The sequence below is a fragment of the Bradyrhizobium nitroreducens genome, from assembly GCF_002776695.1.
GTDB classification, from domain to species: domain Bacteria; phylum Pseudomonadota; class Alphaproteobacteria; order Rhizobiales; family Xanthobacteraceae; genus Bradyrhizobium; species Bradyrhizobium nitroreducens.
In genome coordinates this window covers 2654373-2708786 of the sequence record NZ_LFJC01000003.1, presented here as the reverse complement: position 1 = coordinate 2708786, position 54414 = coordinate 2654373, and the positions used below count along the sequence as shown (strand labels likewise).

Below are 54414 nucleotides of genomic sequence, written 5' to 3'. Positions count from 1 at the left end.
CCTGCCCGCCTGCCCCGCCCGCGCCGCTTCGATCGCCGCGTTCAATGCCAGGAGATTGGTCTGCCGCGCGATCTCGTTGATCAGCTTGAGCACATCGCCGACCCTCTCCGCCGCGGACGAGAGCCCTTGCACGGTTTCGTTGGTACGCCGTCCTTCGGCGACGGCCTTCTCCGCGATCTGCGCCGACTGCGTCGCGCGGCGTCCGATCTCGGCGACCGAACTGGACAATTCCTCGGTGGCCGCGGCGACGGTCTGCATGTTCGCCGACGCAATCTCGGTCACGCCTGCCACGCTCGCTGCCTCGTCGCTGGTGTGACCGGCGGAGCGCCTCATCCCGCCTGCGGTCGCCTCCAGCTGGGACGATGCGGAGATGACGGTCTCGATCACCTCGGTGACGTCGACGTCAAAACGGTCGGAGAGCTCGTCGATGCGCGTTGCGCGCGCGGCGCGCTGCGCAGCAGCCTCGCGCTCTCTCGCGTTCAGCTCGACGCTCCGGACCAGGCTGTCCTTGAAGAACTGAACCGCGCACGCCATCGCTCCGATCTCGTCCGTGCGGTCAGTGCCCTCGACCTGCTGGTCGAGCTTGCCGTCGGCAAGATGCGTCATGGTGCCGGCGAGCCGACCGATCGGCACGGTAATGCCCCGTGCCATGATCGCCGCGGTCAACATGCTCGTCAGCAGCGCGAGCAAGGACAGCGCGGTCACGAGGCCAAGGCTGAGAGTGGCTTCGGACTTCTTCTTCGCCAACAGGCCGGTGAGCTCCGTCACCAGCCCATCCTCGATCCTCTTCAACAGATCGATCCGAACCGTGGCGGCATCGAACCAGGATTTGCTGTCGAGCGCACCAAACTCGCCCGCAAGCCCGCCCCGCTCGACCACCTTGCGCATGCCGTCGAACTTGTCGATCGCAGGCCCCGACAATTCCGCGCTGAACAGATCCCTCGCGTGAGGAGAGGCCACCGCGCGGAAGGCGGCGAAGAAGCTGTCCTGCGCGGCTGCAAGGCCAATCGCCCTGACATAGGCCTGCGGCTCGAAACGTCCGGCGGCGATCGCGCCGGCAACGGTCGCGCGTTCCAGGCCGGCGCGTTCCTTGGCCTCCACCAGATTGGCATGCGCGGCAATCGACCGCGAGATCTCGTCGTCCGTCGCGAGCTTGGAAATGCCTGAGGTCACCGTGATCAGGCGCCCCACGATCTCCGTCAAGGCGCCCGTCGCGGCCGCCGGCGCAATGGCCTGGCGATCGATCTGCGCGCGCAGCGAATCCAGGCGCGCAAGGCTCTCGATTGCCGCCTGGCTTGCAGAGGTGAGCCGACCGCTGCCTTCGCGGGCAAGATCCGCCAGCGCCCCCAGCGCCATCGCGCGGCCCGCGTCGGTGCGGCCGCGCTGCTGCTGGAGCTCGGCGCCCAATTGTGCGCCCTTGCTGCTCAGAAAGGTCAGGGAGAGTCCGCGTTCGCGCTGGAGCTCGTGGACCAGGCCGCTCAACTTGCCGACGCCATCCACGACCGGCTGCATGGCCACCATTTCAGAACGCACGGCCCATTTGGCAGAAATATCGTACAGGGCGAGCGCAGCGAGCGTCGCGAGAGGCAGCAGTGCCGCCAGAGCGATGCGATGAATTATTCTTATCTTCTTGAACATCATCCGAGTTCGCGATTGCGTACTCGTGATAGGATCGGACTGGTAAAGAAAACTCCTTATACGAGTGAGAAAAAGATAGGCGGCACCTGCTCACGAATGCGGCAAGTCGATCAGTCCATCATCAACGCCACGCGGCCGATCGCCTTGCGGTCGATCAAGAGCCGCATCGCCTTTGCATAATCGTGCAGAGGCAGACGGTGTGAGACGTTGGGGCGCAGCTTGCCCTCCTCCGCCCATTGCAGCAGCGCGTTCAAACGCACCTGTCCGAGCGCAGGGTTCTTTCGGACCGCCTCGCCTGCGCGTACGCCGAGCACGCTGGCGCCCTTGATCAGCAGGAGGTTTGTCCTCGCCGAACCGATGCCGCCGGTGAAGCCGATCACCAGGAGCCGTGCGCCCCAGGCGATGCAGCGCATCGAGTCCTCGAAGACCTGGCCGCCGACGGGATCGAACACGACGTCCGCGCCGCGCCCGTCGGTGATACGCTTGACGGCATCGCGAAACGGCTCGCGGTCGTAGCGGACGAGGTGATCGGCGCCGCGCGACTTCGCGATGGCGAGCTTCTCGTCGCTGGAGGCGGTCGCGATCACGGTCGCACCCAGCATCTTGCCGATCTCGACCGCCGCCAATCCCGTGCCGCCGCCGGCACCATGCACCAGCAACACTTCTCCCGGCTCGACCCGGCCGCGATCGATCAGCGCGTGATAGGCCGTGCCATGGCCGGCAAGATAAGTGGCAGCTTCCGCGTAGTCGAACGTCGACGGCTTGGGGGTGAGCTGTGACGGCGTGACGACGGCTTCGTCCGTGAACGCGCCATGGCGCATCTTGACGATGACCTTGTCGCCGACGGCGACGCCCCTCGCCTCAGTGCCGACTTCGCAGACGTCACCAGCGGCTTCCATGCCGGGCGTGAACGGCAGCTCGGGCTTGAGCTGATATTGCCCGGCGGCCATCAGCACGTCAGGGAAATTCAACCCGGCGGCGCGGATCTTGACCCGCACCTCGGCCGGCTTCAAAGCACGCGACGGAAACTCTTCCAGCCGCAGGGCTTCGGGCTCGCCGAGCGCGCGGCAGACGACGGCGCGCACCATCAGGCCGCGCTCGCCTTGCTGCGCAGCAGCGCCTCGCGGATCAGCGGCAGACGGTCATTGCCGAAATACATGTCGGTCTTGTTCACGAAGATCGTCGGCGAACCGAAGCCGCCGCGGGCGACCACCTCTTCCGTATTGGCCTTGAGCTGATCCTTGATCCCCTGCTCCGAAATGCCGGCGAAGAACTTTGCCTCGTCGATGCCGACCTTCCTGCAGATCTCGGCGAGCACGGCGTCCTGCGAAATGTCCTTGTCCTCGCCCCAATAGGTCTCGAACACCGCGGTCGCGAACGGCACCATGTCCGCGGCGAGCCAGATGCAGCCCCGCATCGCCTTCACGCTGTTCACCGGAAACACCGTCGGCGGCATCTTGATCGCAAGGCCCGCCGAGCGCGCCCAATCCTGAAGATCCTTCTTCATGTAGCGCGCCTTCAGCGGCACCGGCTTCTCGCGTTGCGCATAGACGCTCGGATTGACCGTGTTGAAGATGCCGCCAACCAGGATCGGCCGCCAGACGATCTCGGCACCCAGCTCCCTGGCGAGCGGCTGGATGTTGTGGAAGGCGAGATAGGTCCAGGGACTGGAGCAGTCGAAGAAGAACTCGATCATGGCGTTTCCTTTGTTCTCGTCATTCCGGGGCGCGCCTCTTGGGCGCGAACCCGGAATCCATTTCACCAGTTTTGCTGCGGCCCGATGGATTCCGGGCTCGGCGCTATGCGCCGCCCCGGAATGACAGGTCATTTCCTTCCCAGCACTTCCTTAGCCCTCTGCCCGAACATGATCTTGCGTGATTCCTCGTCGAACGGCTCTTTGACGAATTTTCCGATCGCAAGCCCCGCCTGCACCTGCGGCCTGGCGCGGACCTCGGCATACCAGCGTTTGACGCTCGGATAGTCGTCGAGCGTGAAGCCTTGCGCCTTGTGGGTCATGGTCCAGGGGAAGCAGGCGATGTCGGCGATGGAATAATCGCCGGCGACATAGGCGCCGGTCTTCTTCAGCTGCCGGTCGAGCACCCCGTACAGCCGCGCGGCCTCGTCGCGATAGCGCTCGATCGCGTAAGGGATCTTCTCGGCGGCATAGAGCGCGAAATGGCCGTGCTGGCCGAGCATCGGCCCGAGGCCGGCCATCTGCCACATCACCCACTGGATCGTGGTGGAGCGGCCGCGCAGATCGGCCGGCAGGAAGCGGCCGGTCTTCTCCGCCAGATAGATCAGGATCGCGCCGGTCTCGAAGGCCGCGAACGCTTCGCCGCCGTCAGCAGGCTCATGATCGACGATCGCGGGAATGCGGTTGTTCGGAGAGATCGCCAGGAACTCGGGGCCGAACTGCTCGCCGGCGCGGATGTTGACGGGCTTCACCGTATAGGGAAGCCCGAGCTCCTCCAGCATGATCGAGATTTTCCAGCCGTTCGGCGTCGGCGCGTAATAGAGGTCGATCATGACCTGTCCCTTGGCACTTTCCTTGGCATTTCCTGTCGCCGCCGCTGGAATAGAGAGCGACTTTCGTTGTTCTGTACCTCGACGTTAGGACATGGCAGGAAGGGGCGCAACACAACCTGCCGGGAGGGCCGCCATGCTGTTTCCAACCACGATTGCCGGCTCCTTGCCAAAGCCGGAATGGCTCGCCGAGCCGAACATGCTCTGGGCACCCTGGAAATCACAAGGCGACGAGCTTCTGCGCGCCAAGCGCGATGCGACGCTGATCTGGCTGAAGATCCAGGAGGACGCCGGCATCGACATCCTCACCGAGGGCGAGCAGGCCCGGCAGCATTTCGTCCATGGCTTCCTGGAGAAGATCGAAGGCATCGATTTCGCCCACAAGGTCGAGATGGGCATCCGCAAAGACCGCTACAAGGCGATGGTGCCGCAGGTGGTCGCCCCGCTTCGCCTGAAGGATCGCGTCCATGCCTTCGAGGCGCGCGTGGCGCGCATGCACACGAAGAAGAAGCTGAAGTTCACGCTGCCCGGCCCGATGACCATCATCGACACCATCGCCGACCGCTATTATGGCGATCGCGTCAAGATGGCGTTTGCCTTCGCCGAGTTGCTCAACGAGGAGGCCAAGGCCCTGCAGGCCGACGGCGTCGATTTCGTGCAGTTCGACGAGCCCGCCTTCAACGTCTACATGGACGAGGTCAACGATTGGGGCATCAAGGCGCTCGAGCGCGCGGCGCAGGGGCTGACTTGCACCACCGCCGTGCACATCTGCTACGGCTACGGCATCAAGGCCAACACCGACTGGAAGGAGACGCTTGGCACGCAATGGCGGCAATACGAGCAGATCTTCCCGGCGATCGACGCCAGCCCGATCCAGCAGGTCGCGATCGAATGCCGCAATTCCAAGGTGCCGCTCGACCTGCTCGCGCTTCTGAAGAACAAGGTCGTGCAGGCCGGCGTGATCGACGTCGCCAGCGACACCGTGGAGACCGCCGAAGACGTCGTGAAGGTGATCGACGCGGTGTCGAAATTCGTGCCCAAGAGCAACATCATCGCCACCACCAATTGCGGCATGGCCCCGATGCGGCGCGACATCGCCGAAGCCAAGCTGATGGCGCTCGGCGCGGGCGCGGCGCTGGCGCGCGAGAAGCTCGGATGACGGCGGCGATCCCAGGGCCGCTCTGCTAGTCCAGAGCGGTCGGATGCAGCGCCGGTTGATATCCGGCGCTGAGTGCCCGCAATGTGGACGGGGGCGTCAGCAGCATGGGGTTGGCCAGCTCGTGCGCGGCGTGCGTATAGCCGGCCGGCGACCATAGCAGCGGCCGGCCTTTCCTCGTCAGAAAACTTTCCTCGCCCTGCTGCACCATCGCGCCGTCGGGTAATTGCGCCAGCGGCATCGGCAGCGCGTGCAGCCGCTTCTTGCCGCGATCGAGACGCTCGCGATGCAGTTCGGCGTCAATCGTCTTTGCGCTCACCTTGCTCGCACCATTTCCCTTCTCCCATGCCGCGCGGAAGCGGTTGGCATCGTCGCGGCGGCAGAAGAAGCAGGGTCGGTGTCCCGCGGCGAAGGCAGTGGCTTCGTCGAGAAAGAACAGCTCGGTCCAGCTCCGCCGCGCCATCACCGGGCGCCGCCAGCCGCGGAATTCGCACAGGCAAATGATCCAGGCCGGCGAAGACCAGCGCTTTTTCAGCAGCGTCTTCGTCGCGGGATCGTGGATGATGCCGCGATTGCCGGTGAACATGCCGCGATGCGGCGTCGCGATGATCTCGCCGGTGGGCGTGACGCGGTTTTGCAGGGGCATGCGTTCCCTATTCCGCGATCGTCATTCCGGGATGGTCCGAAGGACCAGACCCGGAATCTCGAGATTCCGGTTCGATGCTTCGCATCGCCCCGGAATGACTCCGCCCCTCACGCCGCGCCGTCGCGCAGCGGCGGGTGGTAGGACAGCGCGGTGTCCCAGGGGAAGAAGATCCAGGTGTCCTGCGAGACTTCCGTGATGAAGGTGTCGACCAGCGGACGGCCCATCGGCTTGGCGTAGACGGTGGCGAAATGCGCATCGGGTAGCATCTTGCGCACCATCCTGCCGGTCTTGCCGGTGTCAACGAGGTCGTCGACGATCAATAGGCCCTTGCCGGTGCCGCCGCCGAGCTTCATGGCCTGCTCTGAGATGCCCTTCAGGACCTGGAGCTCGCCCTGCTTGTCGTGGTCGTAGCTGGCGATGCAGACCGTATCGATGACACGCACGCCGAGCTCGCGTGCCACGATCGCGGCCGGCACCAGGCCGCCGCGGGTGATCGCGATGACCGCGTGGAACGGGCCGACCTCGTTGAGCCGCCAGGTGAGTGCCCGGCAGTCGCGGTGGAATTGGTCCCACGAGACCGGAAAGGCCCTGCCCGCCCGCTCCTGTGCGCTCAGTTCCGGTGCTTCACCAGCCATTGTCGTCTCCTGCTTCGCCTGCCGGCAACATCCCCGCTAGCGGGTGATGTTCAACCCTGCCAGCATGTCCTTCACGGCCGCCATCGCAGCCGCCAGCTTCTCCGGATCGCGCGAGCGCACCACCAGATTGGTGTTGGGCTTCTGCTCCTCGTCCATGAAGGGATAGCTGCCGATGATGGTGTCGGGATGGGCGGCGGCAATCGCCCGCAAGGGGCTGCCGATGTCGCCCTCGCGCGCATTGGCGCGCACCGTGTCGGAGAGCATGCGCACGCCCGATTTCAGCTTGGGCGCGACGATGTCCATCATCGCCTGCATGATCGAGGGCACGCCCGCCATGACGATGACGTTGCCGATCTTGAAGCCGGGGGCGAGGATGGTCGCGCTCTGGATCAGCTCGGCACCATCGGGGATGCGGGCCATGCGCAACCGGGCCTCGTTGAGGTCCTGCTCGCTCCAGCGCTCGCGAAAGCGGGCGACCACCTCGGGGTGGTGGTCGATGCCAACGCCGAACGCCTTGGCGACGCTGTCGGCTGTGATGTCGTCATGGGTCGGCCCGATCCCGCCCGTGGTGAAGACATAGGTGTAGCGATGCCGCAGTGCATCCAGGGCCGCGATGATGTCGGGCTCGTCGTCGGAGACGACCCGGACTTCCTTCAGGTCGATGCCGATATTGGTCAGGTATTCGGCGATGAAGCCGATATTCTTGTCCTTGGTCCGGCCGGACAGGATTTCGTCCCCAATGACCAGAATGCCCGCCGTGACGATCTCGCTCATGCCTTAAGTCCCTCACCTGTGGCGCCGACTTTGCCGGGGTAACGCGTTGAAGTCACGCAGTTTTGCTGCCGAAATAAGCAGTCCTCAGCCATTTTTTGAGGCAGGCCCCCGGCCATCACCGACAAACGCTGCCGGTGCATGCTTATCGCGCTGGCCCGGCCCTTGCTACCTCCTACGGAAGTCATGCACTCTCACGGCATGGCCACAGGACGTTGCGGTCTCCACCAAGGACCAAACGACCTGACCAATGGCGCAACGCCTGGGGAGAACAGTCGGGATCTATGGCAGTCGCGTTTGACGAAATGAACATTCCCGGCGGGGACCTTCGCCCCGCCTATCAGGAGCTGGCGCGCTGGCTCAAGGAGACGCCTCCCGAGGCGCTCGAATATCGCCGCCAGGAGGCCGAGCTCCTGTTCCGCCGGATCGGCATCACCTTTGCGGTCTATGGCGAGGCCGAGTCCACCGAGCGGCTGATCCCCTTCGACGTGATCCCCCGGATCATGTCCGGCAAGGAATGGACGCTGCTGGAAAAGGGCCTGAAGCAGCGCGTGCGCGCGCTCAACATGTTTCTGCGCGACATCTATCACGGCCGCGACATCCTGCGCGCCGAGATCGTGCCCGACGATTTGATCTTCCAGAACCCGGTGTTCCGGCCCGAGATGAACGGCCAGCAGGTGCCGCACGACGTCTACGTGCACATCGCCGGCATCGACATCGTCCGGGTCGACGCCGAGGACTTCATCGTGCTGGAGGACAATGCCCGCACGCCCTCCGGCGTGTCCTACATGCTGGAAAACCGCGAGATCATGATGCGGCTGTTTCCGGATCTGTTCGCCCGCCACAGGGTGGCGCCGGTCGAGCGCTATCCGGACGAGCTGCTCTCGGCCTTGCGCTCGGTCGCGCCGCTCAGCGCATCCAGCGAGCCGACGGTCGCCCTGCTCACTCCCGGCGTCTACAACTCCGCCTATTACGAGCACTCGTTCCTTGCCGACAAGCTCGGCATCGAGCTGGTCGAGGGCCGCGATCTCATCGTCAAGAACAACGAAGTGTTCATGCGGACGACGGAAGGGCTGAAGCGGGTCGACGTGATCTACCGCCGCGTCGACGACGACTTCCTCGACCCCCTCACCTTCCGGCCCGATTCCGTGCTCGGCGTCCCCGGTCTGATGTCGGCCTATGCGGCCGGCAACATCACCCTCGCCAACGCCGTCGGCACCGGGATTGCCGACGACAAGGCGATCTACTCCTACATGCCCGACATCGTGAAGTTCTATCTCGGCGAGGAGCCGATCCTGAAGAACGTGCCGACCTGGCGCTGCCGCGAGCCGAAGGATCTCGCTTATGTGCTGGACAATCTTAGCGAGCTGGTCGTCAAGGAAGTGCACGGCTCCGGCGGCTACGGCATGCTGATCGGTCCCGCCGCGACGAAGGCGACCATCGAAGCCTTCCGCGAGAAGCTCAAGCGCGAGCCGGAAGGCTTCATCGCGCAGCCGACGCTGGCGCTCTCGACCTGCCCGACCTGCACGGCCTCCGGCCTCGCGCCGCGCCACGTCGACCTGCGGCCCTTCGTGCTCACCGGCAGCAAGAGCACGACGATCGTGCCGGGCGGCCTCACCCGCGTCGCGCTGAAGGAAGGCTCCCTGGTGGTGAATTCGAGCCAGGGCGGCGGCACCAAAGACACCTGGATTTTGGACGAGTAGTCAGATGCTGTCGCGTACCGCCGAAAACCTCTACTGGCTCGCCCGCTACGTCGAACGGGCCGAATATCTCGCGCGCACCATCGATGCGACGCTCCGCGTCACAGCGCTTCCCGCCGCCTATATCGGCAAGACCAACGAATGGGACTCGGCGCTGCTCACCGCCGGCGTCGCCGCCAGCTTCTATCAGAAATATGAAGAAGCCAACGAGCACAACGTCGTCGACTATCTCTCCTTCTCCGTGGACAATCCGTCCTCGATCAGGAACTGCATCGAAGCGGCCCGGCTGAATTCGCGCTCCGTCCGCACCGCGCTGACCAGCGAGATGTGGGACACCATCAACTCGGCCTGGATCGAGTTGCAGGAGGTCTGGAGCAAGGGTACTTCGACCCGCGAGGATCTGGCCAAGTTCTTGCGCTTCGTGCAGGAGACCTCGCTGCGCTTCGACGGCTCGGCCTACCGGACCATGCTCCGCAACGACGCCTACTGGTTCTCGCGCCTCGGCCTGCACCTGGAGCGCGCCGACAACACCGCGCGCATTCTCGACGTGAAGTATCACGTGCTGCTGCCGGAAGAGGAGCACGTTGGCGGCCCGCTCGACTTCTATCAATGGAGCTCGATCCTGCGCTCGGTGTCGGCGCTGACGGCCTATCACTGGGTCTACCGCGAGACGCTGAAACCGTGGCTGGTCGCGGATCTGCTCATCCTCAACGGCACGCTGCCGCGCTCGCTCGCGAGCTGCTACGACAATCTCGTGCGCAATCTCGACCAGATCGGCGTCGCCTATGGCCGCCAGGGCCCGGCCCAGCGCCACGCCCGCGGCATCCGCAACCGGCTGGAACACAGCAACATGAACGACATTTTCCAGCATGGCGTGCATGAATTCATTCAGGAATTCATCACGGACAATTCCAGGCTGGGCGAAATCATCACGAAGCAGTATTTGATCTGATGCCGTCATTCCGGGGCGCCCAACGGGCGAACCCGGAATCTCGAGATTCCGGGTTCGATGCTGACGCATCGCCCCGGAATGACGGGGCAAGAACAACGGTCCACCATGCGCCTGCGAATCCTGCACACCACGACCTATCGCTACGAGCCGCCGGCCACGAGCGTGATCCAGATCCTGCGCATGACGCCCGGCAGCCATGACGGGCAATATGTGGCGGAATGGCAGATCGACGTCTCCACGGACACCAAGCTCGACATGCATGAGGACGCCTTCGGCAATGTCACCCATGTGCTGTCCTGCGGACCTGTCGGTGACATCCAGATCACCGCCGAAGGGCTGATCGAGACCCACGACACCGGCGGCGTCCTGCGCGGCACCGACGAGCGCTTTCCGGCTGGCATGTTCCTGCGCTCCACCGACCTCACCTCGGTCAATCCGGCGATGGCGGCGGTCGCGCGCCAGTTGCGCAGCGAGGCCGAGAGCGACACGCTCGGCTTTCTGCATGCGCTGATGACTGAGATCGCCGATCACATGACGTTCGACGAGGACCCGACCCACAGCGGAACCGCGGCGGCGGAGGCATTCACGCTCAAGCGCGGGGTCTGCCAGGACTACGCGCATATCTTCATTGCCTGCGCACGTGCCGGCGGCGTGCCGGCGCGCTTCGTCTCCGGCCATTTTCTGCGCGCCGACGGCATGCTGCATCAGGACGCCGGGCACGCCTGGGCGGAAGCCTTCGTGCCCGATCTCGGCTGGGTCGGCTTCGATCCCGCCAACAGCATCTGCGCCACCGACGCCCATGTCCGCGTCGCGATCGGCCTCGACTATCTCGGTGCGGCCCCGGTGCGCGGCACCCGCTATGGCGGGGGCGCCGAGACGCTGACGGTGGCCGTGAAGGTCGACCAGGCCGGCCGCGGCGGGCAGTCACAATCGCAGTCGCAGCGGCAGAGCTAGGCGCAGCCGTCCGGCCCGTCTGCCGTGCTACACTCGCGGGATCAGACCTGCCCCCGCGAGGTACCCATGGCCACCGTAAAACTGCTTTCGGACGATGAACTCTCCGGCGAGGCGCGCGCCGTCTTCGACGATATCCGCAAGGTGCGGAAGTCCGACGTCGTCAACAATTTCTGGCGCGCGCTGGCGCATGATCCGAAGACGCTGCGGCGGACCTGGGAGAGCATCAAGGAGGTGATGGCTCCCGGCGCGCTCGATCCCAAGGTCAAGGAGATGCTTTACGTCGCGGTGTCGATCGCGCATGGCTGCAGCTATTGCATCCACTCGCACACCGCCGCCGCGAGAGCCAAGGGCATGAGCGAGGCCGAATATGGCGAGTTGCTCGCCATCGTCGGCATGGCCGCGGAGACGAACCGGCTGGTCACGGCGCTCGGCGTGCCCGTCGACGAGGCGTTTCTGGCCGATAGGGCGGAATAGACTGCCATCTCCCCCCGTCATTCCGGGGCGCGCGTAGCGCGAACCCGGAATCCATTGATCCACGAACTCTACCGCGCAATGGATTCCGGGCTCGCGACTTCGTCGCGCCCCGGAATGACGATCGGAATCGGGGGTTGGAGCGGCCGGCGAAATTGGCTAGTAATTCCGCGCAAACGCGTTCGGGGACTGGAAATGACCTATTGTTGCGGAATCCTGGTTCGGGACGGTCTGGTGATGATCGCCGATACCCGCACCAATGCAGGCCTCGACAACGTCTCGACCTTCCGCAAGCTGCACATCTTCTCAAAGCCCGGCGAGCGCATCATGGCGATCGCCAGCGCCGGCAACCTCGCCATCAGCCAGTCGGTGCTCTCCACGCTGACCGAAGGCCTCGAGGACCCCGACACGGGCGAGATCGAGACGCTGATGAACGCGCCGACCATGTTCCAGGCGGCCCAGCGTATCGGCCGGGCCATTCGCGCCGTGCACGCCACCGAAGGGCCGGCCCTGAAGTCCGAGGACGTGTCCTTCGACGTCTCCTTCCTGTTCGGCGGCCAGATCAAGGGCGCGCGCATGCGCCTGTTCATGGTTTACACCGCCGGCAATTTCATCGAGTGCACCACCGACACCCCCTACTTGCAGATCGGCGAGCACAAATACGGCAAGCCGGTGCTCGACCGCGCCATGCATTACGACGTCGAACTCTACGAGGCACTGAAGACCGGCCTGATCTCGATGGACTCGACCATGCGCTCGAACCTCGGCGTCGGCCTGCCGATCGACGTGCTGGTGGTGCGCTCGGACGCCTGCGAGGCCGACCTCAACCACCGCATCGAGGCGGGTGAGCCCTATTTCCACGATCTGCGCTCGCGCTGGTCGGCGGCGCTGCGTGCGGCGCATCAGAACATTCCGCGCCCGCCCTACAAGAACGAAAAAGAACCCAAGACCTGACAACCAAGAGACCTTGAAGAGAGAAAAGGCAGGAAACGATGAGTGAAGCAAAGAAGATCGCCGTGGTGACGGGCGCCGGCACCGGCGTCGGACGCGCGGCGTCGCTGGCGCTGATGAACACCGGCTTCACCGTGGTGCTGGTCGGGCGCCGGATGGAGATGCTCGAGGAGACCGCAAAGCTCGGTCCCGCCGGCAAGAGCCTGTGCGTCACCGCCGACATGACCAAGCCCGACTCGATCGCCGCGTTGTTCGACAAGGTGAAGGCGACCTATGGCCGCTTGGACGTGCTGTTCAACAATGCCGGCATGGGCGCGCCCGCGATCCCTTTCGAGGACCTCAGCCTCGATCAGTGGCAGGCGGTGGTGAACACCAACCTCACCGGCCCGTTCCTGTGCACCCAGCACGCCTTCCGCATCATGAAGGACCAGAGCCCGCGCGGCGGCCGCATCATCAACAACGGCTCGATCTCGGCGCACGCGCCGCGGCCGTTCTCGGCGGCCTACACCTCGACCAAGCACGCCATCACCGGCCTGACCAAGGCCTCTAACCTCGACGGCCGCATGTACGACATCGCGGTCGGCCAGGTCGACATCGGCAATGCCGCAACCCCGATGACCGATCGCATGGTCAACGGCCCCGGCGTGCTGCAGCCCGACGGCACCACCAAGCACGAGCCGCGCATGGACGCGAAAGCGGTCGGCGACGCCGTCGCCTACATGGCCGGCCTGCCGCTCGACGCCAACGTGCTGACCATGACGGTGATGGCGACCAAGATGCCGTTCGTCGGACGGGGCTAGAACCGCTACTTCTTGCCGAGGGCTTCTGATACCAGATGAAGCCCACGATCCTTGGCCGCGATCAACTGTCGTTGAAATGCGGCCAACGTTGCTTCCTTGCTGTCGGGCGCAAGATCACCGACCATTGTCGCGAAGTGGCGGTCGGCCTCTTCGAACCGGCCAAGGCGGCGCAGTATTTCACCGGTCAGAAGGCGATCGGACATGCGCTCTTCTGCGCTCCTCGTCGTGTCGGCAACGTCCACGGCCAGCCGCGCGAGCAATTCAGTCGCATAGCGCGTGTAGCGTTCGCCGGTCGTGCCCTCGGCCATCAGGCGCCGGACAGAGTCCGAACCGATCCTTGTGGGCCCGCCAGGCGCCTTCAGGCGTTCGACAAGGTCGGCTCGTCCCGCCTCCCATGTCGCCTGCAGCAGCAGATTTGATACCGCCGCATGAGATGCACCAGTGTGCCCCACGATCCACGCCGCACGGTAATAGGGCATCTCGCTCCTGATGCCTTGAAACTCCGGAGACAGGATCAAAGGCCGAAGCCGTTCAAGTTCGTCATCCTCGTACTTCGCCTTGACGAAAACAAATCCATTCGTCGGACAGCTCGCCAGCGGCCACGGACTTTCGATGGCCCCGACCGGCATCCGGTCGAGCTGCTGGTCGAGGGACGTACCGGAGTTCTGCGCACTGAAAGTGAATTTGACGCCGTCATAGGGACAGATCATTTCGACCATGCTTCTGGTCATCGCATGAGCGGCGAACGTACCGCCGGTCAGAGCAAGCCATGCCAGGGCTAACAATCGTGATCGCCGGCCCATCTTCCCGTCTATCCTGCGTAGAGACCGATCCCGACGACGACCTTGCCGGTAGGAATACGCCGTTCGTGTGGCGCCCCATACACACCGCCCTTTCCGGAAGGCCGGCGGACTCAAAAATTGAAAAACAACCCCATGCACAGTAGGCGTCAAGTGGCGCCTGCTGCTGCTTGGTTGCGGGGGCAATGCGCGTTAAGTCGCCGCGCTGTCTCAACAATCGTCATTGCGAGCACAGTGCCCTCGTGCCCCGGACGCTGCGCGGCAGGCAATGACGCGCTGCCGAGCCGGGCCCATGCCTCCGAGATCTCCTGCTTGGCCTTCTGGGTCCCGGCTCTGCACCGCAACGCTGATGCGTTGCGGCTTGTCCGGGACACGAGGCTTCCCCTACTCCAAGCTCTCCACCTTCCGCAGGCTCGGGAACAGCTTCATCCAGAGCAGCGCCACCGCGACGGTGGCAACGCCGCCGAGCACGGCGGCGGGCATGGCGCCAAGCAGCGCTGCCGCCACGCCGCTTTCGAACTGGCCGAGCTGGTTGGAGGCGTTGATGAACAGGAAGTTCACCGCGCCGACCCGGCCGCGCATCTCGTCGGGGGTCGAGAGCTGCACCAGCGAAAAGCGGATCACGACGCTGATCGTGTCGGCGGCGCCGAGCACGGCGAGCGACAGCACCGACAGCCACATCCAGGACGACAGCGCGAACACGATGGTGGCAAGACCGAACACGATCACGGCCTGGAACATGCGCAGGCCCACGTGCCGTGAGATGGCGTGACGTGCCAGCACCATGGTCATCAGCAGCGCGCCGACCGCGGGCGCGGCGCGCAACACGCCGAGCCCGACCGGGCCGGTCTGCAGGATGTCGCGGGCATAGATCGGCAACAGCGCGGTGACGCCGCCGAACAGCACCGCGAACAGATCCAGCGAGATGGTGCCGAGGATCGCCGGATTGCTGCGAATGAAGCGGACGCCGGCGAAGATATTGTCCGTCTCCGTCCCCGCCTTCGCGATGGCCTGCGGGCGCGGCCGGATGAAGCCGGTCAGGATCATCCCGAAGATCCAGAACAGCACCATCATGGCATAGGCAAGATGCGGTGCGAGTGCATAGGCCAAGCCGCCCAGCGCAGGGCCCGTGATGGTTGCGACCTGCGCCGCGCCGCTGGAGACGGCGGTGGCGCGCTGCAGCGAGCCCTGCGGCGCGATCAGCGGCAGCAGCGCCGCCGTGGTCGGGCTCTCGAACGCGCCGGCGATCCCGAGCAGGAAGGTCGCGATGAAGATCTGCACTTCACTGACCGCGCCGACATAGGTGATGATGGCGAGATAGAGCGCGGTCGCGGCCTCCACGAGCTGGCAGAGCTGGACCACGCGCTTGCGCTCGAAGCGGTCGGCGGCATGGCCGGCGACGAACACCAGGAGCGCGGTGGGCAGGAACTGGACGAGGCCGACCATGCCGAGATCGAAGGCCGATCCGGTGAGATCGTAGATCTGCCAGCCGATCGCGACCGCCGCGATCTGGCTGGAAAAACGCGACAGGCTGCGCGAAAGCAGGAAGAACAGGAACGCGCGGTGCGCAAGAAGCGCGCGGGCGCTGACCGGCGGATGTCCGGATATTGGCTGCTCTGGCATCGCCTTTCGGGTCACCCTCGGACCGCTCTCCCCCTTCGACGTGGACGGGGCCTCGCGTGACCGAGGTCGACCGGCTTGTCAACAGTGGGGCGCTTCCAGCCGCTCCCGGCATTGCCTTTGCAGCGCGGGCGCGGCCATAATCATTGAGGGTTTGGGGACATCATGCTGCGCTTGCAATCGGCACTCGGCATTTTCGCATTGCTGTTGATCGCCTTCGCGCTCGCGGAGAATCGGCGCGCCGTGTCGCTGCGCCAGGCCGCGGTCGGCCTGCTCGTCACCTTCGCCACCGCGATCGTGCTCCTGAAGCTGCCGGTCGTCGCGCACGCCTTCGGCGCCATCAACGACGCGGTCGGTGCGATCTCGGCGGCCTCGCGCGCCGGCTCCGCCTTCGTGTTCGGCTATGTCGGCGGCGGCACCCTGCCCTTCGACCTCAAGGTGCCCGGCGCCGATTTCATCCTGGCGTTCCAGGCGCTGCCGATCGTGCTGGTGATGAGCGTGCTGACGACGCTGCTGTTCTACTGGCGCGTGCTGCCGCCTATTGTCCGCGGCATGGCCTGGCTGCTGGAGCGGACGCTGGGGGTCGGCGGCGCGGTGGGCCTGTCGACCGCGGCCAATATCTTTCTCGGCATGGTCGAGGCGCCGCTGTTCGTTCGGCCCTATCTCGCGCAGATGACCCGCAGCGAATTGTTCCTGGTGATGACCGGCGGCATGGCGGGCATCGCCGGCACGGTGCTGGTCCTCTACGCGACGCTGCTCGCGCCCCTCATCCCGGATGCCGCCGCGCATTTCGTGATCGCGTCCGTGCTGGGGGCGCCGGCCGCGATCCTCGTCAGCCTGATCATGGTGCCCGAGACCTCGGACAAGCGCACCGGCGGCGCGCTGGAAGACCCGGAGATGCACGTCGCCGGCACAATGGACGCGATCGTGAAGGGCACCACCGCCGGTCTCGAGCTGCTGCTCAACATCGTCGCGATGCTGCTGGTGCTGGTGGCGCTGGTCTATCTCGTCAACGCCATGCTCGGCCTGCTGCCCGCCATCGGCGGCGCAGCGATCTCGCTGCAGCGCCTGCTCGGCCTCGTGATGGCGCCGGTCTGCTGGCTGATGGGATTGCCGTGGGATCAGGCCGTCACCGCCGGCAGCCTGATGGGCACCAAGACCGTGCTCAACGAATTGATCGCCTATGTCGATTTCTCGAAGCTGCCGCCCGGCGCGCTCGACCCGCGCTCGCGCCTGATCATGCTCTACGCGATGTGCGGCTTCGCCAATTTCGCCAGCCTCGGCATCATGATCGGCGGCCTCGGCGTGATGGCGCCGGAGCGGCGCGAGGAGATCAACACGCTCGGGCTGAAGTCGATCGTGTCTGGGACGCTGACGACGTGCCTGATGGGCGCGGTGGTGGGGGTGCTGGCGTAGGCCTTTCTAAGCGAAAGTTTCCGCCACGAGGCGAAATGTCATGGCGGCGCGATCAATATCCGCATCGTCGATATGGCGGTGGGTCACACAGCGCAGTCGCTGTTTGCCCCAAGGTCTCGCCTTCACGCCAGCCTTCTCCAGAGCCGCAGACCACGCGGCGCCGTCACGCCCGGAGCGGGAGACATCGACCTGCACGATATTCGTCTGCGGGATTGTCGCACTCACCTCTGGATGCATCTTGTTCAACGCATCACTCAGGGCGCGCGCTCGCCTGTGATCCTGCGCCAGACGCTGCCCCATGACCTGAACGGCCTCCAGGCCCGCTGCAGCAAGGACGCCGATCTGGCGCTGCGAGCCCCCCAGCATGCGGCGAAACCTGCGGCTCCTGTCGATCACGGCGCGCGGCCCGGCGAGCACGGCGCCGGCCGGCGCACTCAGGCCCTTCGACAGACACAGGGCGACCGTGTCGCAATGCCTCGCGACCTGATCCGGCGCCACGCCAAGGGCGGTTGCGGCGTTGAAGATCCTCGCTCCGTCGAGATGCACCGGGACGCCGCGAGATGAGGCCATGGCGTGGACGGCCTGCATGTGCTCCAGCGGCAGCACGGCGCCGCTCGCATTGTTGTGCGAGGTTTCCATCGCGACAAGGGCGGTCTTGAGCTTGAGCCCCTCGCCCTGCAGGGCGTCCTCGAGCAAATTCAGGTCCATCGCGCCGGCGGTCCCGGCGACAGGAAGGTGGAACAGCCCCGTCAACGTCGCCGCGCCTCGTTCAGACACATACATATGAGCGGTCGATTCCAGCACGACCTGTTCGCTGCGCTCCGACTGAGCGAGCGTCGCCAGGAGATTGGCCAAAGTGCAGCTCGGCACGAACAAGCCGGCCTCCTTGCCCAAGGCCACAGCCGCAACGGCCTCCAACTCCCGCGCCGTGGGGTCGCCGTCCAGCCCGTCATCGCCCAGCGGCGCCGAGGCCATGCGGGCGTACATCGCCTCGGTCGGCTTGGTGACCGTATCGCTGCGCAGGTCGATGGGCGGCAAGTCGGCGGCCGCCGAGTTTGTTTCGTTTTGCTGTGCCATGACGGACGTCCTAGAGCGCCTTGCGCATCATTCGTAGACCGCCGGGTCGCCGGAATCGGTCGGGTTCGCCAGCGCCCGCTTCAGGGCCGCGCTCATCGGGAATTTCAGGTTGAGGCCATGCGGCGGGATCGGCGAATTGAAATATTTGTCGTAGAGCGCCGCAATCCGTCCGTTCTTGATCAGATCGATCACGGCGTCGTCGACGACTTTCTTGAAAGCAGGATCATCCTTGGGTTCGACGATGCCGTAAGGAGCCAGCTCGAGACTCTTGCTGCCGATCAGGAAGTCATCCGGTGTCCTCGACGAGGCGACCGTAGCATAGGCAAGACCGTCATCGTTGGCGGTACCGGCCGCCCGGCCCGACGACAGCATCAGGAAGGTCTCGGCCGTGTCCTTGGCCGGCACGACGGTGATGCCGAGATTGTTCTTGGCGTTGATCAGCGTAATCACCTTGAAAGTCTGGCCACCGGCCTGGGCGGCGATGGCCTTGCCGCGAAACGAAGCCGGGTCGTTGACGTCGACCCCGCCATCCTTGCGCGCGACGAGGACGACCTGCGCAACGAAGATGGTGGGAGAAAAGGCGACGAGTTTGTGCCGCTCGAGATTATTGGTGGTGTTGCCGCATTCGAGATCGATCGTCCCATTGGCGAGCAGCTGAAGACGCGTCGCCGAGGTTATGGGCGCGTAGCGTGTCTCGAGCTTGGGGAGCTTGAGGGCCGTCTTGATCGCCTGCACCACATGTTCGCAGATTTCCACGGTGTAGCCGATCGGCTTCTGGTTGTCGTCGAGATAGGCGAAGGGCACCGAGGTCTCGGGATACCCCAAGGAAATCGAACCACTCTCGCGGATCTTGTCCAGCCTGCTCGCACCCTGCGCCAGGGCCGGGTTCGAAACAAGACATGCAGCGGCGATCGCCGTGGCCAGTGTCTTGATGACGGTCGCTTTCATGACATCCCCCTCTCGTCGCAAATGCCCGCCCGCGGCGTGAGCCACGGCAGAGCTCCCCGCGAACGGCCTCATGCTCTGGACTATCGCCCAAAAGCTCGATCTGATGGAAATTCCCGTTTCACACTCTCCTATACGGATTTGATATGGCCGCCAGACGCATGGGCTTGAAGCACGTGGAGGCATTTCGGGCCGTCTTCCAGACGGGATCGATGACGCAGGCTGCCCAGCGCATGCATACCTCGCAGCCCCAAATCAGCCGCCTGATCGGACAGCTGGAAGCGATCACGCAACTCCCGCTGTTCGACCGCAGTGGCGGCCGCCTCCGCCCGACGGTGGAGGGATCGCGCTTCTTCCAGGAGGTCGAGAAGACTTTCATCGGCCTGGCCGGCCTCGAGGCCAGCGCAGCCAGCATCCGTTCCTTCGGCATGGGGCGGCTCAGCGTTGCGGCGATGCCGCGCCTGGCCGGCGGCCTGCTGACGCACATCGCGGCGCGCTTCAAGATCGACTATCCGCACGTGATGATCTCGATCCGATCCGGCACGGCGAGCGCCGTACACGATTGGATCAGCTCCGGGCTTTGCGACACGGGGCTCGCCATGCTCTACGGCGAGGTTGCGGGAGTGAATGTCGAGCCCGTGCTCAAGACCAAATGCGTCGCAATCATGCCGAAGGGGCATCGTCTTGCGCAAAAGAAAACGCTGCGCCCCGCCGATTTTGCCGATGAGGCGTTCATCTCCTTCGCCACGGGGAGTCCACTCCACGATCGCATCGATACGATCTTCGCGCAGGCGGGCGTCACGCGCCGCATTGTTGCGGAGACGGATCTCGGCGCATCGGTCTGTGCTCTGGTCGCGGCTGGTCTCGGCATCAGCATCATCAACCCGGTTGCCGCGCACGACGAAAGCGCGAGCGCGGCACTGATCACCCGCCCCTTCAGCCCCGCCGTCCCCGTGACGATCGCACTGCTCTACCCGCCTTATGCCGCGCGCAGCCGCCTGATCGATGCCTTCGCCGAATATGCTCGCAAGATCATGAGTGCGGAACTGGGCTATCTTGGGCGCTAGTTGCCCCGCGTCATCCGGGCTACAAGAGGCACGCGCCTACGCCTTCAGCTCCACCGTCCTGAACTCCGCCGGCAGGATCACCTCCAGCAGCTCGACGTCATCCGAATAATCCAGGATCATGTGCTTGATCTTCGGCGGCTGGGTCCAGGCACTGCCTTCCTTCATCAAGGTCTCGCCCTGCCCGTCCATGTAGGTCTTCACCCAGCCCTTGAGCACATAGACCATCTGGAACTCGACGTCGTGGAAGTGCAGCTTCGAGACCTCGGCCGGATTGCACGGGCCTTGCAGGCGGATCACATGCGCTTGCGCAAGACCATGTGTCGCATCGGCAATGCCGAGGTCGCGGTACTTGGCGTAGGCGCGCAGGCCGTCGGCCTTGAAGTCTTCCTCGCGGTGATGGCTGATCGCGATGCGTTGTCTCGGGCGCGCGGGCTTTTTCGGAGCCGCGACGGGTGCCTTCGCCTTCACCGCCTTGCGCGCCGGCGATCGCGCCGCCGCCTTCACGCCGCTGCGCTTCTTCACTGCGGTCTTCGCCGCGGGTCTTGATGCCTTTTGCTTGGCCATTGTCTGCCTCCCTGATCGGAGCCGTGCCCGCCGGACGGGTGCGCCCCGAAGGCAGACTAGCCAGTCTTGGACGAGGCAGCAATTGCGGGGCGTAAGGCTGGTCACCCGAAGATCGTAGCTTGTCCGAAGCTGTCGTCGCGAACGGCCCTTATCTCGTATTCGCTTTCTCGCTGAATTAATCTTGCAGGGAGATTCTGGGGGACTTGATTCATGGGCGGCAGCGTAGGTCAGCGTGCATTTCAGAATGCCCGGCTTCAGAAGCGGCAAAAGGCGGAAGTGCTGCCGCTGGTCGGGCACGCTCTCCAGCTGCACAAGATGGGACTTCTGCCGGAGGCGCAGGCCGCCTATCGCCAAGTCCTTCAGCTCGCGCCCAACCAAGTCGTCGCGCTGCACATGCTCGGCATCATGGAGTCCGATGCCAAGAACTATCAGCAGGCCGAAAGCCTGCTGCGCCGGGCGGTCGCTGCCGATCCACGATCTGCCGATGCCCATATGAGCCTCGGCATCGCCCTCAACGGCCTCCGGCGTCACGACGAGGCCTGCGCGAGCTACCGAAAGTCCCTCGCCTTGCGGCCCAACCATGCCGTCACGCTTTCCAATCTCGGCAATGCGAGCGTGGCCCTGGAGCTTCACGAGGAAGCGCTGCACAGCTATGACAAGGCGCTCGCACTCGACCCGAACCTTGCCGAAGCCCATAACGGCCGGGGTTGGGCGCTCTGCCGTCAGCGCAGCTATGACGAGGCCGTCGCAAGCTTGAACCGTGCGCTGTCGATCAAGCCCAATTACGCCGCGGCGCTCGCGAACCGCGCCACCGCTTTGCGGGAACTTCAGCGATTTGACGAAGCCCTGGCAGACGGCAATCGGGCCATCGCGCTGGCACCCGACGACGCGAATGGGTGGCTCGCAAGGGCCGGTGTGCTGCTCCAGATCCAGCAGATTGCCCAGGCCTCGCACGATTGCGAGCAGGCTCTCGCGATCGATCCCGGCTCCATTCAGGCTCATCTGGTGCTGGGCCTCTGCCTCGCCGGACTTGGCCGGGTCGACGAAGCCCTCGCCAGTTTCGACAGGGCGCTCGACATCCAGCCTGACCTGCAGAGCGCGATCTCCAACAAGATATTCACGCTCGACTTTGCCGGAGACGCCACCGTCGAACGGCATCAGCAGGCGCGGCAGGTGTGGTGGGAGCGTGTCGGCGCGAAAATCGCTTCGGAAGCGGCAAGACCGCACGGCAACAGCCGCGATCCGGACCGCCGCCTGGTGCTCGGCTATGTCTCGTCGGATTTCAACGCGCATTCGGCCGCGTTGATCTTCATGCCGGTCCTTCAACACCACGACCGGGCACAGTTCGAGATCGTGTGCTACGCCTGCTCGTCGAAAGTGGATGCGACGACCGGCGAATTTCAGAAGATCGCCGATCGCTGGCGCGACGCCTCGCAATGGACCGAGGATCGCCTCGCCGACGAGATCCGCGCTGACGGCATCGACATCCTGATCGATCTGTCCGGCCATACCAGAGGCAACCGCCTCGGCGTGTTTGCGCGCAAGCCGGCGCCGATCCAGGTCCATGGCTGGGGCCACGGCACGGGCACCGGGCTGCCGACGATCGACTATCTGATGTCGGACCCGGTCGCGATTCCTCACGGCGTCCGGCATCTGTTTGCGGAGACCGTCGTCGACCTGCCATGCTTCGTGACGCTGGCGCCGCTGCCGGACGGGATTGCGCGGGCGCCTACGCCCGCGATCTCGAACGGCTTCGTCACCTTCGGCGTCTTCAACCGCATCAGCAAGATTTCGGACGAGGCCGCGCAGGTCTGGTCCAGGATCCTCGAGCAGGTGCCGGGCTCGCGACTGCTGATCAAGGATGTCGCGCTGGATGACGAGATGGTCCGCGAAAATCTCCTGGCGCGGTTCGGTTCTTGCGGATTGCCGGCCGAACGCGTCGAATTGCTCGGGGCCACCTTGCGAAGCGAACATCTGGCATCGTTCAATCGCGTCGACATCTGCCTCGACCCGTTCCCGCAGAATGGCGGCGTCAGTACGTGGGAAGCCCTGCAGATGGGCGTGCCGGTGGTCGCGAAGCTCGGCAACAGCCTGCCGAGCCGTGCTGCCGGCTCCATCCTCACGGCGCTTGGCCTGCCGGACTGGGTCACCGATAGCCGTGAAGCCTATATCGACATCGCAACGAGCCGAGCCTCAGAGATCAGCGAGCTCGACAAACTGCGCCGCGAACTGCCTGACACGATCCGGGCCGCAGCCGCCAGCAACCCCGTCTCATACGGGCGCGCTGTGGACGAGGCCTATCGCGCGATGTGGAGACGCTATTGCAGCGAAGGCGCCTGATTGCGGCTCAGGCGATCACGCGGCTAGGGCGTTCGCTCGACGCAGCCGCAATGGAGATATCGCAGGGTTGGCAAGGCGAAAGCGTTCCCACGACCTCTCTCAATCAGAGGCAGATGGTGGGCACGGCGCGCCAAGAGCGCGCCTTTGCCCACCGACGAAACCGCTGTTCGCCTCAATGCAGCCGGAATACGCCGTCCACGGCGCGCAGCTCGGCCGGCTTGATCAGCTTGGAATGCGCCACAGTGACCGAATGGAGGGGACCGTCGAGCTTTTCCTGCCAGAACGCCAGGAAATCCTTCAGCGCCGGGAATTTCGGAAACATGTCGTAGTTCTGCCAGACGTAGGTCTGGAGCAGCGAGGGATGATCCGGCATCCGATAGAGAATTTGCGCCGTCGTCAGCCCGTAACCCAGCATCTGTTTCCGGAAATCCTCGGAAACGCCCCCACTCCGCAAGCCCATGCCAACCTCCTTTGCAGGAGCGCATTCAAGGGGGCGGCCTGGTCGGTGTGCGCCTTACGAGCCACCCGGTACTGATGCGCTCACATGAGAGAAATGTGACGCAAACTGACAATCCATCTCAAGCCCAAAAGTTTAACAAGCTGTTGAAATTCAATGCGTTAGCAGCAGATACAGCACCGTGCTAATACGGGGCTCGGCTTCGGTTAACGATGGGAATGAGATTTTGGCAGACCGCGCTTCCGAGTGCTTATTTTTCTGCTAGAAGCCCTTGCCCCCGCAAAAATCCTGCCTTATCTCAAGCTGGCCCGCCTGGCACTCGCCGGCGGCGACTGCTAACAATCTGAAATCATCAACCCGAGCAATTGCTTAGGAGGACTGCATGAATTTCCGTCCGCTTCACGACCGCGTCGTGGTCAAGCGCATCGACGCAGAAGAGAAGACCGCTGGCGGCATCATCATTCCCGACACGGCCAAGGAAAAGCCCTCCCAGGGCGAAGTCATCGCCGTCGGCCCCGGTGGCCGCGACGAGGCCGGCAAGCTGATCCCGATCGACCTGAAGGTCGGCGACCGTGTGCTGTTCGGCAAGTGGTCCGGCACCGAGGTCAAGATCGACGGCGTCGATCTCTTGATCATGAAGGAAAGCGACATCATGGGCGTTCTCGACGTCCCCGCTTCCAAGAAGAAGGCGGCCTAAGAGCCCCTCTCTCACCCAGCTAAACACCTAAGGAAAAATCCAGATGGCAGCTAAAGAAGTCAAATTCTCCGTCGATGCGCGCGACAAGATGCTTCGCGGCGTCGACATCCTCGCCAACGCGGTGAAGGTCACGCTCGGCCCGAAGGGCCGCAACGTCGTGCTCGACAAGTCGTTCGGCGCTCCCCGCATCACCAAGGACGGCGTCACCGTCGCCAAGGAGATCGAGCTCGAGGACAAGTTCGAGAACATGGGCGCGCAGATGGTGCGCGAAGTCGCCTCCAAGTCCGCTGACGCGGCCGGCGACGGCACCACCACCGCGACCGTGCTGGCGCAGGCGATCGTGCGCGAAGGCGCCAAGTCGGTGGCCGCCGGCATGAACCCGATGGACCTCAAGCGCGGTATCGACCTCGCGGTCGAGGCCGTCGTTGCGGACCTCGTCAAGAACTCCAAGAAGGTCACCTCGAACGACGAGATCGCCCAGGTCGGCACCATCTCGGCCAACGGCGACGCGGAGATCGGCAAGTTCCTCGCCGACGCCATGAAGAAGGTCGGCAACGAGGGTGTCATCACCGTCGAGGAAGCCAAGTCGCTCGAGACCGAGCTCGACGTCGTCGAGGGCATGCAGTTCGACCGCGGCTACATCTCGCCCTACTTCGTCACCAACGCCGACAAGATGCGCGTTGAGATGGACGACGCCTACATCCTCATCAACGAGAAGAAGCTCTCCTCGCTGAACGAGCTGCTGCCGCTGCTCGAGGCCGTGGTGCAGACCGGCAAGCCGCTGGTCATCGTCGCCGAAGACGTCGAAGGTGAAGCGCTCGCGACCCTGGTCGTGAACCGCCTCCGTGGCGGCCTGAAGGTCGCGGCCGTCAAGGCTCCGGGCTTCGGCGATCGCCGCAAGGCCATGCTGCAGGACATCGCGATCCTGACCGGCGGCCAGGCGATCTCGGAAGATCTCGGCATCAAGCTCGAGAACGTCACGCTCAACATGCTCGGTCGCGCCAAGAAGGTGATGATCGACAAGGAGAACACCACGATCGTCAACGGCGCCGGCAAGAAGGCCGACATCGAGGCGCGCGTGGCCCAGATCAAGGCGCAGATCGAGGAGACCACCTCGGACTACGACCGTGAGAAGCTCCAGGAGCGTCTTGCCAAGCTCGCGGGCGGCGTCGCGGTGATCCGCGTCGGCGGCGCGACCGAGGTCGAGGTGAAGGAGCGCAAGGATCGCGTTGATGACGCGATGCATGCGACCCGCGCGGCTGTCGAGGAAGGCATCGTCCCGGGCGGCGGCGTCGCCCTGCTCCGTGCTTCCGAGCAGCTCAAGGGCCTGCGCACCAAGAACGACGACCAGAAGACCGGCGTCGAGATCGTGCGCAAGGCGCTGTCGGCTCCCGCTCGCCAGATCGCGATCAACGCCGGTGAAGACGGCTCCGTGATCGTCGGCAAGGTGCTGGAGAACAAGACCTACGCCTACGGCTTCGACTCCCAGACCGGCGAATATGGTGACCTCGTCAAGAAGGGCATCATCGACCCGACCAAGGTGGTCCGTACCGCGATCCAGAACGCAGCTTCGGTGGCAGCGCTCCTGATCACCACGGAAGCCATGGTCGCCGAGCTGCCCAAGAAGGGCGGCGCCGGCCCGGCGATGCCCCCCGGCGGCGGCATGGGCGGCATGGACTTCTAAGGGTCCAACGTTCTCAAGAACTACGAAACCCCGGCAGCGATGCCGGGGTTTTTGTTTTCCCTTGATACACGTTAAGATAGCGCTCCAGCGTCATTCCGGGGCGGCGCAAAGCGCCGAGCCCGGAATCCATTTCACGGCTTGCTCATGGCCTATTACGTCTACCTCCTCGCCAGCAAGAAATACGGCACGCTCTATCTAGGCGTGACGAACGATTGTCCGACGCACTTACGAACATAAAAGCAAAGTCGTTGCAGGGTTCAGCAAACGATACTCTGTCGATCGGTTGGTCTGGTACGAGATCTACGACGACCCCATCACCGCGATCACCCGCGAGAAGGAACTGAAGAAGTGGCGGAGGGAATGGAAAATCCGGCTCATAGAAGAGAAGACTCCTGAATGGATTGATCTCTATCCGCAAATTGCGGTCTGACCTCGCGGATCAATGGATTCCGGGCTCGATGCTGCGCATCGCCCCGGAATGACGGAGTAAGCCTCACTCCACCCTTCCCAGCCGCTCCATATGCGGCTCGCCGTCTTCGTCGAGCGACCAGAAGATGCGCGTCACCTTGCCGATGAGGTTGTCCATCGGCACGAAGCCGAACGTCGACATCATCCGGCTGTCGGTGGAATTGTCGCGGTTGTCGCCGAGCACGAAGAAGTGGCCTGGCGGCACGGTGAAGACGCTGGTGTTGTCGAGGTAGCCGTTGTCGTCGCAGTCGTTGGTCACATAGGAGGCGCCGTTCGGCAGCGTCTCGCGCCAGCGCTTGACCTTCGCCTCCTCATCGCTTCCGCAGGTCGAACCGGCGGGCTTCGCTTCCAGGGCGACGCGCCTCACCGGACGGTCGTTGAGGATGAGCTGACCCTGCCGCGTCTGAATGCGGTCGCCGGGCAGCCCGACCACGCGCTTGACGTAGTCGACCGAATTGTCCTTCGCGGTCCGGAACACGACGATGTCGCCGTATGCGGGGTCGGCGGCCAGGACGCGGCCCGAGATGAAGGACGGCGCGAAGGGAATCGAGTAGCGGCCGTAGCCATAGGCATATTTGGCGGCGAAGACGTAGTCGCCGACCATCAGCGTCGGCGCCATCGAACCCGAGGGGATGTTGAACGGCTGATAGAGCACGAAACGAAACAGGATCAGCGGCGACCACAGCACCGGGACCAGCAGGATCAGGATGAGGATCGCCTTCCATTCCCGCGCCTGCGCCCGCGAGGGCCGGATCGCTTCCGAAAGAGTGGTCATGCACTTGCCCCGATCAGGTCTCGCCGCGAGATTACGCAACTCTGGCGCACGCGCAATCCCGGCTCCGTGATCTTGGTCGCACATCGCGCGGACCGCGTTCAATTTGCAGGGCTGGACCTCACCGGCGGTCAGCCGGGCGACACCTCCCTGAAGCAGTGCCTCACCCAGTCGATCGTCACCCGCGTCGCCGCGTCGCGCTTGAGATGGTTCTGCACCAGCAGCCAGACGTCGCGCCGCTTCGACAGCAGCGTGGCGCGCAGGCCGCGGTCGGCGAGCAAGGCGGTGCAGCTGTGCTCGGGCAGCACGCCGACGGCCTGATGCGACTGGATCATGGTTCTGATGATGCGGACATTGTCCGTGATGCAACGGACGTTCGTCAGCCGCTTCGCACGCAAGAACTGCGATTCCGGGATCGTGTCGAGCTCGTCCGGATAGACGCAGGCGATCGGCTCGCCACCCGAGCGGTCGGCAGGCTCGAAGAAATACAGCCTGACGTCACCAAGCTTGGAGATGGTGAAGTCGCCCTTCTCGGGCTTGCGCAGGCGGATGGCGAGGTCGGCTTGCCAGCGCGAGAATTTGACGTTGCCGCTGGAGGTGAGGAATTGCAGGGTCAGGCCGGGATGATCGCGCAGGAGGTTGATCGCCCGCGGCGCCAGCAGTTCCTCGGCGACCGCATTGGTCGAGGCGATGCGAAGGCGCCCGACCGGGCCCGGCTGGCTCTCCTTGATGCGATCGATCGCCGCGGCATGGGCGGCCATCGCGCCGACATGCTCGAGCACCGCCTCGCAATGACGCGTCGGCCGCCGCAGCCCGTCCACGGCATCGAACAGCGGCACGCCGAGATCGCGCTGGATGCGCGCCAGCCGGCGGCCGACGGTGGTCTCGTCGATGCGGAGCCGCGCGCTGGCGCCGGCATAGGTGCCCTCGTCCCTCACCGCGGCGATGATGCGCAGATCGTCCCAGTTCATGGGGCCGAGTCTAGCAGCCCATGCCACCGCCTGCAATTCTGCAGCCGTAAGCTGCAATAGTCCTGCACAATGGCAGGAAGCGACTGCGCTAATGTCGCCCCATCCGATGCGCTAGAAGGCCCTGACATGACCGCTCCCAAGACACTGCTCGAACTCGCCGGCGCCGATCTCAATCCGCCGAAGCTGCACGAAGCCTGCCTCGTGCTGATCGACATCCAGAACGAATACTGCGCCGGCCCGCTGGCCCTGCCGGATGCGCAGCCGGCGATCGCAGCAGCCGCGCGCCTGCTCGCGCGGGCCCGGGCGAGCGGCACCGCGATCTTCCATGTCGCGCACAAGGGCCGCGCCGGCGGCCTGTTCGACCGTGAGGCCGCGCGCGGCGCGATCGTCGAGCGACTGGCACCGCTCGCGAGCGAACCCGTGATCGAGAAGGCGCTGCCGAACGCGTTCGCCGGCACCGAGCTGCAAGAAAAGCTTGCCGCGACCGGACGCAAGAACATCGTGCTGGCCGGCTTCATGACGCACATGTGCATCTCCTCGACCGCCCGCGCCGCGCTCGATCTCGGCCTGCGCACGACGATCGCGGCCGACGCCTGCGGCACCCGCGACCTGCCCGACGGCCACGGCGGCACGCTGGACGCCCGGACCATTCACGAGGTCGCGCTGGCCGAGCTCTCGGACCGCTTCGCGATCGTCACGCAGAGCGATGCGCTGACCTGACGGAGCCGATCATGCTGCAACTCTATTTCTTTCCCATGGCCTGCTCGCTCTCCAGCCGCATCGCGCTGATGGAGGCCGGCATCGAGGCGCAATATCACCTCGCTCATATCTGGACGAAGAAGATCGTGGACGACGGCAGCGATTTCCGCGGCGTCTCGCCGAAGGGCGCGGTGCCGGTCCTGGTGCTGGCGAACGGCGAACGGCTGACCGAGAGCGCGGCCGTACTGCAATATATCGCGGACGTGAAGCCGAAGGCCGGTCTTGCGCCGTCGTTCGGCGATCCCGATCGCTATCGGCTGCAGGAATGGCTGAGCTACATCGGCGCCGAGATCCACAAGGCGTTCCTGTTTCCAACCTTCTGGTACAAGGACGACGGCTCGCTGGCCAAGCCGCGCGCAAGAATCACGCAGACCTTGGCGGTGCCGGCGGCGCATCTGGCGGAGCGCGAGTTTCTGGTCGGCGATCGCTTCACGGTGGCGGATGCGCACCTCACCTGGGCCTTGCTGCTGCTCCGTCCCGCAGGGCTGGACATCGCGCAATGGCCGTCCTTGTCGGCCTATCTCGAGCGCATGCAGGCGCGGCCGGCGGTGCGGGAGGCGGTTGCAACGGAGATGGCGCTGCGCAAAAACCTCGCGGCGTGACAGGATGCCACGGCTACCGAACTTGGAAGGGCGATCGCGAGGGCATTGAAGTCGGCGCGGCATGCGCTAATCTGACGGGATATTTTTCAATTTTTCCCGGACGGCTTTCATGCGTCTCTTTTCAAGATGTCACCTGCCCGGATTCTGTTTGGCTCTCCTCACCTACTGGCTCGGCCTTGGTTCCGTCTTTGCGGAGACGCGGGTCGCACTGGTGATCGGCAACGGCGCTTATGCCTCGACGGCGCAGCTTCCGAACCCTTCGCACGATGCCGAAGACGTCGCGGCCTCGCTGAGGCGCAGCGGCTTCGAGGTGATCCAGGGCATCGACCTGCGCCAGGCCGACATGCAGGACCTCACCATCCGCTTCGCGCGCGCTGCGAGCCGCGCCGACGTCGCGATGTTCTACTACAGCGGCCATGCCATGCAGTACAACGGCGTCAACTATCTGATGCCCGTCGATGCCGTGCTGGCGGACGAAGCCGACCTCAAGCGCTTCGTGCGCGTCGACGACATCATCAACGACCTGCAGCAGGCCAAGAACCTGCGCATCCTCGTGCTCGATTCCTGCCGAGACAATCCGCTGGCCGAAACCCTCAAGCGCTCCGCGGGCGCGACGCGTGCAGCCTCGATCGGGCGGGGCTTGTCGAAAGTCGAGGCCCCGCGCGGCACGATCGTGTCGTTCTCGACGCAATCAGGTCAGGTCGCCGCCGATGGCGCTGGCCGCAACAGTCCCTACACCAGCGCGTTCCTCAAGCACATCGAGGAGCCGAACGAAATCGGCGACGTCTTTCGCGACATCAGCAGCGACGTCTATGACGCGAGCGGCAAGTCCCAGCTGCCCGAACTGTCGCTGTCGATCATCGGCAAATTCTATCTGAACGGACCGGTGACGGTGACGGTCGCGCCGGCGGCGTCGCAGGCCGCGCCGAAGGCCGACCCCTGTTCGGCTGCGGAAGCGCATTGGAAAGCCGCCGACGGGATCGGCACGCTGGCGGCCTTCGAGGACCATCTCGCGCGATTCCCGAATTGCATCTTCGCTACCCTCGCCAAGGCGCGCGTTGAAGGAATGAAGCAGAAGGTGGCGGTGGCGCCGAGCGGCAACGCGCGAGCCACCGGCAGCAAGGATTTCGACGGCAACTGGGACGTGACGCTGAACTGTCCGCCGACCGGCAAGGCGCAGGGATTCACAAGACCGCTGGCCGCCACGGTGACCAACGGTGTGTTTCACGCCGAGGCCCAGAGCAGAGACGGCGTCAACCGGCTCGAGATCGACGGCCAGATCCCAGCCGACGGGAAGACGACCCTGAGCGCGCGCGGCACGACGGGAGCGAGCACCTACACCCTCAATAACGTCGCGCCCGGCTCGCCCTACGCCTTCACGGTCGATGCGCAGTTCGATCGCACCCGCGGCAGCGGCAAGCGCAACGAGGCGCGCGCCTGCAATCTGGTTTTCGTCAAGCGCTGATCGTGCGATATCACGCGGTGCGGGCAATGGCTGTCGGCCCCGACCCCGCAACACGCGGACATCTCACGACAGGAACAAGATCATGGCAACGCATGACGGAACGAGGATTCTTGCCGGCAGGATCGCGCTGGTGACCGGCGCAGGCCGCGGGCTCGGCCGCGCCTTCGCGGAGAAGCTCGCCGCCCTCGGTGCCGACGTCGCCATCCACGGCATGCGCGAGAACGGGCCGGCGGAATATGGCGAAGGCACCACGCTCACCGCGGTGGCCGCGGAGATCGGCCAGCAGTTTGGCGTCCGCAGCCAGCGCGTGCTGGGCGACCTCACCAAGGGCGAGGACATCGCGCGCGTGATTGCCGAGACGGAAAGCGCGCTCGGCCCGATCGACATCCTCGTGCACAATGCCGGGGGCGACATCGCGGCCACCGGCGGCAAGCCCGATCCGAACGACGCCGTCCACATCAAGGAAGCGGATGTGCGCGCGGTGCTGGAGCGCAATCTGCTCTCGACCATCCTGACCTGTCAGGCGGTCGCGAAGGGCATGATGGAGCGGCGGGCTGGCCGCATCGTCACGCTCGGCTCGGTCGCTGCCTTCAAGGGGCGCACCCAGGGCTCGATCTACGCGGTGTCGAAGGCGGGCGTGACCCACTACACGCGATGCCTCGCCGACCAGCTTCGCCCCTACGACATCGCCGTCAATTGCATCGCGCCGGGCGACACCCGCACCGGCCGCTTCCTCGGCACGCGCGCGGTAGATCCTGGCCGGATGGTCGAGACCGGCACGCTCGATCGCATCGCCACCGTCGACGAGGTCGCGCGCGTCGTCGAGCTCTTCGCAGGACCGATGGGCGCCTTCGTCTCGGGCCAGGTGCTGCGCATCGACGGCGGCGGCCAGTGCTGGCCCGGTTGAAATCGAAAAAGAAAAGGGCCGCTGCGACGCGGCCCTTTCGTTATCCGAATTTTACCGAGCTCACTCGACCCGCGCCAGCACCGCGAGCTTGCGGATGCCCTTGTTGCGATAGGCGTCGAGGAACGCGTAGTAATCCTTGAACGACACGCAGCCGTTGGAGTCGCCGTTCGGCCCGAGCATGAAGGTGTGGGCGAGCAGGCCGTCGCGGCCGTAGATCGCGCTCTCGCCGCCGATCGGGGTCAGGCGCAGCGCCGGCACGCCGTGGAACAGCGCCTCGCGCGGCTTCAACGTGTAGATGTGCGGCGGTGTCACGCCGCGCATGCGCGTGCGCTGGGAGCGCGGATCGTCGAGATTGGAGCCGAGGCCCGAATGCGCCTCGAGCTTGGTGCCATCGGGCAGGTACACCGTCTTGGCCGTGATGTCGTAGACTGCGGTGTCGCGCTCATAGGGCGGCGCACCGCCGAACATCGGGTTCTGCTCCTTCGGCGCGATCGCCGAGGTCACGCTGGCATCGGCCGAGGCATAGGCCAAGAGCCCGCCGGACGGCTCACGCTTGCCCCAGAGCTTTTCGACCATCGACTGGCGCGGCCCGGTGATCGACATCACCGCCGCCTTGGCGCGGTCCGCGAACGACTTCTTCGCTTCGGGTGCCGGCACGATCTGCGCGGGATCTGCCGAGGCGAGCTGCACCTGGGCATCCGGAGCGCGCTTGGTCTTGTCCGCAGCCTTGTCGGTCGTCTTGTCAGTGTTCTTGGCCGGGGCCGGCTTCAGCGCCTCCGCGACCTTGGCGATCACGCTCTGCTTCGGCTGATCTTTCACCACCGCAACCTGGGTCGCGGGCGCCGCGCTCGCTGCGTTCGACGCCACCCCCTGGGTCGCGGCCGCCGCAAAGCGCTCGTTGAACATCTCGCGCGAGATCGGGGCGGCCACCTGCAAACGGTCGGGCAGCAGCGCGAAAGCTTCCTTGATGGCGTCGCCGGCCTCGCGCAGCGCGACCTTGGGCGCACGTTTCACCACCGGCTCGTCGTAGCCGATGCTACCGACGGTCGGATAGACGCTCGCGCCGAAGACGTTGTTGTAGATGGTCCAGCCGGCGCCCATCACGACGCAGCCGATCGCTGCGGCGCCAAGCCAATTGGTCGTGGTCATTTTCCGGGAAGATTTCCGCGAATTTCTCTTGGACTTCCGTGCCGCGTTACTTTGCGCAGCGATACTCGTACTCATTCGCCTTGCGTCCAGGACGGTGTCACTCAGTCCCCCTTCAAAGTGCCGCTGGTCACGATCCGGGAACAGCATCTCGCAGAGGGTCGGAGCGTCATTAAGGCGACTTTTAGTTAAATGCGGATTAAGTTCGGGCGGATGTGGGGCAACTCGTTAACGCTGTCTCATTCTGAGAAAAAAGCCCGCAAAACTACGGACTTAGGCGCGTCTGTTAACCGTAATTCTCGGCCGGATCGACGCGTTCAGCGGACCTCGCCGGCCCCTCTCTAAGCGCATCCAACCAAGTCCTTTTCGTGGTCATCAATGCCCGGAATGATACCGGGAAAGCGTTGCGCGAGGCTGGTGCGCGCGCGCCTTGCCAGCCGCGGCGCGAGAGGCCGCTGCATGGCACAAGGGCCACACATCGCGCACAGAACACTCACGCGACACAGTGCCTGACCGAAAGTTGATCGCACCGATCTGGAAAAGGCCGTGCGGAGAAAATACCTCCAAACTCGGCACTTTTCGGCAGCCTCTGCGTGTGATACGGTACCGTATCAACATCGCCTTGAACTGTGCCAAGCACGCAAACGGAGGCTGGCATGAGTAGGTTCGCGCGCGCCGGCTTTTTCGCCCTGGCGTGGTTGTTTCAGATGATCGGGTATGCGAGTGCACAGCCTGCCGCCAATGCGGGCTGCACGTCATCGCCATCGGCCGCGAGCACGCAAGTCTGGCGCTGCGACAATGGCATCACCATCGTTGCAGAAAACGGCGCCAGATTTGAACTAAAGGACGCCAACCGCGACGGACATATAGACTCCGTCGAGTTGAGCAGCAGAGCCCTGCTGGTCGAGGTGCCCAGGAAGCCCGGCGGCAATCCCTTCAAGGTGCTGACCCCGCAGGCGATTGCCGCGGTGCGCGGCACAAGATGGGCGGTCGACGTCGCTGAGGCCAAGACCTCCGTTTTCGTCGCTGACGGCCGTGTCGGCGTCAGCCGCAGGGCTCGCGGACGCGGCGTCGTCCTTGGCCCCGGCGAAGGCGTCGACGTCGAAGCGACCGGCCCGCTGACCGTCAAGACATGGGGCCAGCCGCGCGTCGACGGGCTGATGGCAAGGCTGGGTCAATAATGCCGGGTCAATGGGGCTTGGTCGATAAGGCTTTGGTCAACAGGCCCTAGAACAGAGAAGATTGCAGTACGTAGTGACTAGACGCGTTCAGATCCTGGTGGCACTCGTCCTCACCGCGTTGTGGGGTGCCGGCATCTATGCCGCGCACGCCGCCGGCCATCTGCGCTTTCTCGACCGCCTCGAAGCGACACTGACCGATTGGCGGACCCAGGTCCGCGGCGTGCAGCGTCCGCCCGATGTCGTCACCATCGTCGCGATCGACGATACCGTGGTGAAGCGCGGCGGCAGCTATCCACTGCCGCGCGCCGATCTCGCCCGGGTCGTCGACACCATCGTGCAGTTCAAGCCGAAGGTCGTCGCGATCGATCTCCTCCTGGTCGACCGCAGCGCCGCGATCGGCGACGCAACGCTTGCCAACACGCTGGCTACCGGCCCCATGGTGCTGGCCGCCGCGGCGATCTTTCCCAGCGCCAGCGAAACCGTGGAGCCGAGCAGTGCGGGCCCCCTCGCCGTGCTGCCGCAGGCAGAACGCTTCCTGCTGCCGTTGCCGGCGTTCGCCGACCACGCCGAAGTGGGCGTTGTCAACGTCGCGACGGGGCAGTCGGGCTCACCGCTTTCGGTGCCGATGCTGTTCCGGACGCACGACAAGGTCGAGCTGTCATTCCCCTTGCGGGTCGCCACCCGCGCGCTCGACAAGCCGCTGACGATCGCCTCGGATCACCTCATGCTCGGCGAGCGCGCGGTACCGACCGATGCCGATTTCGCGCTGCCGATCACCTATTACGGTCCGCGACGCACCATCCGCACCGTCAGTGCGCAGAGCATCTTCGACGGCACGCTCGATCGCACGGCGATCGAGAACCGGATCGTCGTGATCGGCGCCTCGGTCGCCGGCGGCGGCGACTTCTATCCCACACCGTTCGATTCGCTGATGCCCGGCGTCGAAGTGGTCTCGACAGCGATCACGCATCTCGTTGCCGGCGACGGCATCGTGCGCGATTACAGGGTTCATGTTGCCGACGCGCTCGCTGCAATCCTGCTGCCGATGCTGCTGATCGGCTTGCTGGCCTGGCGGCGCAGCGCGCTCGGCATCATGGCGGCGGCTGCAGTGATGATCGCCTGGGCCGGCCTCAATGCGTTCGCCTTCACGCATGGCGTCTGGCTGAATGCGGCGACCACGCTCGCCGCCGCAGTGCCGCCGGTTGCGATCTTTGCCGGCGTACAGCTGTGGGTCGGAGGCCGCCGCACGCAGTATCTCACAGCCAAGAGCAGCTCGCTGGCCCGGTTGCAGGCGCCCGCAGTGCAAGAGTGGCTGGCGCGAGATCCGAATTTCCTGTCCAAGCCGGTCCGGCAAAACGCAGCCGTGGTCTTCATCGACCTCTCCGGCTTCACGGGCTTAAGCGAACAGACCGATCCTGACGCGATCCAGGAGGTTCTGAAGGCATTTCACGCGTTGATCGACAGGACCGCGGTCGATTGCGGCGGCACGATCACGGGCTTTCTCGGCGACGGCGCCATGATCCTGTTCGGGCTTCCGGGTGCGATGCCCGATGATGCGGCGCGCGCGCTGAAATGTGCGATCGACCTGCATCGCGGCATCGAACGCTGGATCGCTTCGCTGCCCCCCGCCATCGGCGATCGGCTGGGCTTCAAGATCGGCGCGCATTTCGGCGATATCGTCGCCTCTCGCCTCGGCGAGAGCCACCAGCACATCACCGCGACAGGCGACACCGTCAACGTCGCGAACCGGTTGATGGAGGTCGCCGTCCAGAACGATGCGCGGCTCGCGCTGAGCGATACGCTGCTGGATGCCGCCGACTTCCACGGGGCGCCCGACGGCACTCTGTCGGGCCCCATCCTTGCCCGCGTCCGCGGCCGCTCGGGCGTCGTGACCGTGTGGTTCTGGCGCGATCAAAGCGGGCCAGGCCACGCTGCGACAAAGGCTGAAGTAATCAGCTGAGTGGCGTCGTCCGCTTGCCGAACACTCCGCTGTCATCCCCGCGAACGCGGAGATCCATACCGCGTGATCCATCGATGAGCGCAAGTGGCCGTACCGACTGAAAGATCGCCCACGAACAGTCTTCGCCAAACTTCTCTCTGGGGGTATGGGTCCCTGCGTTCGCAAGGACGACGGCATGGAGAATGAACTCTGCTACCTTGCTTCCGGCGGCGGCGAACGGTCGAGCACGTCGCCCTTGGCATCCTCCAGCAAATCGACGCCGTAGGTCTCGACCACGAGTGGCCCGCGCTTGCGCTGCAATTGCGCGACCTGCGTGACCTTCGCAAAGAGATCATTGAGGGCGGGGTGACCGCCCGCGCGCAGCTCGTCGACATAGAGCAGCTTGCCCGCGAGCAGCTTTGGATCCGGCTCGCCCATGTTGACCCAGCGGATACGCTGGTTCTGCTGCAGCACGCAGGTGCCGCGCGGCAAATAGAAGGCGAGCCAGCCCGTGGTGCCGTAGTCCTGCGCGAGCACGCAGGTCGCACCATGGCGCGCGCGCACGGCTTCGATGTCCGCGGCGAGCTCGCGCCAGCCGACGCCGACGCTGCGCACGGTCGCGTCGCGGCGATAGCCCGACAGCCAGCCGGTGTTGGCCTGCACGATCAGCGCGGCAAACATCACGATGCCCGCGGGCGCGGCCCAGCGCAGGCAGAAATCCACGAGGCGCCGCTGGCGCGGCCTCCACTGCACGAGATTGGCGGCGGCGCCCGCGGCGAGGACGAAGGGCGGATAGACCGGCGCAAACCAATTGGCCTCGACCCGGGCATGCAGCGAATGCCAGACGAAATAGGCGACGATGGTCCAGAACAACGCCTCGATCAGCACGCGCGAGGCCAGCGCGCCGGCGCGCTGCCAGGTCAACGCATGCAACCCCATCGCGCCGAGGATGAAGACCAGCGGGGTCGCGAACGCGATCTGGGTCGGGATCAGCTCGGCGATGAAGACCGGGCGGAAATCCTCGATCCTGGCGCGGCCGAGCTGCTTGGCGAACGAGACCCATTGATGATCCGCATTCCAGAGGATCACCGGCGAGAACAATGCCAGGGCAACGAGGCCGCCGAGATAGGGCCAGGGCGAGAGGAACCAGCGCCGCAGCTTCGGCACGCAGGCGAGCCAGATCAGGATTGCAGCGCCAAAGAACATCGCGGTGTATTTCGACAGCAGCGCCGCGCCGACCGCGGCGCCGACCGCGAGCCACCAGACGCCGCGGCCGGTCTCGAGCACCTTGGCGAGGAAGAACAGCACGAAGCTGGAGGCCACCAGCAGCGGCGCATCCGGCGTCACGATCAGCGTGCCGACGGAGGCCAGCAGCGTCACGTTGAGCAGGATGGCGCTGGTCGCGGCGACACGCACCCCGCCGAACAGGATCGCCGCGGAGCGGTAGATCGCATAGCTCATCGGCAGCGCGAGCAGGATGGAGACGAGGCGGACGCCGAGCTCGGTATCACCGGCGATCATGGTACCGGCACGGATCACATAGGCGACCATCGGCGGATGATCGTAGTAACCGCCCGCCAGGTTCTTCGACCACATCCAGTAATAGGCTTCGTCGAAGGTGATCGGCGTGAAGGCAGCGGCGACCAACCGGAGGGCCACCAGCGCCAGAATCACCAGCGCGGTGTTGCGGACGATCCGCGCGTCAGCTCCGCCCATCTTCAGGCTATTTCTTGCGCCAGACAAACAGGCCCGACATCGCGTAGTTCCACACTACGCCCATCAGCGCACCGGCCATGCCGGCCAGCCACCAGATCGGCTCCTGGTCGTACACCGAGAAGGCGACGCCGACATTGGCAAGCAGACCGACGCTGCACACGATGTAGAAGGCGATCAGGCCGCGCAGCAGCGCAAAGCCCTTCAGCCGCTGGTCGCGATAGGTGAGGAAGTTGTTGAGGACGAAATTGCTGGTCATCGCGACGATGGCGCCGGCGGCCTGCGCCTCCGCGAACGGCGCTTTGAACAGCTGAAGTCCTATGAACAGCGTGGTGAGGTGCACCACGAGGCCGATGCCGCCGACCATCGCGAACAGGACGAAACGCAGCGAGACGATGTCGTTGGTCAGCTTGGCGAGCACGAGGCCGAGGAAATCCAGCGCGACCATGGAATCGAGCTTGCTCTCGCCGTGCTGGCGGGCGCCGAAGGTGTAGGGAATCTCGACGGCCCGCAAGCCGCCATGCGCGGTCGCGACGAGGTCGAGCAGAATCTTGAAGCCGTGCACCGACAGCTTCGGCGCGAGCTCTTCGAAACGGTCGCGGCGGACCATGAAGAAGCCGCTCATGGGATCGGCGATCTCGACCCGCAGCACCTTCCTGGCGACTTCGGTCGCCAGCGCGCTGGCGCCGGCGCGCTGCTTGTTGAAACCTTCGCTCTTGTAGCCCTCGATGTAACGGCTGCCGACCACGAGGTCGGCCTGGTCGCTGGCGAGCAGCAACAGCATCTTCGGCAGCTGCGTCTCGTCGTGCTGGAGGTCGGCGTCGATCACGGCCACGAAGGGCGCGCTCGAGGCCAGGATGCCCTCGATGCAGGCGCCCGACAGGCCGCGGCGGCCGATGCGGCGGATGCAGCGCACGCGGCTGTCGCGCTGCGCCAGCGCACGCACGACGTCCCAGGTGCCGTCCGGGGAATTGTCGTCGACGAACACGACTTCCCAGGCGACGCTGGCCAGCGTCGCCTCCAGGCGCCGGTACAGCACCGTGACGTTGTCGCGCTCGTTGAAGGTCGGAACGATGACCGACAGTTCCGGGCCCTCTTGAGCCTGTGGCGGATGGTCGGAGCCGGGTCTGATCGCTTCATTCATGACGGCAGCGTATATCCGCCGCGTCCGGCGCTGCCAAGTTCTTGCGCTGTCAAGCCGGGGGTTCTGTGGGAAAGGCCCCAAAAGGGGTCCTAAAATGCCAACGACCCCGGAACGGCAGGCCGCGCGTACATCCGGCGCGAGCCCAAGCTATTCCAAGGTCGTCCCAGCGCCGGAGTATTTCTCTCAACGTCGCCGTTAGAAGCTAGATAGGAACGGCAAGTCCCGTCCGCAAGGGGGCGAAAACCGGGATTCTGGTGCCTTATTGGTTCGGCACTTCCCGGATGATCGGCCCCCGGGGCGCGGGCGCGGCGGGGGCAACGGGGGCCGCAGCCGGGGCCGGCTCCACTTTCGCCGGTCTGGGCGGCTTGCCGTACTGGCCGATCGGCCCGAACACGACGGCGACCGCAAGCACGATCGCGGCGACGATCGCGCCCAGAATGCCACCCATCGACTCAGACGCCATGAAACCCATCCCTCATCCAGATGCGCCCCGTGATACCACGGATGCGCGCGGAGCCGGAAGGGCCCCTACTTCGCTGGCGGCCTGTGCTTGACGAAAGCCGACACGATATCCTTCTGCGCAGACTCCACCGCCCTGTTCGCGGTCGCGAGATGGGCGCCGGCATCGATGTTCGGATATTGCGTGGTGAGATAGTCGAGCAGCGCCACCCGGTAATATTGTCGCTCCGACGGACAGGCGCCCGCGACCGAGCGGCCAAAATCCTGTTCCGTCATTCCCTGATTGCTGTCGCGCGAATATTCCCGCGCCAGGCAATGCCAGTAATCGTCGCGGCCCTGCTGGGCGAGCTTCTGCGCGCCTTTCGCGTCGTCATCATCCGCCATGACCGAAGACATCATGGCAGCAGATGTCATCATGACGAGCCCCGCTCCCACCGTCAGCATCCGCATCTTGTTCTCCTTCTTCGCAGATCAGCGCCGAGCTTAGACTCGACGCGAGAACTGGCCAATCACATCTCGTTTGACTAGGATGAAGCCCTCCCTCCCCGTCGATGCGAGATCCTCCCGTGGCCAAAGCAAAAACCGCGTTCAAAAAATCCGGCAACATCTTCATCGGCATCGGCGGCTGGACCTTCGAGCCCTGGCGCGGCGTGTTCTATCCGGAGAAACTCACCCAGGCGAAGGAGCTGTCCTACGCAGCCTCGAAGCTGACCTCGATCGAGATCAACGGCACCTATTACGGTTCGCAGAAGCCGGAGAGCTTTCGCAAATGGGCGAGCGAAGTGCCCGACGGCTTCGTGTTCTCGGTGAAGGGACCGCGCTTCGCCACCAACCGCCGTGTGCTCGCGGAGGCCGGCGATTCCATCAAGCGGTTCTATGATTCCGGCGTGCTGGAACTCGGTGACCGTCTCGGGCCGGTGCTGTGGCAGTTCGCGCCGACGAAGAAGTTCGACGGCGCCGATTTCGGCAAATTCCTCGAGCTGCTGCCGCGCAAGCTCGAGGGACGCGCGCTGCGCCATGTCGTCGAGGTCCGCCACGACAGCTTCTGCACGCCGGACTTCGTGGCACTGATCCGCGAATTCGAGACGCCCGTCGTGTTCGCCGAGCACGGCAAATATCCTGCGATCGCCGACGTCGCCGGCGATTTCGTCTATGCGCGGCTGCAGAAGGGCAATGACGAGATCAAGACGTGCTACCCGCCGAAGCAGCTCGATGCCTGGGCCGATCGCTTCAAGGCCTGGGCTTCTGGCGGTGAACCGGACGACCTGCCGAAAGTTGACAAGGCCAAGCCGAAGAAGGAGCCGCGCGACGTCTTCGCCTACGTCATTCACGAGGGCAAGGTCCGCGCACCGGCCGGCGCCATGGAACTGATTGCGCGGGTCAGCTGAGGCGCCCCATGGCAAAAGCGAAGAAGCTCTTCACCATCGGCTATGAGCAGACGCCGCCCAAGGCGGTGCTGGACGAGCTGGAGCAGGCCGGCGTCAAGCTCGTGGTCGACGTGCGCGCGGTGACGTCGTCGCGCCGGCCGGGCTTTTCCAAGAAGCAGCTGGCGGCGGGGCTCGACGAACGCGGCATCGCCTATGTCCATCTCGCCGCGCTCGGCACGCCGAAGGAAGGCCGCCTCGCCGCACGCAGCGGGCAGTATGATTTGCTGGAGAAGATCTTCTCAAAACACCTGAAGGCACCCGAGGCCAGGGAAGCGATGGACGAGCTCTCGGCGCTGGTGAAGAAGGCCGGCCCGGTGTGCCTGCTCTGCTACGAGCGCGACCACACCCATTGCCATCGCCAGATGATCGCAGAGATCATCGAGGAGCGCGATGGTGTGACGGTGAAGAATTTGGCGGGACGGCAGGTGTAGTCCTCTGTCATTCCGGGGCGCGCCTCTTGGCGCGAGCCCGGAATCCATTCATCCACCGTCTCTGCTGCCTGATGGATTCCGGGCTCAGCGCTTTGCGCTGCCCCGGAATGACAACTCACTCCTCCCCCGCCAGCCGAAACGTCCCCTCCATCATCTGCACGCAGCTGCCACCGACATGGGCGGAGACGACCTTGCCGCCCTGCTTGTGCACGCGCGTCGAAAGGATGCTCGGCCGGCCCATGTCAAAGCCCTGGCCGACGGTCAGCTTGAGCTCGCCGTCACGCGCGGGATCGAGATCGGCGAACAGCGCAGCGGCGGCAACCGTGGCGCTGCCGGTGGCGGGGTCCTCGACGAGACCGCTGGCACCGCGCATGAACATTCGCGCCTGGCGCTCGCAAGGCGCCTCCGCCGCGGGCACGTCGCGCGTATAGAACCACACCGAGCGGGCGCCGTCGCGCGGCAAGACCTTACCGTAGGCCGCCGCATCCGGCCGCGCGCGCTTCAGCGCCTCGCGCGAATGCAGCTCCATCACCAGAAACGCGTTTCCGACGGTGACGATTTGCGGTTCGTGATTGTCCGTCCTGATGTCGCCCGCACCGAGCGAGATGCAGCTCGCGGCTTCGGCAGCCGAGAGACGTGAGAGCCGCTCCAGCGGCTGCGGCGCGGTGAGCTCGGTTCTGATCACCCGGCCCTGCTCTCTGACGATCTCGACCGGCACGAGCCCAGCCTTCTCCTCGAACAGCAGACGCGGCTTCCCCTCCTTCGCCATCGAGGCAAGCACGAAGGCGGTGCCGACATTGGGATGGCCCGCAAAGCCAATCTCTTGCACCGGCGTGAAGATGCGCACCTGCGCATCATGGGCCTTGTCGCGCGGCGGCAGCACGAAGGTGGTCTCGGAATAGTTGAACTCGGTGGCGATCGCCTGCATCTGCTTGGTCGAAAGCCCGCCGGCATCGAGCACCACGGCGAGCTGATTGCCGCCGAAGGCGCGATCGGTGAACACGTCGACGGTGATGTAGCGGCGCTGCATCGTCACTTCCCCATGCAAGTCGCGGCCGATAGCCGGCCGCATCTCCGGCAGTCTACAAGCCGGAGACATCGCTCGTCATGCCCCTAAATTGAGTGCAATCGGAGCAATCGCGGAAGATGACTTCAGACGCGAAAGAGCTGACGGGGCGAGGCGAGCACTTGCGCGCGCTCGCGCTCATCGACGATCAGCGCATCGAGAAATTCCCGGTTCTTCGCGTAAGTCTGGGTCGCCTCGAACTGCGTGTGCGGCCAGTCGCTACCCCACAACAGGCGATCGAGACCGTAGGCGTTGCGCAGCAGCGGATAGGCTTGCTTCGCGAAATCTTCGCCCGCCGCACCGTTGCGATACGGCGCCGAGATCTTGACCCAGACGCTTCTCGTCGCGCCCAGCTTCAGCACCGACTGGAAACCGGCGTCGGCGATACCGAGCTTCGGATCGGGTAGCGTATAGTGATCGAGCACTGGGGTGACGCCGTGATCGAGCAGTTGCGGCGCCAGCAGGGCGATATCCGCCGCGTTGCGCTGGATCTCGACCTGCCAGCCCATCGCCTTCACCTGCCCGAGCAACGCCTTCCACTCGCTGGCGGCGAGATCGGGCACGGGCCGGCCGACGAGATTGAGGCGAATACCGACGACGCCGGCGCGATCGAGTTCGCGCAGCTCGTCTGCAGATACCGCGAGATCGACCACGGCGATGCCGCGCAGGCGGCCATTGGCCTGCTTCAGGCACTCGACCAGGTAGGAATTGTCGGTGCCGAGAAAGCTCGGCTGCACCAGCACACCATGGCTCATGCCGCCCCGATCGAGCTGCTCCAGATAAAGCGCCAGCGGCGCATCGTAGTCGGGCGCATAGCGCCGGCCCGGTGCGAGCTTGAGACCGCGGTGAAACACGTGGGCGTGAGTGTCGATAACAGGCAAGGCCGCCTCACTCCTGGCTGTGGTCGCGGCCACCGTGACGAGGGACGCGAGACTTGCGCCGAACTGGCGGCGCGTGAGGCCGCGCTTTGCGAATGTCATGGTTGATGCTCCCCATCCGTCGTCAGGCGCGCGTCGCCGCAGTCTGTTCAAAGACCTTGCCGCGGGTTTCGGGCAGCAGCAGCACTGCGATCAGGACCAGCGAATAGGCGAAGGCCGCATCGATGCCGATCGCAGGTCCAAGCCCGATGCGATCACTGAGGAATCCGACCAGGAACGGGAACGCGGCGGAGACGATGCGGCCGAAATTGTAGCAAAAGCCGACACCGGTGCCGCGCACGCCAGCCGGATAGAGCTCGCTGAACAGCGCCGCCATGCTGGCAGGAATGCCGGCGGAGAAAAAGCCGAGCGGAAAGCCGAGCACCAGCATCTGCCCATCTGTCAGCGGCGCGAAAATGTAGATGAGCACTGTGACGATGCAGGCGGTGGCAAAGAACGCGACGTTGGCCCGGCGCCCGATGCGATCGCTGATGATGCCGCTCGTCACGCAGCCGCAGAAGAAGGCGACGATGATGACGGCGAGATAGCCGCTGGAGCCCAGCACCGACAGATGCCGCACTTCGCGCAAGTAGGTCGGCAGGAAAGTGGTGAGCGCGGCGTAGCCGCCGTGGGCGCCGATGCCGAACAGGCCGCCGATCAAGGTCGAGCGCAGCACATCGCGATGGAAGATGCCGGAGAGGGTGGCGAAGAACGGCGTGGCCTCGGCGGCGACCGCGCGCGGCGGCTCCTTCAATCCGCGGCGGATGAAGATGATGAGCAGCGCGGGCAGCAGACCGAGTGCGAACAGGAGCCGCCAACCGATGTCGACCGGCGCATAGGTGAAGACCAGCGCCGAGAGCAGCACCGCTGCGCCCCAGCCCACCGCCCAGGCGCTCTGCACCGAGCCGAGTGCCTTGCCGCGATGCTCGGGCCGGATGATCTCGGCCATCAGCACCGCGCCGCAGGCCCATTCGGCGCCGAAGCCGAGGCCCTGAATCGCCTTCAGAACCACGAGCTGGGTGTAGGTCATGGCGAAGGCGCAGGCGAAAGTCGCGAGCGCAAACGTGGCCACCGTGATCTGGAGTGCCTTGACGCGGCCGAAGCGGTCGCCGAGCGCGCCGCCGAACCAGCCACCGAACGCGCCGAAGAACAGCGTGACTGAGCCGAGCAGACCGGCATCGGCCTTGCTGATGCCGAAGGCCGCGATCAGCGCGGGGATGGCGAGGCTGAACATCTGGACGTCGAGCGCATCCAATGCCCAGCCGCCAAAGCTTGCCCAGAACGTGCGCCGCTCCAGCGGCGAGCTTTCGCTGTACCAGTTCGACATGTTTCCCCCCCCTGTACTTTTTTGCTTGATTTGTTGGTGAGAGCGGCTGCTCTCACCGGATTTCGGCGTGATAGCGGAAGCGGTCCGCCGGCCCGCGCGAGCGGCGCCATTCGATGGGCCGCCGCTCGAGATCGAGCGCGAGGCGCTCGATCACGATCAGCGGTGCGTGGGCTTCGAGCCTGAGCAGGCGCGCCTGCATCTCGTTGGCGGTCTCGACCGTCAGGATTTCCTCGGCAGAGACCACGACCTCGCCGCAGCGCTCCTCGTAGAGCGGATACAGGAGGTCGCCGAATTCGGACGTCTCGATCTCCAGGATCGGCCCGAAGCGCGACTGCTGCAGCCAGATCTCCTCGGCGAGCAGCGGCACATCATCGATCAGGCGCAGGCGCGACAGGCTGATCACGGGTTCACCGACCGGGATGCGGAGCGCGGATGCAATGGCGGAGGTCGCAGCGATGCTCTTGCGGCGGATGATGCGGCTCTTCGGCACGCGCCGCTCGCCGCTCTCGGACTGGAAGCGAAAGAAGCGGAACAGCGAGGAATTGAAGCGCGCGCGGCGCACGAAGGTGCCGCGGCCCTGCTGCCGCTCCAGCACGTTGTCGCTGACAAGCTGGTCGATCGCCTTGCGCACGGTGCCGATGGCGACGCCGTAATGCGCACCGAGCTCGGCCTCCGATGGGATCGGCTCCCCCGGCCGCCATTCGTTGCGGTTGATCCGCGCGGCGAGGTCGTCGCGCAGACGCTGGTAGCGTGGCAGGCGGTCGTCGAGGGGCGCTGGATTCATATAGTCATATAGATGACTAGATGAGAGGGGAGTCAAGCGCTACTAAAATACCCCTGCGGCCAGTTCCCCGCCGTCAGTGTTCGCAGCGCCGGCTGGCAGACCACACACCAGCCCGGCATCGTCTGTCGCGCTCGTCAGTAGGCGTAGGCGTACGGGTCCGAGTCCCCCGTGTTCGGCAGACACGGTGGCTGCGTATAAGGCGCAGAGGCATACGCGCCTTCCGCCGGAGCCCTGACACAGGTGTCGGTCATCGCTTGAGTGACGGCGGCGCGCGGCGGGGCAGCGTGGCGCATCGTTGCGGCCTGGGTCTGGGTGGCGGCTGCAGCGATCAGGGCGGCTGCAACGAGGATCAATCGGGTCATTGGCTTTCTCCGGGTGACACGTGAAAGCCGAGACATTCGGCTTCCACAGTGCAGGACCCGAAAGCTAGCAGGGATATGTCATCGCGCGTCTTCAACGCAGCGCGACGGCGCTTCAACGAACCGCGACTCTCGCGTGAAGGCGCGCTACCCCAATTGAAACACCGCCACCTTCCGCTCATAACCGCGCACGGCGACCTCTCCGAGCGCGACGGCGTCGCTGCCGGCCTCGCCCAGCGCCTCGCGCACGGTCGCCGAAATCAGCAGCTGCGAGCCGAACTCCTTGTTCAGCGCTTCCAGGCGCGAGGCGAAGTTCACGGTGTCGCCGATGACGGTGTATTCCTTGCGCCGGGGCGAGCCGATGTTGCCGGCGACCACCTCGCCGAAATGGATGCCGATGCCGATGCGCAGCGGCCAGCTCGTCTGCGCGTTGATGCGGTCCATCGCACGCAGCATCTCACGGCCCGCGGCAACCGCGCGCTGCGCAGCGTCGGAGGCCTCCAGCGGGGCGCCGAACAGTGCGAGAAAACCATCGCCCAGAAACTTGTTCACGATGCCGCCCTGGCGGTCGAGAATGTCCACCAGCACCGCGAAGGCGCCGTCGAGCCGATCGACCACCTCCTGCGGGGTGCGCGACTGCGCCCCCGCCGTGAAGCCGCGGAAATCGACGAACATCACCGCGACGCGGCGGACGTCGCCGCCTCCGCCGGCGCCCGCCGCGATCAGTTGCTCCACGACCTGCGGAGAGACATGCTGGCCGAACAGGTTCGTCACCCTGTCGCGCGCGGTCGCCGCCGCGATACTCGCGGCGAACTGGCGGCGCAGTTGCGCGCCGACGGAGCCGGCGAGCACGCCACAGATCAGGATGACGACGCTGCGCACCGCGTGAAAATAGATCAGGGGATCGCCGGCTTCGTCGGCCGAATTGTAGTACAGCGCGACGGACAGAAGCCCGGCTGCAGCCACGAAACCGGTGAATGCAGAGAGCCAGAAATCCAGTCGCAGGGTCGAGAGGATGATGAAGATGAAGTACATCAGCGGCACGGCGAAGCCGAGAGCCTGGCTCGGGCCCATGGTGCGGGTTTGCAGGATGAGGATCAAAGTCGGCACCGACGTCTCGATCAGCGTGCCGATGTAGCGTCTGATCACCGGCACATCGCGATCGAGCCGGAGATTCTTCCTGATCTGGGTGTGGACCCAGACCTCGAACAGGATAAAGCCGCCGAGGAGGCCGTAGACCTCGACCAGCCCCTCCGTCCCCCGCCACACCCGGTTCACCACGCTGGGGTCGATCAGATAGATCGCGGTGAGCAGCACCATCATGATGCAGCCCGTCATGATCAGCGCCCGCACCCGCAAAAGCTCGGTGCGCAGCACTTCCCGCGTCAGCTCGCGCTCGAAATCCTCCGACAGCACGGCGTGGTGCCGTGTCCTTCTGCTCGCAAACCTGACCATCCTGCCCCCTTGTCATTCCGGGGCGCGGCGAAGCCGCGAACCCGGAATCTCGAGATTCCGGGTTCGATGCTAGCGCATCGCCCGGAATGACATCGAGACAGTTTGCCTCAATCCAGCGTGCGGCGGAAGCGCGTCACGGCGATGGTCATGGCCAGCAGCATCAGGGCCGCCAGCGCCAGCGTGTCGAAACGAAGATTCTGCATGCTAGCCCCCTTCAGCATGATGGCGCGGACGATGCGCAGATAATGGGTCAGGGGCAGGCATTCGCCGACATATTGCGCCCAGGTCGGCATGCCCGCGAACGGGAACATGAAGCCGGACAGCAGAATGCTCGGCAGGAAAAACATCATCGACATCTGCATGGCCTGGAGCTGGTTCTGCACAACCGTCGAGATGGTGTAGCCGATCGACAAATTGGTGGTGATGAACAGAGTCGAGAGCAGCGCCAGCAGGAACAGATTGCCGAGCACGGGGACGCCGAACAGGCCGACCCCGATGCTGATGATGAGGAAGGCCTGGAGGAAGCCGACCAGCACGTAAGGCACGATCTTGCCGAACATCACCTCCACCGGTTTGATCGGCATCGAGAGCAGGCTCTCCATGGTGCCGCGCTCGACCTCGCGCGTGACCGACAGCGCGGTGAAGATCAGCATGGTCATGGTGAGGATGGTGCCGACGAGGCCCGGCACGATGTTGAGGCTGGAGCTCGCTGCCGGATTATAGCGGGCATGCGCGCGGATCTCGAACGGCATCTCCGGGGGATCACCGATATAGAGATCGTGCTTGAGCGCAGTCTGCACGATCATGCCGAGCGAGCCCATCGCTGCGCTCGCCGCCACCGGATCGGTCGCATCGGCCGCCACCAGCAGCGCCGGCTTGTCGCCGCGCCGCACCGCGCGCTCGAATCCGCGCGGAATCTCGACGCCGAACAGCACCTTGCCGGATTTCAGGAGATTGTCGAAATCATCGACGTCGTGCACCTCATAGAGGAAGCGGAAATAGGCGGTGTTCTCCAGCGCCTTCAGGATCGAGCGGGCGAGATCGGAATCCTCCTGGAGCAGCACGGCGCTCGGCAGATGGTGCGGCGTGGTGTTGATGGCATAGCCGAACAGCATGAGCTGCATCACCGGCAGCATCACGATCATCGCGAACGACACGCGATCGCGCTTGAGCTGGATGAACTCCTTGATCAGCATCGCATAGGAGCGCCGCAGGAAGCCGAAGCGTTCGCGGATCGCGTGGACCGGGGCTGGGCCTTGGGCTGGCGCCGGGCGATCGACGGCACTCATTGGAAGTTGTCCTTGGAGCGCCCCATCAGCTCGATGAACACGTCTTCCAGCGAGGGCGACGATTGCTGCCAGCGCAAGCCGCTTTTCTGCCGCCACGGCGCGATGCTGGCTTCGAGCGCCGCAACGTCGCGGCCGGAGACGTGCAGCGAAGTGCCGAACGGCGCGACCATGTCGACCCCGGGCTTGCCGGTGAGCTCGGATGTGAGGCCGTTGAGGTCATCGCCCGTCACGGTGTAGGTCGTCAGCGCGGATTTCGCGATCACCTCCTCCACGGTGCCGCGCGCCAGCAGATGGCCGTAGGCGATATAGGCGATCTCGTGACAGCGCTCGGCTTCGTCCATGTAATGGGTGGACACCAGTACGGTGAGGCCCTCGGCGGCGAGCGCATGGATCTCGTTCCAGAAGTCACGTCGCGCCTTGGGATCGACGCCGGCGGTGGGCTCGTCCAGCAGCAGCAATTGCGGATTGGGCAGCGTGCAGGCGCCCAGCGCCAGCCGCTGCTTCCAGCCGCCCGAGAGCTCGCCCGCGAGCTGCTCCTCGCGCCCGGAGAGTCCGAGCCGCCTGATCATCTCGCGCGCGGCCCCCCGCGCGTCGGCCAGACCATAGAGCCGCGCGACGAATTCGAGGTTCTCGCGCACGGAGAGATCCTGGTACAGGCTGAAGCGCTGCGTCATATAGCCGACCTGGCGCTTGATCTTCTCCGAGTCGCGCCGGATGTCGTAGCCGAGGCAGGTGCCTTCGCCGCTATCGGGCGTGAGCAGCCCGCAGAGGATGCGGATGGTCGTGGTCTTGCCCGAACCGTTGGGCCCGAGGAAGCCGTAGATCGAGCCGCGCCTCACCTGCATCGACAGATCGTGCACGACCTCGCGGCCGCCGAACGATTTGCTCAGGCCCTTGACGTCGATCGCGATGCCGTTGCCGCCGTTCATCGCTTGTCCGCCACCGGGGTCTTTGGATTGAGATAGACGTCGATCGGCTGTCCGACCCGCAGCGCGTCGGGGCGCGACGGCCGCGCCTGTATCAGATAGACCAGCTTGTTGCGCTCATCGAGGCTGTAGATGACCGGCGGGGTGTATTCGGCCGAGGTCGCGATGAAGTAGATCTTTGCGGTGAGATCGGCCGCGCAATTGTCGCAGGAGATACGCACCGTATCGCCGATCGAAAGCTTGGGCAGCGCGGTCTCCGGCACGAAGAAACGCAGCTTCATGTTGCCGGGCGGCATGATCGACAGCACCGGCCGCTGCGCCGCCACCATCTCGCCCTCGCGGAAATAGATCTGCTGAATGGTGCCGGCAACGGGCGCAAAGCCCTTGCGCCGCGCCATGCGCGTCTCCGACGTCGCCACCCGCGCTTCCGCAACGCGCAGGGCGGACACCGCGGAATCGAGATTGGCCTGGGTACCGGAGCCGGTCTTGCTCAGCGAGGCCGCGCGATCATAGGTCTGCTGCGCATTCGCCAGCGTCGCCTTGTTCTGGTTGAGATCGGCAAGCTGAAGGTCGTCGTCGACGGAATAGAGCTGGTCGCCGACCTTGACGTCATCGCCCTCGCGCACAGTGAGCTTCGTCACCCGGCCCGCTTCATCGGGGCTGACATAGATCATGTCGGCCTCGACCCAGCCCTGGAAGCCGGGATCGCGCTTCTCCTTGCACCCGGCAACGACGGTTGCGAGGACGACCAATGCAAATGCCGCAAGTAAGCGTGACGACGTCATGTCGTCCTCCGTTCGCCAAAAATCAAATCGAGATGAACGCGCAGCATGTCCTGCGCATCGAGCGGCGCATGCCGCGCAAACAGGCTCTGCCAGATCACCGCGATCATCGCGGGCGCGACCAGGATCTGCGGATAGCGCGCGAGATCCTTCTCACGGATCTCGCCACGGGCGATGCCGAGCTCGATCAGCCCACGCATGGCGGCGATGCCGCGCGAGACGACCTCGCGGTAGTAAAAGTCGGCGACGGCCGGAAAACGCGGCCCCTCTGCCACGATCAGGCGCACCAGATCGCCGCGCCTGGTGCCGATGACCTCTTTCAGGAAGTTGCCGGCAAAGCCCTCGATGAGGTCGCGAACGGAGCCGGTCGGCGGAGGCAGCGCGGTCAGCCGCGCCACGACCGGCACGATCACGACGCGCACCAGCTCCTCGAACATCGATTCCTTGTCCTTGAAGTGCAGGTAGATCGTGCCCTTGGCGACGCCCGCGCGCTTGGCGATGTCGTCGAGGCGCGTGGCGGCAAAGCCGCGGGCGATGAACTCCTCCATCGCTGCCTCCACGATCGCCGCGCGCCGCTCCAACGCGCGTGACGCACGGTTCGACGCGGGCATCTCTCCGCCGGCCGCGGGCGCATGCCCTCCACTCTCTGCAGACAGCTTGGCAGATCTGGTCGACTTCTTCGTCATATTCGATATATGACTGACTAGTCAGTCATCGTCAAGACAGCCCTCCAGACTCGATAAATTAGTATTTACTAATGAATTAGTATCTGCTAATTAGTCGGCATGATCGAAGCTGCTCCAAACCCCGTCACCACCGTCATGCGTGCCCTCGCCGACCCGACGCGCCGGGCCGTGTTCGAGCGCGTGTTCGAGAGCAAGGAGATCAGCGTCGCCGAACTGACACGGGGCAGCGGCGTGACCCAGGGCGCGATCTCGCAGCATCTGAAGTCCCTCAAGCAGGCCGGCCTCGTCGCCGAGCGCGCCGAGGGCCGCAACGTCTACTACCGCGCCGCGCCGCAAGGGCTCGAGCCCCTGGTCACCTGGATGGACCATTACGGCGTGTTCTGGCGCGAGCGCTTCCAGAACCTGCGTGACCTCTTGAAGGAGATCGATCCGTGAGTGCAGTTGCTTCCAAAGTCCAAACTCAGAACATCGTCATCGACGAGGTCTTCCCTCATGCCGTCGCGACGGTCTGGAAGGCGCTGACCAGCGCCGAGCTGATCGCGCGCTGGCTGATGCCGCCGACCGGCTTCGAGGCCGTCGAAGGCAACACCTTCACGTTCAAGACCAATCCGGCGGGCGTGTGGGACGGCACGATCCACTGCCGCGTTCTGGAGGTCGTGCCGAACCAGCGCTTCGCCTATGCCTGGAAGGGCGGCGACGAAAGCAACTCCGGCTACGGCTCGGCGCTCGACACCGTCGTCACCTGGTCCCTCACCCCGGTCGAAGCAGGCACGCGCGTGCGCGTGGTGCATTCGGGCTTCGTGACGCCGAAGAACGACACGGCTTATCGCAACATGAGCGACGGTTGGGTCAAGGTGCTGCAGCGGCTCGATACCATCGCCGGCGAAGAGAGCTGAGGACGCATCGCGATGAACAAGCCCTATGCCGGCGGCTGCGCCTGCGGCGCGATCCGCTATTCGATTCCGGGTGAGCCCCTGTTCAGCAATCATTGTCAGTGCCGCGACTGTCAGCGGGAAAGCGGCAGTGGCCACGGCTCCTACGCGACGTTCGCGCGGGCCGGCGTCATGGTCACTGGCGAGGCCAAGCACTGGGACATGGTCGGCGACAGCGGCAATGTGAAGACGCGCGGCTTCTGCCCGCGGTGCGGCGTCGCGGTCTACATGACCTTCGCGGCCATGCCCGACATCTTCACCATCCGCGCCGCAAGCCTCGACGAGCCCGCGCGCTACAAGCCGCAGGCTGTCACCTACGCGGCGCGCGGTCACGGCTGGGATCACCTCGATCCCGATCTGGTAAAGTTCGAAGGCATGCCGCCCGGATGAGGCGCTAGCCGAAATCGAGCACCATCCGGCCGTCGATCTTGCCGGCCTTCATGCGGTCGAAGACGTTGTTGATCTCCGCAAGCGGCACCTTCGCGACTTCGGCCTTCACCTTGCCGTCTGCCGCGAAGGCGATGGCTTCGTCGAGGTCGCGACGCGTGCCAACGATCGAGCCACGCACCGTGATGCGCTTGAGCACGACGTCGAAGATCGGCGTCGGGAATTCGCCCGGCGGCAGACCGACGAGGCTGACGGTGCCTTTCCGGCGCACCATTTTCAGCGCCTGGGCGAATGCCGGGGTCGAGACGGCCGTCACCAGCACGCCATGAGCGCCGCCACCGGTTGCGGCCAGCACCTTGTCGACCGCATCGGCTGCAAGCGCGTTCACGGCGAGATCGGCGCCAGTCTCGCGGGCGAGCTCGAGCTTATCCTCGGCGATATCGACAGCCACGACCTTGAGCCCCATCGCCTTGGCATACTGAACCGCGACGTGGCCGAGCCCGCCAACGCCTGAGATCACGACCCACTCGCCGGGCCTGGCCTCGGTCTCCTTCAAGCCCTTGTAGGTGGTGACTCCGGCGCACAGGATCGGAGCGATGGCTGCGAAATCGACGTTCGCCGGCAGCTTCGCGGCGAAGGCCGCCGAGGCGATGACATATTCGGCGAAGCCGCCGTTCACGCTGTAGCCGGTGTTGTGCTGGTGCTCACACAACGTCTCCCAGCCGGTCTCGCAATATTCGCACGACATACAGGCGTCATGCAGCCAAGCGACGCCGACGGCATCTCCCACTTTCAGATTCTTCACGCCGGGCCCGAGCGCCGCGACGATGCCCGCGGCCTCGTGGCCGGGAATGAAAGGCGGAACCGGCTTCACCGGCCAGTCGCCGGAGGCTGCATGCAGATCGGTGTGACAGACACCGCAGGCCTTGACCTTGACCAGAACCTCGCCAGGACCGGGCTGCGGCACCGGCACGTCCTCGATCACCAGTGGCTTGCCGAACTGCTTGACGATTGCGGCTTTCATGGTCGGCATCTGTCTGCTCCGTCTAGATTGCGGAAACAGACTAGCGGCGACGGGCGATACGCCTTTGATTGGAGTCAAACCGCACAAAGTTTACGCAAAGCGCTCGCGCGATCGTGACATGGAGATGACAGCACGGCGAAGCGCGACTGGCGTGTCAGCCGTGGAACTTGAGGCCGTCGACGATCTTGTCGATCACCTTGCGCTCGGCGCGGACAGCAATGCCGACGAGATTGAGATCGGCGCGCGCAACCGCCCTCACCGCCTCGCGGTTGGCGGCATCATGCGTGGTCTTGAACATGTCCTCGGTGTAGACCGCCGGCTTCACGTTGCGCGTCAGCGCGCGGTCGAGCGCGCGCGACAAGGCAGGACCGTCGGCGCCGTAGATCAGGATCGGCTGGCCGATCAGCGCGTGATATGAGGTGCCCGAGGCGTCCCCATAGGGATCGCCGATGCATTCGGGAAACGCAGCCGCGATGCCGCTGGTGAGAAAGGCCGCAACGTTGAGCTTCTGCCAGGCCTGAAGGTCGGTGCGGATCACGATGGCGATCTTGGTGTCGAATTGCATGTAACTCCCTCGATTGTCATTCCGGGGTCGCGCTGTCGCGCGCCCCGGAATGACAATATAGAAATCAGCCCTTCGCGTCGCAGGCCCAGGCGCGGATCACGCATTCCTTGCCGCCGTATCTGTAGCATTCGCGCGTGGCGGCGTTGAGCGAGGCGGAAATCTTCGGCTTGACGGCGTAGCCATAGGCGCCGCAGGGATTGGCGAGGTCGACCGACATGGCGGCGCAGGCGCGCTTCATCGTCACGGTGGTGCAATCGCCCTTGCACTGCTTCTGCGCCGCGGCGCGCGCCTCGTGCTCGTGGCCATAATCGAAGGCCTGGCCATAAGCGCCGCATTTGCCGACCGCAAACGCGCCGGCGGCATGGGCTTCGGTGATGTAGCGGGCGCCGGAAACACAAATGGACAGCGCAAAGAAAAACATCGCGCAACGGCGCGCGACGACGTTCGAAACCATGGAAAATCCCCTCCCCCCAAGGCAGGTCGGGAGGAACTCTAAGCGGCGGTCGTTTCCAGATGGTGAATGGGTGGTTGAAAAGCCGGATTGACGAATGAGTGACTTCATACATCTTTTAGTTGTATTTTTGAATCGCGTTATTTAAGGTGGTTGCGGCTGGAAGCGCCAGCACAGGGGCCCGGAGGAACCGCCATGCATCGAACCAACGGAATG

57 protein-coding genes and 1 pseudogene (2 of these 58 running past the window's edge) are annotated in these 54414 nt (G+C 64.9%); 25 read left to right on the top strand and 33 right to left on the bottom strand.

Features of this window, described 5'->3' with window-relative positions; translation table 11 throughout:
- From TSA1_RS13320 to TSA1_RS13305, 4 genes are all read right to left on the bottom strand, one after another.
- Positions 1 to 1638, bottom strand: partial view of a methyl-accepting chemotaxis protein gene (locus tag TSA1_RS13320; RefSeq protein WP_100181106.1) — the 5' portion only. 408 nt of this gene lie to the left of the window's left edge; 1638 of the gene's 2046 nt are visible here — the first part of the coding sequence; the start codon lies at positions 1636 to 1638; its stop codon lies beyond the left edge, outside the window.
- A 110-nt stretch (positions 1639 to 1748) separates the two neighbouring features.
- Positions 1749 to 2726, bottom strand: coding sequence for an NADPH:quinone oxidoreductase family protein (locus tag TSA1_RS13315; protein ID WP_100176770.1), 978 nt, complete (start codon positions 2724 to 2726; stop codon positions 1749 to 1751).
- On the bottom strand, positions 2726 to 3334 hold the full coding sequence (locus TSA1_RS13310; protein ID WP_100176769.1) for a 2-hydroxychromene-2-carboxylate isomerase: 609 nt from the start codon (positions 3332 to 3334) through the stop codon (positions 2726 to 2728). The genes TSA1_RS13315 and TSA1_RS13310 overlap by 1 nt, the downstream gene beginning before the upstream one ends.
- A gap of 128 nt (positions 3335 to 3462) precedes the next feature.
- On the bottom strand, positions 3463 to 4164 hold the full coding sequence (locus tag TSA1_RS13305; protein ID WP_100176768.1) for a glutathione S-transferase N-terminal domain-containing protein: 702 nt from the start codon (positions 4162 to 4164) through the stop codon (positions 3463 to 3465).
- A 133-nt stretch (positions 4165 to 4297) separates the two neighbouring features.
- On the opposite strand from TSA1_RS13305, the gene TSA1_RS13300 reads away from it, so the two are divergent.
- Positions 4298 to 5320 (top strand): methionine synthase, encoded by a 1023-nt coding sequence (locus tag TSA1_RS13300; RefSeq protein ID WP_100176767.1) that lies wholly within the window; start codon positions 4298 to 4300, stop codon positions 5318 to 5320.
- A 25-nt stretch (positions 5321 to 5345) separates the two neighbouring features.
- Here TSA1_RS13300 and TSA1_RS13295 read toward each other — a convergent pair whose 3' ends face one another.
- From TSA1_RS13295 to TSA1_RS13285, 3 genes are all read right to left on the bottom strand, one after another.
- Positions 5346 to 5963, bottom strand: a complete 618-nt coding sequence (locus TSA1_RS13295) for a hypothetical protein (protein ID WP_100176766.1) — start codon at positions 5961 to 5963, stop codon at positions 5346 to 5348.
- A gap of 107 nt (positions 5964 to 6070) precedes the next feature.
- Positions 6071 to 6598, bottom strand: a complete 528-nt coding sequence (gene gpt / locus TSA1_RS13290) for a xanthine phosphoribosyltransferase (RefSeq protein WP_100176765.1) — start codon at positions 6596 to 6598, stop codon at positions 6071 to 6073.
- 36 nt (positions 6599 to 6634) lie between these two features.
- Positions 6635 to 7372 (bottom strand): competence/damage-inducible protein A, encoded by a 738-nt coding sequence (locus tag TSA1_RS13285; protein ID WP_097658358.1) that lies wholly within the window; start codon positions 7370 to 7372, stop codon positions 6635 to 6637.
- 281 nt (positions 7373 to 7653) lie between these two features.
- On the opposite strand from TSA1_RS13285, the gene TSA1_RS13280 reads away from it, so the two are divergent.
- The 6 genes from TSA1_RS13280 to TSA1_RS13255 all read left to right on the top strand — a co-directional run bounded on the left by TSA1_RS13280 (position 7654) and on the right by TSA1_RS13255 (position 13197).
- Positions 7654 to 9072 carry a circularly permuted type 2 ATP-grasp protein gene (locus tag TSA1_RS13280; RefSeq protein WP_100176764.1) on the top strand — a complete coding sequence of 473 codons (1419 nt, stop codon included), beginning with the start codon at positions 7654 to 7656 and terminating at the stop codon, positions 9070 to 9072.
- A 4-nt stretch (positions 9073 to 9076) separates the two neighbouring features.
- On the top strand, positions 9077 to 10021 hold the full coding sequence (locus tag TSA1_RS13275) for an alpha-E domain-containing protein (protein WP_100176763.1): 945 nt from the start codon (positions 9077 to 9079) through the stop codon (positions 10019 to 10021).
- Between the two features lie 105 nt (positions 10022 to 10126).
- Positions 10127 to 10975: a transglutaminase family protein gene (locus tag TSA1_RS13270; protein WP_100176762.1), complete on the top strand. Its 849-nt coding sequence runs from the start codon at positions 10127 to 10129 to the stop codon at positions 10973 to 10975.
- A gap of 66 nt (positions 10976 to 11041) precedes the next feature.
- Positions 11042 to 11449 (top strand): carboxymuconolactone decarboxylase family protein, encoded by a 408-nt coding sequence (locus TSA1_RS13265; protein WP_100176761.1) that lies wholly within the window; start codon positions 11042 to 11044, stop codon positions 11447 to 11449.
- A 192-nt stretch (positions 11450 to 11641) separates the two neighbouring features.
- Positions 11642 to 12400 (top strand): proteasome-type protease, encoded by a 759-nt coding sequence (locus TSA1_RS13260; protein ID WP_100176760.1) that lies wholly within the window; start codon positions 11642 to 11644, stop codon positions 12398 to 12400.
- A gap of 38 nt (positions 12401 to 12438) precedes the next feature.
- Positions 12439 to 13197 carry an SDR family oxidoreductase gene (locus tag TSA1_RS13255; RefSeq protein ID WP_100176759.1) on the top strand — a complete coding sequence of 253 codons (759 nt, stop codon included), beginning with the start codon at positions 12439 to 12441 and terminating at the stop codon, positions 13195 to 13197.
- Between the two features lie 5 nt (positions 13198 to 13202).
- Here the strand turns inward: TSA1_RS13255 and TSA1_RS13250 are convergent, their stop codons facing one another.
- Both TSA1_RS13250 and TSA1_RS13245 read right to left on the bottom strand, forming a co-directional pair.
- Entirely contained in the window at positions 13203 to 14000 is a 798-nt protein-coding gene (locus TSA1_RS13250; protein ID WP_100176758.1) for a hypothetical protein, read from the bottom strand.
- Between the two features lie 381 nt (positions 14001 to 14381).
- Positions 14382 to 15620 carry an MFS transporter gene (locus TSA1_RS13245; RefSeq protein WP_100176757.1) on the bottom strand — a complete coding sequence of 413 codons (1239 nt, stop codon included), beginning with the start codon at positions 15618 to 15620 and terminating at the stop codon, positions 14382 to 14384.
- A 162-nt stretch (positions 15621 to 15782) separates the two neighbouring features.
- Between TSA1_RS13245 and TSA1_RS13240 the strand changes: the two genes are divergently transcribed.
- A complete protein-coding gene (locus TSA1_RS13240; RefSeq protein WP_100176756.1) occupies positions 15783 to 17033 on the top strand; it encodes a NupC/NupG family nucleoside CNT transporter in 1251 nt (416 codons plus the stop codon).
- 6 nt (positions 17034 to 17039) lie between these two features.
- On the opposite strand, the gene TSA1_RS13235 is transcribed toward TSA1_RS13240, so the two are convergent.
- Together TSA1_RS13235 and TSA1_RS13230 are read right to left on the bottom strand one after the other, a co-directional pair.
- A complete protein-coding gene (locus tag TSA1_RS13235) occupies positions 17040 to 18110 on the bottom strand; it encodes a threonine aldolase family protein (protein WP_100176755.1) in 1071 nt (356 codons plus the stop codon).
- A 27-nt stretch (positions 18111 to 18137) separates the two neighbouring features.
- Positions 18138 to 19058 (bottom strand): amino acid ABC transporter substrate-binding protein, encoded by a 921-nt coding sequence (locus TSA1_RS13230; RefSeq protein WP_100176754.1) that lies wholly within the window; start codon positions 19056 to 19058, stop codon positions 18138 to 18140.
- A gap of 143 nt (positions 19059 to 19201) precedes the next feature.
- Between TSA1_RS13230 and TSA1_RS13225 the strand changes: the two genes are divergently transcribed.
- Entirely contained in the window at positions 19202 to 20122 is a 921-nt protein-coding gene (locus tag TSA1_RS13225) for a LysR substrate-binding domain-containing protein (RefSeq protein ID WP_100176753.1), read from the top strand.
- Between the two features lie 36 nt (positions 20123 to 20158).
- Here the strand turns inward: TSA1_RS13225 and TSA1_RS13220 are convergent, their stop codons facing one another.
- A complete protein-coding gene (locus TSA1_RS13220) occupies positions 20159 to 20686 on the bottom strand; it encodes a cupin domain-containing protein (protein ID WP_100176752.1) in 528 nt (175 codons plus the stop codon).
- Between the two features lie 210 nt (positions 20687 to 20896).
- On the opposite strand from TSA1_RS13220, the gene TSA1_RS13215 reads away from it, so the two are divergent.
- Positions 20897 to 23026: an O-linked N-acetylglucosamine transferase, SPINDLY family protein gene (locus TSA1_RS13215; protein ID WP_100176751.1), complete on the top strand. Its 2130-nt coding sequence runs from the start codon at positions 20897 to 20899 to the stop codon at positions 23024 to 23026.
- 172 nt (positions 23027 to 23198) lie between these two features.
- Here TSA1_RS13215 and TSA1_RS13210 read toward each other — a convergent pair whose 3' ends face one another.
- On the bottom strand, positions 23199 to 23486 hold the full coding sequence (locus tag TSA1_RS13210; protein ID WP_028177340.1) for an usg protein: 288 nt from the start codon (positions 23484 to 23486) through the stop codon (positions 23199 to 23201).
- Between the two features lie 379 nt (positions 23487 to 23865).
- On the opposite strand from TSA1_RS13210, the gene TSA1_RS13205 reads away from it, so the two are divergent.
- The 3 genes and pseudogenes from TSA1_RS13205 (at position 23866) to TSA1_RS13195 (ending at position 26294) form a co-directional block, all read left to right on the top strand.
- Positions 23866 to 24180 carry a co-chaperone GroES gene (locus tag TSA1_RS13205; protein WP_097658337.1) on the top strand — a complete coding sequence of 105 codons (315 nt, stop codon included), beginning with the start codon at positions 23866 to 23868 and terminating at the stop codon, positions 24178 to 24180.
- Between the two features lie 43 nt (positions 24181 to 24223).
- Positions 24224 to 25864, top strand: coding sequence for a chaperonin GroEL (gene groL / locus TSA1_RS13200; RefSeq protein ID WP_100176750.1), 1641 nt, complete (start codon positions 24224 to 24226; stop codon positions 25862 to 25864).
- A gap of 144 nt (positions 25865 to 26008) precedes the next feature.
- A pseudogene (locus tag TSA1_RS13195) lies at positions 26009 to 26294 on the top strand (GIY-YIG nuclease family protein).
- 63 nt (positions 26295 to 26357) lie between these two features.
- Here the strand turns inward: TSA1_RS13195 and lepB are convergent.
- Positions 26358 to 27107 (bottom strand): signal peptidase I, encoded by a 750-nt coding sequence (lepB, locus tag TSA1_RS13190; protein ID WP_100176749.1) that lies wholly within the window; start codon positions 27105 to 27107, stop codon positions 26358 to 26360.
- 128 nt (positions 27108 to 27235) lie between these two features.
- Positions 27236 to 28075, bottom strand: coding sequence for a LysR family transcriptional regulator (locus TSA1_RS13185; RefSeq protein ID WP_100176748.1), 840 nt, complete (start codon positions 28073 to 28075; stop codon positions 27236 to 27238).
- 126 nt (positions 28076 to 28201) lie between these two features.
- On the opposite strand from TSA1_RS13185, the gene TSA1_RS13180 reads away from it, so the two are divergent.
- From TSA1_RS13180 to TSA1_RS13165, 4 genes are all read left to right on the top strand, one after another.
- Positions 28202 to 28795: a cysteine hydrolase family protein gene (locus TSA1_RS13180; protein WP_100176747.1), complete on the top strand. Its 594-nt coding sequence runs from the start codon at positions 28202 to 28204 to the stop codon at positions 28793 to 28795.
- An 11-nt stretch (positions 28796 to 28806) separates the two neighbouring features.
- The gene (locus TSA1_RS13175; protein ID WP_100176746.1) at positions 28807 to 29436 is read left to right on the top strand and encodes a glutathione binding-like protein; all 630 of its coding nucleotides are present in this window, start codon (positions 28807 to 28809) and stop codon (positions 29434 to 29436) included.
- A 109-nt stretch (positions 29437 to 29545) separates the two neighbouring features.
- On the top strand, positions 29546 to 30901 hold the full coding sequence (locus TSA1_RS13170; RefSeq protein ID WP_100176745.1) for a caspase family protein: 1356 nt from the start codon (positions 29546 to 29548) through the stop codon (positions 30899 to 30901).
- Positions 30902 to 30983: 82 nt separating this feature from the next.
- Positions 30984 to 31808, top strand: a complete 825-nt coding sequence (locus tag TSA1_RS13165) for an SDR family NAD(P)-dependent oxidoreductase (protein WP_100176744.1) — start codon at positions 30984 to 30986, stop codon at positions 31806 to 31808.
- Between the two features lie 60 nt (positions 31809 to 31868).
- On the opposite strand, the gene TSA1_RS13160 is transcribed toward TSA1_RS13165, so the two are convergent.
- Positions 31869 to 32957 carry a DUF2778 domain-containing protein gene (locus TSA1_RS13160; RefSeq protein WP_174718888.1) on the bottom strand — a complete coding sequence of 363 codons (1089 nt, stop codon included), beginning with the start codon at positions 32955 to 32957 and terminating at the stop codon, positions 31869 to 31871.
- A 653-nt stretch (positions 32958 to 33610) separates the two neighbouring features.
- Between TSA1_RS13160 and TSA1_RS13155 the strand changes: the two genes are divergently transcribed.
- Both TSA1_RS13155 and TSA1_RS13150 read left to right on the top strand, forming a co-directional pair.
- Positions 33611 to 34135, top strand: a complete 525-nt coding sequence (locus tag TSA1_RS13155) for a FecR domain-containing protein (RefSeq protein WP_174718887.1) — start codon at positions 33611 to 33613, stop codon at positions 34133 to 34135.
- 73 nt (positions 34136 to 34208) lie between these two features.
- Entirely contained in the window at positions 34209 to 36095 is a 1887-nt protein-coding gene (locus TSA1_RS13150) for a CHASE2 domain-containing protein (protein WP_100176741.1), read from the top strand.
- Between the two features lie 192 nt (positions 36096 to 36287).
- Here the strand turns inward: TSA1_RS13150 and TSA1_RS13145 are convergent, their stop codons facing one another.
- From TSA1_RS13145 to TSA1_RS13130, 4 genes are all read right to left on the bottom strand, one after another.
- Positions 36288 to 37790, bottom strand: coding sequence for a glycosyltransferase family 39 protein (locus TSA1_RS13145; protein ID WP_100176740.1), 1503 nt, complete (start codon positions 37788 to 37790; stop codon positions 36288 to 36290).
- A gap of 7 nt (positions 37791 to 37797) precedes the next feature.
- Positions 37798 to 38931: a glycosyltransferase family 2 protein gene (locus TSA1_RS13140; protein WP_100176739.1), complete on the bottom strand. Its 1134-nt coding sequence runs from the start codon at positions 38929 to 38931 to the stop codon at positions 37798 to 37800.
- A 259-nt stretch (positions 38932 to 39190) separates the two neighbouring features.
- Complete coding sequence (locus TSA1_RS13135; protein ID WP_100181105.1) at positions 39191 to 39394, bottom strand: hypothetical protein; 204 nt, start codon at positions 39392 to 39394, stop codon at positions 39191 to 39193.
- Between the two features lie 65 nt (positions 39395 to 39459).
- Complete coding sequence (locus TSA1_RS13130; RefSeq protein WP_100176738.1) at positions 39460 to 39840, bottom strand: hypothetical protein; 381 nt, start codon at positions 39838 to 39840, stop codon at positions 39460 to 39462.
- A 101-nt stretch (positions 39841 to 39941) separates the two neighbouring features.
- Between TSA1_RS13130 and TSA1_RS13125 the strand changes: the two genes are divergently transcribed.
- Together TSA1_RS13125 and TSA1_RS13120 are read left to right on the top strand one after the other, a co-directional pair.
- The gene (locus TSA1_RS13125; protein WP_100176737.1) at positions 39942 to 40778 is read left to right on the top strand and encodes a DUF72 domain-containing protein; all 837 of its coding nucleotides are present in this window, start codon (positions 39942 to 39944) and stop codon (positions 40776 to 40778) included.
- An 8-nt stretch (positions 40779 to 40786) separates the two neighbouring features.
- Complete coding sequence (locus TSA1_RS13120; protein WP_100176736.1) at positions 40787 to 41248, top strand: DUF488 domain-containing protein; 462 nt, start codon at positions 40787 to 40789, stop codon at positions 41246 to 41248.
- Between the two features lie 115 nt (positions 41249 to 41363).
- Here the strand turns inward: TSA1_RS13120 and TSA1_RS13115 are convergent, their stop codons facing one another.
- The 10 genes from TSA1_RS13115 to TSA1_RS13070 form a co-directional block, all read right to left on the bottom strand.
- Complete coding sequence (locus TSA1_RS13115) at positions 41364 to 42278, bottom strand: PhzF family phenazine biosynthesis protein (RefSeq protein WP_100181104.1); 915 nt, start codon at positions 42276 to 42278, stop codon at positions 41364 to 41366.
- 122 nt (positions 42279 to 42400) lie between these two features.
- Positions 42401 to 43294, bottom strand: coding sequence for an amidohydrolase family protein (locus tag TSA1_RS13110; protein ID WP_100176735.1), 894 nt, complete (start codon positions 43292 to 43294; stop codon positions 42401 to 42403).
- A 22-nt stretch (positions 43295 to 43316) separates the two neighbouring features.
- The gene (locus TSA1_RS13105; RefSeq protein WP_100176734.1) at positions 43317 to 44558 is read right to left on the bottom strand and encodes an MFS transporter; all 1242 of its coding nucleotides are present in this window, start codon (positions 44556 to 44558) and stop codon (positions 43317 to 43319) included.
- A 52-nt stretch (positions 44559 to 44610) separates the two neighbouring features.
- Positions 44611 to 45342, bottom strand: a complete 732-nt coding sequence (locus TSA1_RS13100) for a GntR family transcriptional regulator (RefSeq protein ID WP_100176733.1) — start codon at positions 45340 to 45342, stop codon at positions 44611 to 44613.
- A 134-nt stretch (positions 45343 to 45476) separates the two neighbouring features.
- The gene (locus TSA1_RS13095) at positions 45477 to 45704 is read right to left on the bottom strand and encodes a hypothetical protein (RefSeq protein WP_100176732.1); all 228 of its coding nucleotides are present in this window, start codon (positions 45702 to 45704) and stop codon (positions 45477 to 45479) included.
- Positions 45705 to 45848: 144 nt separating this feature from the next.
- Positions 45849 to 47156 (bottom strand): adenylate/guanylate cyclase domain-containing protein, encoded by a 1308-nt coding sequence (locus TSA1_RS13090; protein WP_100176731.1) that lies wholly within the window; start codon positions 47154 to 47156, stop codon positions 45849 to 45851.
- 107 nt (positions 47157 to 47263) lie between these two features.
- The gene (locus tag TSA1_RS13085; protein WP_100176730.1) at positions 47264 to 48445 is read right to left on the bottom strand and encodes an ABC transporter permease; all 1182 of its coding nucleotides are present in this window, start codon (positions 48443 to 48445) and stop codon (positions 47264 to 47266) included.
- Positions 48442 to 49374 (bottom strand): ABC transporter ATP-binding protein, encoded by a 933-nt coding sequence (locus TSA1_RS13080; protein WP_100176729.1) that lies wholly within the window; start codon positions 49372 to 49374, stop codon positions 48442 to 48444. Before TSA1_RS13080 ends, TSA1_RS13085 begins: the two co-directional genes overlap by 4 nt.
- Complete coding sequence (locus TSA1_RS13075; RefSeq protein ID WP_100176728.1) at positions 49371 to 50156, bottom strand: HlyD family secretion protein; 786 nt, start codon at positions 50154 to 50156, stop codon at positions 49371 to 49373. Before TSA1_RS13075 ends, TSA1_RS13080 begins: the two co-directional genes overlap by 4 nt.
- Entirely contained in the window at positions 50153 to 50839 is a 687-nt protein-coding gene (locus TSA1_RS13070) for a TetR/AcrR family transcriptional regulator (protein WP_100176727.1), read from the bottom strand. Before TSA1_RS13070 ends, TSA1_RS13075 begins: the two co-directional genes overlap by 4 nt.
- A gap of 99 nt (positions 50840 to 50938) precedes the next feature.
- On the opposite strand from TSA1_RS13070, the gene TSA1_RS13065 reads away from it, so the two are divergent.
- From TSA1_RS13065 to TSA1_RS13055, 3 genes are read left to right on the top strand one after another with little or no spacing between them, the layout of a single operon-like run.
- A complete protein-coding gene (locus TSA1_RS13065; RefSeq protein ID WP_011088398.1) occupies positions 50939 to 51274 on the top strand; it encodes an ArsR/SmtB family transcription factor in 336 nt (111 codons plus the stop codon).
- Complete coding sequence (locus TSA1_RS13060) at positions 51271 to 51735, top strand: SRPBCC family protein (protein WP_100176726.1); 465 nt, start codon at positions 51271 to 51273, stop codon at positions 51733 to 51735. The genes TSA1_RS13065 and TSA1_RS13060 overlap by 4 nt, the downstream gene beginning before the upstream one ends.
- Positions 51736 to 51747: 12 nt before the next feature.
- The gene (locus TSA1_RS13055; protein ID WP_100176725.1) at positions 51748 to 52161 is read left to right on the top strand and encodes a GFA family protein; all 414 of its coding nucleotides are present in this window, start codon (positions 51748 to 51750) and stop codon (positions 52159 to 52161) included.
- 4 nt (positions 52162 to 52165) lie between these two features.
- On the opposite strand, the gene adhP is transcribed toward TSA1_RS13055, so the two are convergent.
- The 3 genes from adhP to TSA1_RS13040 form a co-directional block, all read right to left on the bottom strand.
- A complete protein-coding gene (adhP, locus tag TSA1_RS13050) occupies positions 52166 to 53191 on the bottom strand; it encodes an alcohol dehydrogenase AdhP (RefSeq protein WP_100176724.1) in 1026 nt (341 codons plus the stop codon).
- Positions 53192 to 53336: 145 nt separating this feature from the next.
- Entirely contained in the window at positions 53337 to 53747 is a 411-nt protein-coding gene (locus TSA1_RS13045; RefSeq protein WP_100176723.1) for a DUF2000 family protein, read from the bottom strand.
- A gap of 64 nt (positions 53748 to 53811) precedes the next feature.
- A complete protein-coding gene (locus TSA1_RS13040; protein WP_100176722.1) occupies positions 53812 to 54201 on the bottom strand; it encodes a DUF4189 domain-containing protein in 390 nt (129 codons plus the stop codon).
- A gap of 192 nt (positions 54202 to 54393) precedes the next feature.
- Here TSA1_RS13040 and TSA1_RS13035 point away from each other — a divergent pair, with 192 nt between their 5' ends.
- Positions 54394 to 54414: the 5' end (the start) of an avidin/streptavidin family protein gene (locus tag TSA1_RS13035; RefSeq protein WP_100176721.1), read on the top strand. 465 nt of this gene lie beyond the right edge of the window; the window shows 21 of its 486 coding nt (coding positions 1-21); the start codon lies at positions 54394 to 54396; its stop codon lies off the right edge, out of view.

Bases quoted from the DNA above. Each gene is read 5' to 3' on its own strand.
- TSA1_RS13130 (WP_100176738.1), bottom strand. From the start codon at position 39,840: ATGCGGATGCTGACGGTGGGAGCGGGGCTCGTCATGATGACATCTGCT.
- TSA1_RS13055 (WP_100176725.1), top strand. From the start codon at position 51,748: ATGAACAAGCCCTATGCCGGCGGCTGCGCCTGCGGCGCGATCCGCTAT.
- TSA1_RS13245 (WP_100176757.1), bottom strand. From the start codon at position 15,620: ATGCCAGAGCAGCCAATATCCGGACATCCGCCGGTCAGCGCCCGCGCG.
- TSA1_RS13205 (WP_097658337.1), top strand. From the start codon at position 23,866: ATGAATTTCCGTCCGCTTCACGACCGCGTCGTGGTCAAGCGCATCGAC.
- TSA1_RS13240 (WP_100176756.1), top strand. From the start codon at position 15,783: ATGCTGCGCTTGCAATCGGCACTCGGCATTTTCGCATTGCTGTTGATC.
- TSA1_RS13230 (WP_100176754.1), bottom strand. From the start codon at position 19,058: ATGAAAGCGACCGTCATCAAGACACTGGCCACGGCGATCGCCGCTGCA.
- TSA1_RS13110 (WP_100176735.1), bottom strand. From the start codon at position 43,294: ATGACATTCGCAAAGCGCGGCCTCACGCGCCGCCAGTTCGGCGCAAGT.
- groL (WP_100176750.1), top strand. From the start codon at position 24,224: ATGGCAGCTAAAGAAGTCAAATTCTCCGTCGATGCGCGCGACAAGATG.
- TSA1_RS13105 (WP_100176734.1), bottom strand. From the start codon at position 44,558: ATGTCGAACTGGTACAGCGAAAGCTCGCCGCTGGAGCGGCGCACGTTC.
- lepB (WP_100176749.1), bottom strand. From the start codon at position 27,107: ATGACCACTCTTTCGGAAGCGATCCGGCCCTCGCGGGCGCAGGCGCGG.
- TSA1_RS13090 (WP_100176731.1), bottom strand. From the start codon at position 47,156: ATGGTCAGGTTTGCGAGCAGAAGGACACGGCACCACGCCGTGCTGTCG.
- TSA1_RS13210 (WP_028177340.1), bottom strand. From the start codon at position 23,486: ATGGGCTTGCGGAGTGGGGGCGTTTCCGAGGATTTCCGGAAACAGATG.
- TSA1_RS13215 (WP_100176751.1), top strand. From the start codon at position 20,897: ATGGGCGGCAGCGTAGGTCAGCGTGCATTTCAGAATGCCCGGCTTCAG.
- TSA1_RS13305 (WP_100176768.1), bottom strand. From the start codon at position 4,164: ATGATCGACCTCTATTACGCGCCGACGCCGAACGGCTGGAAAATCTCG.
- TSA1_RS13250 (WP_100176758.1), bottom strand. From the start codon at position 14,000: ATGGGCCGGCGATCACGATTGTTAGCCCTGGCATGGCTTGCTCTGACC.
- TSA1_RS13265 (WP_100176761.1), top strand. From the start codon at position 11,042: ATGGCCACCGTAAAACTGCTTTCGGACGATGAACTCTCCGGCGAGGCG.
- TSA1_RS13045 (WP_100176723.1), bottom strand. From the start codon at position 53,747: ATGCAATTCGACACCAAGATCGCCATCGTGATCCGCACCGACCTTCAG.
- TSA1_RS13165 (WP_100176744.1), top strand. From the start codon at position 30,984: ATGGCAACGCATGACGGAACGAGGATTCTTGCCGGCAGGATCGCGCTG.
- TSA1_RS13175 (WP_100176746.1), top strand. From the start codon at position 28,807: ATGCTGCAACTCTATTTCTTTCCCATGGCCTGCTCGCTCTCCAGCCGC.
- TSA1_RS13225 (WP_100176753.1), top strand. From the start codon at position 19,202: ATGGCCGCCAGACGCATGGGCTTGAAGCACGTGGAGGCATTTCGGGCC.
- TSA1_RS13185 (WP_100176748.1), bottom strand. From the start codon at position 28,075: ATGAACTGGGACGATCTGCGCATCATCGCCGCGGTGAGGGACGAGGGC.
- TSA1_RS13070 (WP_100176727.1), bottom strand. From the start codon at position 50,839: ATGACGAAGAAGTCGACCAGATCTGCCAAGCTGTCTGCAGAGAGTGGA.
- TSA1_RS13315 (WP_100176770.1), bottom strand. From the start codon at position 2,726: ATGGTGCGCGCCGTCGTCTGCCGCGCGCTCGGCGAGCCCGAAGCCCTG.
- TSA1_RS13310 (WP_100176769.1), bottom strand. From the start codon at position 3,334: ATGATCGAGTTCTTCTTCGACTGCTCCAGTCCCTGGACCTATCTCGCC.
- TSA1_RS13295 (WP_100176766.1), bottom strand. From the start codon at position 5,963: ATGCCCCTGCAAAACCGCGTCACGCCCACCGGCGAGATCATCGCGACG.
- TSA1_RS13125 (WP_100176737.1), top strand. From the start codon at position 39,942: ATGCGAGATCCTCCCGTGGCCAAAGCAAAAACCGCGTTCAAAAAATCC.
- TSA1_RS13255 (WP_100176759.1), top strand. From the start codon at position 12,439: ATGAGTGAAGCAAAGAAGATCGCCGTGGTGACGGGCGCCGGCACCGGC.
- gpt (WP_100176765.1), bottom strand. From the start codon at position 6,598: ATGGCTGGTGAAGCACCGGAACTGAGCGCACAGGAGCGGGCGGGCAGG.
- TSA1_RS13120 (WP_100176736.1), top strand. From the start codon at position 40,787: ATGGCAAAAGCGAAGAAGCTCTTCACCATCGGCTATGAGCAGACGCCG.
- TSA1_RS13135 (WP_100181105.1), bottom strand. From the start codon at position 39,394: ATGGCGTCTGAGTCGATGGGTGGCATTCTGGGCGCGATCGTCGCCGCG.
- TSA1_RS13285 (WP_097658358.1), bottom strand. From the start codon at position 7,372: ATGAGCGAGATCGTCACGGCGGGCATTCTGGTCATTGGGGACGAAATC.
- TSA1_RS13095 (WP_100176732.1), bottom strand. From the start codon at position 45,704: ATGACCCGATTGATCCTCGTTGCAGCCGCCCTGATCGCTGCAGCCGCC.
- TSA1_RS13260 (WP_100176760.1), top strand. From the start codon at position 11,642: ATGACCTATTGTTGCGGAATCCTGGTTCGGGACGGTCTGGTGATGATC.
- TSA1_RS13085 (WP_100176730.1), bottom strand. From the start codon at position 48,445: ATGAGTGCCGTCGATCGCCCGGCGCCAGCCCAAGGCCCAGCCCCGGTC.
- TSA1_RS13145 (WP_100176740.1), bottom strand. From the start codon at position 37,790: ATGGGCGGAGCTGACGCGCGGATCGTCCGCAACACCGCGCTGGTGATT.
- TSA1_RS13280 (WP_100176764.1), top strand. From the start codon at position 7,654: ATGGCAGTCGCGTTTGACGAAATGAACATTCCCGGCGGGGACCTTCGC.
- TSA1_RS13300 (WP_100176767.1), top strand. From the start codon at position 4,298: ATGCTGTTTCCAACCACGATTGCCGGCTCCTTGCCAAAGCCGGAATGG.
- TSA1_RS13155 (WP_174718887.1), top strand. From the start codon at position 33,611: ATGAGTAGGTTCGCGCGCGCCGGCTTTTTCGCCCTGGCGTGGTTGTTT.
- TSA1_RS13080 (WP_100176729.1), bottom strand. From the start codon at position 49,374: ATGAACGGCGGCAACGGCATCGCGATCGACGTCAAGGGCCTGAGCAAA.
- TSA1_RS13040 (WP_100176722.1), bottom strand. From the start codon at position 54,201: ATGGTTTCGAACGTCGTCGCGCGCCGTTGCGCGATGTTTTTCTTTGCG.
- TSA1_RS13140 (WP_100176739.1), bottom strand. From the start codon at position 38,931: ATGAATGAAGCGATCAGACCCGGCTCCGACCATCCGCCACAGGCTCAA.
- TSA1_RS13065 (WP_011088398.1), top strand. From the start codon at position 50,939: ATGATCGAAGCTGCTCCAAACCCCGTCACCACCGTCATGCGTGCCCTC.
- TSA1_RS13100 (WP_100176733.1), bottom strand. From the start codon at position 45,342: ATGAATCCAGCGCCCCTCGACGACCGCCTGCCACGCTACCAGCGTCTG.
- adhP (WP_100176724.1), bottom strand. From the start codon at position 53,191: ATGCCGACCATGAAAGCCGCAATCGTCAAGCAGTTCGGCAAGCCACTG.
- TSA1_RS13075 (WP_100176728.1), bottom strand. From the start codon at position 50,156: ATGACGTCGTCACGCTTACTTGCGGCATTTGCATTGGTCGTCCTCGCA.
- TSA1_RS13270 (WP_100176762.1), top strand. From the start codon at position 10,127: ATGCGCCTGCGAATCCTGCACACCACGACCTATCGCTACGAGCCGCCG.
- TSA1_RS13160 (WP_174718888.1), bottom strand. From the start codon at position 32,957: ATGACCACGACCAATTGGCTTGGCGCCGCAGCGATCGGCTGCGTCGTG.
- TSA1_RS13275 (WP_100176763.1), top strand. From the start codon at position 9,077: ATGCTGTCGCGTACCGCCGAAAACCTCTACTGGCTCGCCCGCTACGTC.
- TSA1_RS13235 (WP_100176755.1), bottom strand. From the start codon at position 18,110: ATGGCACAGCAAAACGAAACAAACTCGGCGGCCGCCGACTTGCCGCCC.
- TSA1_RS13170 (WP_100176745.1), top strand. From the start codon at position 29,546: ATGCGTCTCTTTTCAAGATGTCACCTGCCCGGATTCTGTTTGGCTCTC.
- TSA1_RS13220 (WP_100176752.1), bottom strand. From the start codon at position 20,686: ATGGCCAAGCAAAAGGCATCAAGACCCGCGGCGAAGACCGCAGTGAAG.
- TSA1_RS13180 (WP_100176747.1), top strand. From the start codon at position 28,202: ATGACCGCTCCCAAGACACTGCTCGAACTCGCCGGCGCCGATCTCAAT.
- TSA1_RS13115 (WP_100181104.1), bottom strand. From the start codon at position 42,278: ATGCAGCGCCGCTACATCACCGTCGACGTGTTCACCGATCGCGCCTTC.